The organism is Streptosporangium sp. NPDC002607 (assembly GCF_053592655.1).
Window position 1 is genome coordinate 1 of the sequence record NZ_JBSFWD010000035.1, and the last position, 57,671, is coordinate 57,671.

Genomic DNA, 57,671 nt, shown 5'->3' on the forward strand with positions numbered 1-57,671 from the left:
GTCAGCCGGGTTTTCTGGTGGACTGACGGGCGTTGAGACGTGGGCCCGGCCGATCGGCCCGCCGGGGCCGCCCCCCGGCCCGCACGGCATCGGTCGCCGTATCGGTCATGGGGACCAGCCGGAGCGCAGGGCACGGGCGGTGACCAGGGCCTGCTCGACCTCCGCCGGGGCCGGCCAGGGAGCACCGCCGGGGCGGAGCAGCGCGGCCCGGATGGCCGCCAGGTGCTCGATCGCGTCCGGCGGCAGCCCGCTCCGCTCGGTCAGCCAGGCCGTGACGTCCGTGTGGTCGCGCAGTGGCCGGGTGACGAGATCCCAGGTGCCGAGGAGCTCGGTCAGGTCGCCGATCCTCAGCGGGGTGCCGCCCCGCCGGACCACGGCGGCCGCGGCCAGCTCGGCGCGGGCGACGAGCTCGGGCTCGGTGCTCCGATCCCAGAGCGGGGACGGTGGATCGGCGAGCCACCGCTCCGCCTCACGGGAGAACCCCGCGGCCGACAGCAGCGCGGCCAGCTCGACCGCGGCCCTGTGATGCCCGGCCTGTGCCGCCTGACGGAACCAGTGCTGCCCGCCCCGCAGGTCACTGTGCTCGGCGATGAGCAGCAGGCCGAAATTGAAAGCGGCCTCCGGATCGCCACCCGCCGCGGCCCGGCTGAACCAGTGGCTGGCCCCCCGCGCGTCGCTCATCTCCACGCACACGAACCCCGCGGTCCGCTGGTCGTCGATCCTGCCGGTGCAGGCGGCCCGCTCGAACCAGGCGCGGGCGGTGCGCAGGTCGCCGAGGGAGAGCGCGATCCCGCCGAGCTGGGACGCGGCTCCGGGGTGCTCGTTCCTGGCGGCCAGCCGGTAGAACGCCTCCGCCCCCTCCGGATCGCGGTTGGCCTGCAGGAAAAGGCCGAGGTGGTAGGCCGCGTCGGCGTGACCGCCCCGGGCGGCCAGCTCCCACCAGCGCAGCGTCTCGTCGTCCTCGCCGGAGGCGTAGGCGAGGAACCCCAGGTCGTGGGCCGAGGCCAGATCGCCGTCCATCGCGGCCCTGCGGTGCCACTCCCCGGCGGACTTCGTCTCGCCGGCGTCCTCGCAGAGCAGCGCGAGCCTCCTGGCCGCGGCACGGGAGCCCGCCCTGGCCGCCGTCTCGTACCACCGCCGGGCAGCCGGGGCGTCGCCGTGCTGGTCGAGCAGGAGCGTCGCCAGGTTCACCGCGGCCTCGACGTCGCCGGCGTCGGCCGCCAGCTCGTACCACCTCGCGGCCTCCGCGGGGGTGCCGTGCTTCTCGTGCCAGACGCCCAGGTTGTAGGCACTGTCGAGGTTGCCCGCGGCCGCCGCGCGCTCCCACCAGTGCCGCGCCGCCGAGCGGTCGCCCCGCTGCGCGAAGTGGCGGCCGAGCAGATGGGCGGCCTGCACGTCACCGCCGTGCGCGGAGAGCAGCAGCTCCGTCTCGCCGTCCGTGTCGTTCTCGTGCTCAGTGCTCCGGGGGGTGGGTATCAGCCCCGCGCTCGCCTCCGGGTCGTCAGGCCACCACCCCATGTCCCCTCCTTGCCGACGGCACGCAGCCGACAGATCACAGGGTGCCATGTAACCGCTCGATCGCGGAGGGTAATCCTGGAGTTCCGTCTCGCGTCCGGCTCAGACGAATTTCACGAACCCCACGTACATTCCCATCGAGCAGCTGTAACGCAGGGAACCCGCGTCCCGTGCGCCGAGCCGCACGGTGGCGGGGAGCGCCACGTCGCGGCCGTCGATGGTGAGCGTCCGGGTGCAGCCGGGATCGCCCCCCAGGTGGAAGACGAGTTCGGTGGGCACTCCCGCGCGGGCGGTCACCACGCCGGGACGGTAGCCGCCGCGGGTGGCCCAGATCTCGATCCGCTGCACGCCGCCGGTGCGCGTGGCAGTTCCCGCCGGGCCGTCCGGCGCCGGCGTGGGGTGGCCCGCAGCCATTGCCGGGCCGCCGGATCCGGGGAGCCAGCCTCCCAGGCGCAGCCCCGAGGAGACGGTCCACAGGCCCGCCGCCAGCGCGACGACCCCCGCCAGCGCCGCCAGCCTGGTGGCGGCGGCCCGCCGCAGGATGAGTCCGAGCAGTGCGAACGCCGGTGCCGTCCCGGCCACGAACCCCGCCATCACCGCGGCCCCGCCCGACGCCGACCCGCTGGACACCGCCACCATCTCGACGCTGAGCGTCACCCCGCACGGCAGCAGGACCGTCGCCGCGCCCAGCGCCACCGCCCTGGGCGCGGGAGCGGTGATCCGGGAGACGGCGCCGCGCCAGGAGGCGCGCCCGTCCGCGGCCCCGTCGGGTCCGTCGGGTCCATGGCCACCGTCCGGCTCGCCGCTTTCCGGCGGGTGTTCGCAGCCGTGCCCGTCCGGTCCGGGGCCGCGGTCCCGCTCGCGGCCGAACGTGCGGATTCCGAAGATCATGACCGCGATCCCGGCCACGACGAGCAGTGCGGCCCTGAGCTGGGGGCCCAGCTGTACGGCGGACCCCGCCAGCCCGAGCAGTGCCCCGGCCGCCACGTGGGAGCCGAAGCGCCCGGCCAGGAAGAGCGCGACGGCCGCCAGGTTCGACGGCTTCGCGGCGAGCCCGCCGGAGCAGGCCGATCGGCCGCCGGAGGAGAGTCCGGTGAGCAGGCCGCCCTGCACGGCCGCGCACGAGGTGGTGCCCGCCACCAGCCCCGCGGCGAGCCCTCCGGCGAACAGCGTGGCCGCCCCCGCGCTCAGCGGATGTCTCCGGTACCACTCCAGATCCCCACGGAGCAAACCTAATCCCGCCGGAGGTCAACCGACAGTGACATTTCCTTACCCAGCGCTTATATCGCCCTTACCGGGCGTCCCGTTTCCTGCCGCCGGGGACGCGACACCCGAGCCGATCCCTGCCGTCCGTCACACGGTGCCCTGGGCGTTCGCGAAGATCGACGTGTCGAGGGTGAAGTCGACCGGTTCCGGGATGTGCAGGTGCGAGCCCACCTCGACCCGGGTGGAGGTCCGGTACGCCCCCTCCTTGGGGTCGCTGAGGACCGTCACGGTGGCGGGGGTGGCCACGGGGTCGATGAGGAGCATCACCGGGACGCCACCGGAGGCGTAGATGTCGGGCCTGCGGTCGCGGTCGTCGATGACGCTTCCCGGCGACACGATCTCGGCCACCATGAGCAGGCCGGAGGAGAGCAGCTCACGGGCTCCCCAGCGCGGGCAGTCGACCTGGGCCAGCACGAAATCGGGAACGATAGGGTCGCGTGGTCCGTCGATGCAGACGTCTACGTTGCCGCTGAAGCCGTCCCACTGCTTCTCTTCGATGAGGGGAAGGAGGGCTCTGTACAGACGCATTGCGATCCGGGCATGTTCGGGGGTGCCCATCGGGCTCACTATCAGTCTCCCGTCGATGATCTCGGCCCGCAGCCCGGGGAGCTGCGGGAGTGCGTCGAAGAGCTCGCGCGCCGTACCTGGCAGGGGCTGGGACGAGGTCTCGGGGGAGGGGCGCAGGTGGGCATGGCTCCGTCGCGATGTCATGACCATGAAGATATGTCCCTTCGTGTTCTGGTGAACACGTTGAGTATCGCAAGTGGGTCGAGCGGGCGGGAGCCTTTACCGGGATCTGAGCCGTCAGACCCAGCCGGGGCGGACGAGGCCGGATTCGTAGGCGATGACGACGAGCTGGGCGCGGTCGCGGGCGTGGAGTTTCATCATGGTCCGGCTGACGTGGGTCTTGGCGGTGGCGGGGCTCATGAAGAGCTTGCCGGCGATCTCGTCGTTGGTCATCCCGGTGCCGACCAGGGCGAGGACCTCGCGCTCGCGGTCGGTGAGCAGGTCGAGATCGCGGCTGCGGTGCGGCTCCTTGGCGCGGCTGGCGTACTCGGCGATCAGGCGGCGGGTCACGCTGGGGGAGAGCAGCGCGTCGCCTCCGGCCACCACCCGGACGGCCTGGATGAGCTCGGCCGGTTCGGTGTCCTTGACCAGGAAGCCGCTGGCGCCGTTGCGGAGGGCCTCGAAGACGTACTCGTCGAGCTCGAAGGTGGTCAAGATGATGATCTTCGGCCCGGGAGGCATCTTCCTGGTGGCGGTCAGCCCGTCCATGCCGGGCATGCGGATGTCCATCAGGACCACGTCCGGCTCATGCTCGGCGGCCAGCCGCAGGGCCTGGGACCCGTCGCCGGCCTCGGCCACCACGGTCATCCCCGGCTGTGCGTCCAGCAGGGCCCGGAACCCCGCCCTGACGAGGGCCTGGTCGTCGGCGAGGACAATCTTGATCATTCGGACTCCTCCGGGATCGGCAGCCGGGCCTCGACGCGGAAGCCTCTTCCATGGTGTGCGGCGGTCAGCGTTCCCCCGAGGGCCGAGGCCCGTTCCCGCATGCCGGGGACGCCGTTGCCGCTGCCGAGATTCTCTCCGGGGGCGTTGCCGCCCGAGTCGGTGACCCGAAGGGTCAGTGCGCGGGGGCCGTAGTCGAGGGCGACCGTGACCGAGGCGCCCGGGGCGTGCCTGGTGACGTTGGTCAGGGCCTCCTGAACGATGCGGTAACCGGCCCGGTCGACCCCGGGAGGCAGCGGCCTGACCTCGCCGGTGACGTTCTTGACGACCCGCAGCCCGCTGCGCTCGATGAGTTCGTCGAGCCGGTCCAGCCCGGCGGTCGGGGAGCGGGGCGCGCCGTCGCGGAGCACGTTGAGCACCGAGCGCATCTCGGTCAGCACGTCCTTGGACGCCTGTTTGATCGTGGTGAGCGCGGTCCGTGCCTGCTCGGGGTGGTCCTCGATGAGGTGCAGCGCGGTGGAGGCCTGGACGTGGATGAGGGAGATGTTGTGCGCGAGCACGTCGTGCAACTCCTGCGCCATGGTCAGCCGCTCCTCGCTGGCCTGCCGCCGCACCTCCTCCCGCTCCACCCGTTCGTGCTCGGCCTGCCGCTCGTTCCTGGCCCGGGAGAACTCCGCCACCGCCAGTACCAGGCCCATCAGCGCGGCCATCGCGAGGTTGTGGAACCATCCCGGAGAGAGCGCCGGGGCGAACCAGGACGTGTAGACCACGAAGAACACGTAGGCCAGGCCCCACAGCGGCAGGGCCACCCGCCGGTGGCCGCCGACCACGGCGAGGTAGAACGCGATGATCGGACTGAGGAAGACCGGGCCGTAGGCGTAGCCGAGGGCGATGAAGAGCAGGGTCGAGCCCACCGCGACGGCCACGCTGAGCGCCGGGTGGCGGCGCCGGACGGCCAGGGCCAGCGGCCCGGCCAGCAGTAGCGCGTATCCCGGTGGATCGAGCGGGACGCGGAGCATGCCGGTGTCGTGGACCTGCAACCACTGCACGCTGCGGGTGCCCATGACCTGGAGAGCCCCCACTAACAGCGGGAGGAGGAGGTCGATCCACCGGGATTTGGCACGCACGCTCAGCACTTTACGTGCGCTTTCGCGGCGTTTGCGTCCCTTCAGTGATGTATGTGGCACTACACCCTTTGGGGGAGGGAAGGGGCTGACAAGGGTCACCGGCTGAGTCAAGCTGTCTGCGGGAGGTCATCATGATCAGTCGTCGCATCACCCCCCTGGCGGGGATCTTGGTGGGAAGTTCCTTACTGCTTGTCCAGCCCGCGCTGGCGTCTCCGCCCGCGCTGTCCCCATCCGTGCTGTCCCCATCCGTGCTGTCCCTCTCCGCGGTGTCTCCACCGGTGTCGCAGGTGGAGAAGAAACCCGTCGCCGAGGGGTCCGGTGGTGCGGTCTCGACCGTCGACCTCGACGCCAGCAAGGCCGCGCTGGGCGTGTTGCGCGAGGGCGGCAACGCCATGGACGCCGCGGTCGCCGCGGCCGCCACCCTGGGCGTGACCGAGCCCTACTCCGCGGGACTGGCCGGCGGAGGGTTCATCGTCTACTACGACGCGCGCCGCAAGAAGGTCCACACCATCGACGGCCGGGAGGCCGCGCCGAAGGCGATGGGCCCGGCCTCCCTGGAGGGCATCCCGTTCGACGACGCCGTGACCAGCGGACTTTCGGCGGGGGTGCCCGGCAGCGTGGCCCAGTGGGAGCTGGCGCTGCGCAGGTTCGGCACGCTCTCGCTGCGCCAGGCGCTGAAACCCGCGATCGACGTCGCCACCAAGGGGTTCAAGGTCGACCAGACCTTCTACGACCAGACCGCCGCCAACGCCGCCCGCTTCAAGGACTTCACCTCCACTGCCAAGCTCTACCTGCCGGGCGGCGCCCCGCCGCCGGTCGGCTCCACCTTCCGCAACCCCGAGCTGGCCGACACCTACCGCAGACTCGGCAGGCTGGGCGGGGAGTGGCTGTACGGCGGTGCACTCGGCGCCGAGGTCGTGGCCACGGTCAAGAAACCGCCGGTCACCCCCGGATCCACCCGTAACGTGCGGCCGGGGCTGATGGAACTGTCCGACCTGAAGGCGTACCGGGCGCTCGAACGGCCGCCCACGAAGGTGACGTACAAGGGCATGGACGTGTACGGCATGGCGCCGCCGTCCTCGGGAGGCTCGACGGTCGGCGAGGCGCTCAACATCCTTGAGGCCCTGCCCGAGGTCGGCGAGCACGAGTACCTGGAGGCGTCCAGGCTCGCCTTCGCCGACCGGGGCAAGTACGTCGGGGACATCCCCGGCGTCCCGCTGAAGGAACTGCTCTCCGACGGGTTCGCCAAGGAGCGCGCCTGCCTGATCGGCGAGCGGGCGATGCCGCACCCGGCCGCGCCCGGCGACCCCGACGGGATGTACGGGCCGTGCCAGGCGGCACCGTCCGCCGAGGCCGGCGAGACGGCCCCCGAGGTGGCGAAGGAGGGGCCGGAGACCACGCACCTGGTGGTCGTGGACCGGTGGGGCAACGTGGTCGCCTACAACATCACCATCGAGTCGACCGGCGGCAACGGCATCGTCGTCCCCGGCAGGGGCTTCCTGCTCAACAACGAGCTGACCGACTTCACCTTCGGCCCCGCCCCCGGCGACCCGAACCTGCCCGCGCCGGGCAAGCGCCCCCGCTCCTCGATGGCGCCGACGATCGTCCTGAACGATGACCGGCCGCTGCTCGCGCTGGGGTCCCCCGGCGGCTCGACGATCATCACCACGGTGCTGCAGATCCTGGTCAACCGCTGGGACTTCGGCATGTCGCTGCCCGAGGCGCTCGCCGCCCCCCGGGCCACGCAGCGCAACACCGCCCAGACCCAGGCCGAGCAGGCGTTCATCGATCGCTACGGCGCCGAGCTCACGCGCCAGGGGCACAGCCTCGTGCTGAACCCCGAGATCGGCGCGGCCACGGCCGTGGAGTTCCTGCGGCACGGGAGGCTCCAGGCGGTGGCGGAACCGACCCGGCGCGGCGGTGGCAGCGCGCTGGTGGTGAACGAGCGCGGGTAGCCGGTCGTGGACGCCCGGCGGCGCGGCCTCGGCCGCGCCGCCGGTGGTCCAGACGCCGGGTCGCTCAGCGGATCAGTTCGTAGGCCTCAGGCTTCGGCCTCCGGGTGCGTGCCCAGTACTCGAAGCTGAAACCGGGCCAGATGGTCCTGTTGACGCCGTGCTCGTCGAGATACCAGCTGTTGCAGCCGCCCTCGTTCCAGACTCGCCGGCTCAGTCGGCTCTGGAGGCGGTCGTTGTAGTCGCGCTGTGCCTCGGGGCGTACGTCGATGGCCCTGGCCTTCGTCCTCGACAGCAGGCGCAGGCAGTCGAGAACGTACCGGACCTGGGATTCGATCATGAAGACGACCGAGTTGTGGCCCAGGGCGGTGTTGGGGCCGAGCAGGAAGAACAGGTTCGGGAATCCGGCGGTGGTGATGCCGTAGTAGGCCTCCACGCCGTCCTGCCAGGCCTCCTGGATCTTCCTGCCGTTCCTGCCGATGATCCGCTGGTCCTTCAGGGTGTCGGTGACCTTGAAGCCGGTGCCGTAGATGATCACGTCGACCTCGATCTCCCTGCCGGTGGAGTCGATGATCGAGTTCTCCCGGATCTCGCGTATCCCGTCGGTGATCACCTCGACGTTGTCCCTGACCATCGCCGGGTAGTAGTCGTTGGACAGCAGCATGCGCTTGCAGCCGATCGTGTAGTTCGGGGTCAGCTTGGCACGCAGTACGGGGTCGGAGACCTTGCTGGTCAGGTGGTACAGGGCCGCCCGCTGGTGGGTCTTCATCAGGCGCGGGTCGACGGCGAAGCCCATGGCGAGACTCTCCATCGCCCAGTAGATCGAGGTGCGCAGCGTCCGTGCGGCTCCCGGCAGGGCGAGGAGCCGCTTCGCGCGTGTGGAGAAGACGAAGTCGGGCTTGGGCTGGATCCAGGGCGGCGTCCGCTGGAAGAGGTGGAGTTGAGAGACCCGCGGGGCGATCTGCGGTACGAACTGGACGGCCGATGCCCCGGTGCCGATGACCGCGACCCGCTTGCCGGTCAGGTCCGCCGAGTGGTCCCACTCGGCGGAGTGGAACGAGGGGCCCGCGAAGCTCTCGCGGCCGGGGATCGCGGGGAAGGACGGCACGTGCAGCGCGCCGCCGCCTGAGACCACCGCGTTGGTGGTGAAGGCCTCCCCGTTCTCGATGCTCACCCGCCAGTGACGGGCCGTGTCGTCGTACTCCAGCTCGCTGACCCTCGTGCCCAGACGGAGGTGCGGCTCCAGGTCGTACTTGGCGACGCAGGCCCGCAGGTAGTCCCAGATCTCGGCCTGGCCGGAGAACATCCGAGACCAGTTCGGGTTGAGCTCGTAGGAGAAGGAGTAGAGGTGTGAGGGGACGTCGCAGGTGCAGCCCGGGTAGGTGTTGTCCCTCCATGTGCCGCCCACCTCGTGGTCCTTCTCCAGGATCACGAAGTCGTGGTAACCGGCTTCCTTGAGTTTGATCGCCATGCCGAGTCCGGCGAAGCCGGAGCCAATGATCGTGATGCCGGGGCGCGTGCTCATGCGTCTCCTTGCTGGGTTTCCGGCGGCGCCGGTCCTTCCGCGGTGCCGGGTTCTCCGGCGGCGCGGTTCGCGAAGTCTGGACGGGACGGGTGAGGCGCGGACGCGTGCGGCACGACCGAGGGGAGCGTCCAGCTGTGGTTCACGCTATTGGACGCCTTGTTTATGATGGATGGCAGATCTTGTGGGGTCCATACTGGTTGAATATGACGCACCTCACATCGAGGTGATGGGCGTGTCTCTTACTCCAGGAACGCCAAAGGCGGCGGAACCGACCCGGCGCGGCGGTGGCAGCGCGCTGGTGGTGAGCGGGCGAAGGTAGCCGCTCGCGGCGGTATGCACGGACGTCCGGCGGCGCGGTCTCGGCCGCGCCGCCGGTTTCGGTGACCGAGCGGGCGATTGAGCGACCAAGCGGCCGATCCGCCACCGGCCGGTGGAGGGCGACCCCCTCAGCGGATCAGTTCGTAGGCCTCCGGCCTCAGCCTCCGGGTGCGTGCCCAGTACTCGAAGGTGAAGCCCGGCCAGATCGTCCTGTTGACGCCGTGCTCGTCGAGATACCAGCTCCGGCAGCCGCCCTCGTTCCAGACCAGGTGGTTCAGGCGCCCCTGAAGGCGGTCGTTGTAGTCGCGCTGTGCCTCGGGGCGTACGTCGATGGCCCTGGCCTTCGTCCTCGACAGCAGGCGCAGGCAGTCGAGAACGTACCGGACCTGGGATTCGATCATGAAGACGACCGAGTTGTGCCCCAGGCCGGTGTTGGGGCCGAGCAGGAAGAACAGATTCGGGAACCCGGCGGTGGTGATGCCGTAGTAGGCCTCCACGCCGTCCTGCCAGGCCTCCTGGATCTTCCTGCCGCTCCTGCCGATGATCCGCTGCTCGTCCAGCGCCTCGACGACCTTGAAGCCGGTGCCGTAGACGATCACGTCGACCTCGATCTCCCTGCCGGTGGAGTCGATGATCGAGTTCTCCCTGATCTCCCGCACCCCTTCGGTGATCAGCTCGACGTTCTCCCTGCCCAGTGCCGGGTAGTAGTCGTTGGAGATCAGGATGCGCTTGCAGCCGATCGTGTAGTCGGGGGTGAGCCTGGCGCGCAGCGCCGGGTCGGGGACCTGCTTGGCGAGGTGGCTCAGGGCCATCCTCCGGTGGACCTTCATCAGCCGCGGGTCGACGGTGAAGCCCAGCGCGCGGGTCTCCAGCACCCAGTAGATCGAGTTGCGCAGCGCCCTGGCGGCGCCGGGCAGGCCGAGGATCCGCTTCGCCCGGGAGGAGAAGGGGAAGTCGGGCTTGGGGTGGATCCAGGGAGGCGTGCGCTGGAAGAGGTGGAGGCGGGAGACCTTCCCGGCGATCTGGGGGACGAACTGGATGGCCGAGGCGCCGGTGCCGATGACCGCGACCCGCTTGCCGGTCAGGTCCACCGAGTGGTCCCACTCCGCCGAGTGGAAGGAGGGGCCCGCGAAGCTCTCGCGGCCGGGGATCGTGGGCAGCGAGGGCACGTGCAGCGCGCCGATGCCCGAGATCACGGCGTTGGTGGTGAACGGCTCCTCTCCGGCGACGCTCACCCGCCAGTCGTGGGTCGTGTCGTCGTACTCCAGCCCGACGACCTCCTTGCCGAACCGCAGGTGCTCCGCCAGGCCGTACTTGTCGACGCAGGCGCGCAGGTAGTCCCAGATCTCGGCCTGGGGCGCGAACATCCGCGACCAGCCGGGGTTGAGCTCGTACGAGAAGGAGTACATGTGCGAGGGGACGTCGCAGGCGCAGCCGGGGTAGGTGTTGTCCCGCCAGGTCCCGCCCAGGTCGCCGGCCTTCTCCAGGATGACGAAATCGTGGTATCCGGCTTCCTTGAGCTTGATCGCCATGCCCAGTCCGGCGAAGCCGGTGCCAATGATCGTGATCCCGGGATGCGTGCTCATGCGATCTCCTTGCTGACCTCTGCCGTCGGCGACCTCTCGGGCGGCACGGGCTCTCCGCCGGTTCCGGCTGCGGCGATGAGAGCGTTCCGTGCTCGTTGCTATTAGATTCCGTGTCTAATTTAATGAGCGGTGGTCGCGCCGTCCATACGCGTGGTGCGGTGAGCCTCCTCACACCGACCGGTCGGCACGTTCCTGTCGTCAGGGAACGCGAAAAGCGCCGAGGGCGGTGCCGTCGGCGCTCCGGACTGTTCGGTTGTTAGAGCAGCAGGTATGCGGCCACAACGACGATGACCAGCACCGCGACCACCACGGCCGCCGTGATCGGCAGGGCGAGCGACCGCTTCTCGGGGGCGGCCTCCGGGTCCTTGCGCTGGGCGAACGCGCGGAACGCCTGGGTGTTGCCCGCGGGGTCAATCTGCTGAGGATCAGACATGGGGATGACTTTAGCGATATCGAATGCCTCCCCAACACTGATTTGTCCACTTTCACGGGAGGCTCGTTCTCGCACCGGGCCGAGGCGGGTGCTGAAGACCGGACCGCCTACCGGGGCGGATAGCGTGGTGTCATGCTCCGCATCCTGTTCTCCGCCCGCGTGGTGGTGCTCCACCTGCTCGCGATCGGAGCCCTCGTCGTGTGCGGGCTGCTGGGCAGGTGGCAGCTCGGCGTCTTCGAGGAGTCCGGCGGGCCCCGGGCGTCGGTCGACCCCGCCCCCGTGGCGGTCGCCACCCTCACCGCACCCGGAGAGCACATGACGGCCGACGCGGTCAGCCGCAGGGTGACCGCGGAAGGCACCTACGACGCCTCGAAGCAGCTGCTGGTGGCCGAACGCGACGGGGGCCTGTGGCTGCTCACGGCGCTCGATCTCGGCGACGGAACCTTCGTTCCCGTCGTGCGTGGCTGGGTGGCCACGGCGCAGGATCCCGCCGTGGCGGCCGTGCCGGAGGGCAGGGTGACCGTCAGCGGGCGGCTGCAGCCCTCGGAGGCCACCGACAGCGTCCAGCGCCGGACCCGGCAGCTGCCGCAGGGGCAGGTGCTGACCGTGTCGTCGGCCGAACTGATCAACCTCTGGCGGGACACGAAGCTGCGTAACGGGTTCGTGGTGGCCGCCGAGCAGTCACCGGCTCCCGCGGTCGCGGCCAAGCCGGTGAACGTCCCCCCGCCGACCCAGTCCGGGGTGCTCACCTGGCGCAACCTCGCCTATGCCGCCCAGTGGTGGATCTTCGGGCTGTTCGCGGTCTTCATGTGGTGGCACTTCGTACGCGACGCGCTGCGCGGCCGCGCGCGGGAGGACACCCCCGACCCCGCTCCCGACGCCGCTCCGGAAACCCCCGCTCTGCCCGCTCGCACCGTCCCGTGAACCGAACCCCAAGACCGAGGTAACCGACCGTGGAATCCGCTCTCAAGCCCTTTCGCATCCTGGCGTACATCGTCGGTGTGATGCTGCTCGTCCTGGTCACCTGCATCGTGCTCAGGTACGGCTTCGGCATCGAGGAGCCCTCGAAGATCGTCTCCCCGATCCACGGCTTCCTCTACATGCTCTATCTCGTGGCCGCGATGAACCTGGGCATGAAGGCGCGCTGGACGTGGCCGTACATTCTCGGGGTGATGCTCGCCGGCACCGTGCCGCTGCTCTCGTTCGTGTTCGAGCGCAAGGTCACCCGCCGGGTGGAATCGGAGCTGGTGACCGCCACCGCCTGACCGGCGGCCCCTCACGGTCCCCCGCAGGCCCGGCTGTCGCGACCCCGGAACGTGGGCTCGCGAGGCCGGGCCTCGACGGGTGGGACGGTCTTCGCGTCAGCGGCCGAGACCGCGGCGTCGGGCGCGCTTGAGCCGCTCGCGCTGGGACGGGTCGAGCATCAGGTAGCCGACGACCGGGGCGGCGACGACGCCCAGGAGGATCAGCAGCGTCAGGAAACCTGGCAGGAACAGCCACGACAGGAACACCACTGCTCCGGCGCCGATCGCGTACTTCTGGATTGGCGACATCCTCAACATCCTCCGAACGCGGGGCGGACGCCCCGTCTATTTTCATTGTGCGTCGCCAGTCCAACGGTTGGACCTGCCGCGCGGTTCCAACCGAGATATATCGTGATTCCCGCTGCTCCGCCAGTGCCCTGAGCACCGCCACGCCTGCTCTGGGCGCCCCGGCACGTTCCGTGACCGTGGTCCTGCCGGGGATCGCGGCGGCCTGTCCAGATAGTGGTGGATTAGCGGTTTCGCCGGAGGCCGGAACGATCATGTTTACCGGGAACGACCACGCGACCATCTGGAGGACACGTTGTGGACGGCGCTGAGCGGGAGCCGGTGCGAGCCGAACTCGGTGCGATCGGGCAGGCGCTGGCGATCCTGGGAGACCGGTGGGTGCTGCTGATCCTGCAGCGGGCTTTCCTGCTGCGGATCCGGACCTTCGCGGGCTGGCGCGACGCACTGGGCATCTCCGAGTCGGTCCTCGCGGCCAGGCTCAGGGAACTGGTCGACCACGGCATCTTCGAGCTGTCGGCGTACCGCAACGGCCGCACCCGCTACGAGTACCGGCTGACGGAACGCGGGCTCCGGCTGTGGGCACTGCTGGTGGCCATCCAGGCGTGGGAGCGCGACTGGGTCTCCCCGGGGCGCTTTCCCCCGCTGCTGCACGAGCTGTGCGGTCAGGACGCCGAGCCCCGCCTCGGGTGCGGGGTCTGCCTGGAGCAGATGAGCGCCCGCGACACCAGGACCGAGCCGGGGCCGCAGGCCGCCTTCTCCCGGATCGGCCCGCCTCGGCGGCACCGCCGCACGGTCCGCTCCGGAACCCCGGCCGACCTGATCGGCTACTGCCCGGCGTCGATGGAGATCCTCGGCGACCGGTGGAGCACCAGCGTGCTGGCCGGGGCGTTCCTCGGCACCCGCCGCTTCGTCGACTTCCAGTCCGGCCTCGGCATCGCGCCCTCGGTGCTCACCGACCGGCTGCGCCGCTTCGTCGAGCTGGGCGTCTTCGAGCCCCGGTCCGACGGCTCCTACCGTCTCACCGACCGGGGGCTGGCCTTCTTCGAGGTCTTCGCCCTCCTGGTCGACTGGGCCCAGTGCGAGCTCCCCGCCTCCGAGGGTTCGGCCCTGTCCATCACCCACCTGCGCTGTGGCGCGGCCTTCCGGCCGGTACTGCTGTGCAGAGCCTGCGGCCGGCCACTCGAACGCTGCGAGGTCCGCTTCCTGCTGCCCGGCTGAGGTCCGGACCGGGGCTCAGCTCTCGCGGCTGAGCCTTTCGAGGATCCACCGGGTGGTCTTGAGTGCTCCCTCGCCGGTGGTGCCGTTGGCGTCTTCGGGGACGCCGCGCTGGTACTGGACGATGATCACGAGGTTGGCCGCGCGGAAGCCCACGGAGCTGTTGTAGGTCAGCTGGTTGGTGACCTCGTTGCGGTATGCCTCGGAACCGATCCCGGCCAGTGCCTCCACCGGTTTGACGTGGGTGAGGGGAGCTCCCACATCCGTCCTGGTCCGTTCGCGGGTCTCCTTGAGGAACCTCGCGTAGTTACGCCGGGCAGCCTCGTCGGAGGTGAAGCCGAAGGCGGAGATCCACAGGGTGTACCGCAGGTTCGGAGGCTGCCCGGAGTCATTGGTCTTCCATTCGCACTCTTTGCCCTTCTTTGTGGGAGTGGTGTCCAGTGCCAGGTCGTCCGCCTGCTTGGTGGAGATGAGCGCGCAGGGGTCGGGCGCGCGCGCGAAGGCGGTGGGCAGCGCGACCGGCGTGGACCCCGCAGTGGACCCCGCAGTGGACTCGGTGGCACGGGGCCAGAACCAGTAGGCGGCGCCCAGGAGGAGCACGGCGAGGGCGGCGGCAGCGGCGGCGAGGACAGGCGTCCTGCGGGGGCCGCTGCGGACACCGGGATCCCCGTGTCCGCCGTGGGCGGGCCGGGGGGCGACCCGCTCCAGGGTCAGCCGTACCGAGGTGGCGTCGGGCCGGTGGCCGGGCCCGGCGGCGAGCAGTTCCTCGACCAGCGGGGCCAGCGGGCCGGAAGCCGTCGAGCCGCTGCCGGGCTCGGCCAGCGGCGTACCGTCCGCCGTCAGCGGAGCCGGACGGGAACCGGTGTGCGGAGCCCGGCCCTCGACGGCGGTGAACAGGGTGGCGCCCAGGTCGCGCAGCTCGTCGGCGGACCCGAGGGCGGCGACGCCGGTCAGCACCACCCGCCCGTCGGGGGCGAGCAGCACGCTGTCGGGAGCGGCGGCCAGCTGGACGCCCAGCTCGCGGGCGGCGGCCAGTGCGTCCAGCACGCGGAGCCCGATCTCGGCCGCCCGCTCGGCGGGGAGCGGGCCGTCCGCCCGGACGGACTGGAGCAGCGAGCGCCCCTCGACCGACTCCATGATCAGCCACAGCCGGTCGGGACCCGAGATCACGTCGTGCAGGGCGGTGACGCCGGGGTGCCGCAGGCCCGCGGCCGCGCGGATCTGGTCGAGGAGGCGGTCGCGGGACGGTCCGGGCGGCGGCAGCGGCACCTCGGAGATCGTGACGTCGCGGCGGAGCAGTTCGTCGCGCGAGCGCCAGCTCGTGCCCGCGCGGTCGCGGCGCTCCAGCAGGCGGTAGCGCCCGGCCAGGAGACTGGGATCGGTCACGCGAACCCTCCTGTCGCGGCGCGTTTCTCAGTCACGGCTGTTCAGCTCCTCGGAGACCTGGCGCGCGATCTTCAGGGCATCCTGCCGCAGCGCGGTTCCGGCACGCTTTCCCATCTCCGACAGGTTGACCTCGACCAGCAGGTTGCTCACCCGGAACCGGATCACGGAGTGGATCCGGTTCAGGGCGACCACGTCGTAGGAGAACGCCTCCGCCCCGACCCGGCCGATGTTCCTGAGCGGGCCGGTGGAACCCAGGAGGCCGTTGCCCTGGTCGGCGACGACCGAGGTGCGTTCGGAGACGAAGAACGCGTGAGCGGTGTCAGGGCCGTTCTTGCCGGGGGTGGGGGCCTTGTGGCCGACCGCGATTCGCAACCTGCGGTCGGTACGGTTGTCGCCCAGGGGATCGTCCCAGCTGCAGTAGGGCTCACTGTTCTGGGTGGCCTTCATGGACAGCGGCGACGCGCTCGGCACCGCGACCTCGACCTGGGGTCCGGTCAGCAGCGTGCACGGGTCGGGGGCGGTGGCGAACCGCCCGGCGTTCGCCGCCCGCGACGGTGCCTCGGGGGTCTCCGGCCCGCCCATGGTCAGCAGCACCGTACCGGCCACCGCCGCCGCGACCACGGCCAGCGAGGCTCCGACGATCAGGCCGGTACGGCGCGGTCTGGCCGGTGCCGGAGCCGTGGCCTGGGGTGCCGCGGCCTGGGGCGGCGGAACCTGCGGTCCGGTCGCCGGGGAGAGCGGTCCCGCCGGCAGTCCCTGGGCGACCTGCCGCAGCGCGGCGCGCAGCCCCGACTCTCCCGGGCGCTGCCGGGGATCCTTGGCCAGCATGGCCAGGAGTACGGGAGCCAGCTCCCCGGCCCGGGAAGGAAAAGGGGTCTCCTGGGTGAGTACCGCACCGATGGTGGCGACCGGTGTGTCGCGCCGGAAGGGCCCCTGGCCCTCGACCGCCGCGTACAGGGTCGCGCCCAGGGACCACAGGTCGGCGGACGGGCCGTCGCCGGTGCCGCGCAGCCGCTCGGGGGCGATGTAGCCGGGGGAGCCGACCAGCGCGTCCGGTGAGGTGAGCTGGGCGTCGCCCTCCACCGCGGCGATGCCGAAGTCGGTCAGCAGCACCCCGCCGTCCTGGGCGAGCATGATGTTGGCCGGTTTGACGTCGCGGTGCATGATGCCCCGGCTGTGCGCGAGTGCCAGCGCGTCCAGCACGGCCAGGCCGATCACGGCCACCCGGTGCGGCGGCAGCGGCCCGTCGGCGCGGATCGCGTCGTCCAGCGAACGGCCCCTGACCAGGTCCATCACGATCCACGGGCGGCCGTCCTGGGCGATGACGTCGTGGACGGCCACGATGGACGGGTGCCCGAGCCTGGCGGCGGCGCGGGCCTCGCGCATGGTGCGCTCCCGCATCTCGTCACGGTGCTCCTGAGGCAGGTGCGGGGCGAGCGTGACCTCCTTGATCGCCACCTCGCGGTGGAGGAGCTCGTCACGGGCCCGCCACACCACGCCCATCCCGCCCGCGCCGAGCCGTGCGAGCGCCCGGTAGCGGCCCGCCAGCACGGGCAGCGGGCCGGCCGCCGGGTCAGCCATCGGTCTTCAGGGACTCGGTGAGCCAGCGCGCCGCCTGCAACGCGCCTTCGGCGATCTTGCCGTCCGGGTCCTCCCTGACGCCGCCCCGCTCGTACTCGACCTCGGCGATCAGGTTGCTGATCCGGAAGACCACCGTCGTCTTGTAGGAGCCGCCGTACAGGGTGATGGGGTTGTAGCCGCTGGAGGTGAACGCCTCCTCGCCGATCCCCCGCAGGTCCTTGGGCGGGAGCGGCTTGGGGGTGGCGAACTGGCCCTTGTCGAGGATGTCCTTCTTCTTGCCGGCCAGGTACTCCTTCGCCCTCGCGACCTCCGACCCGTTCTGCTTCTGGGCGATCAGCCGGACCCGCAGGTCGTACTTCTCCACGTTGGGCTTGCGCCAGTCGTGCCGGTTGAGCCAGTCGCACGCCGAGTGTTCGACCTCCGAGCTGTTGAAGCCCGGTACCAGCTGGTTCACCTGCCTGTCGTCGAGCAGGCCGCAGGCCCGGGGCGCCGCGGCGAAGCGCCCCTTGGCCCCGGAGGGTTCGGCGGAGATGTCGTCGTCTGCGTTGGCGAGCACCGAGGTGAGCAGGATGCCGATGCTGACCGCCATGCCGAAGAGCAGCACCCCGGTCAGCGCCACGACCGGCCGGGGCACGAGTATCCCCGTCGCCCGGGTGGAACGCTCGGTGGGCTCGTCCGCCGTCTCTCTCGCCGCGTCGGGGACGGAGGCCGGCTCGCGTGAGGTGGGGGCGTCCGGGGGGTTGGAGGGGGACGGCGGGGCACCGTGCTGGTAGGGCGTGCCGGGGTGGGGCGGGCCCTGGGGCAGGCCCTGCCAGGCGGCCGGTGTGTCCAGGGGAGGGAGCGGGCCCTGCCAGGTGGTCGGCGCGTTCGGAGAAGGGGGCGCGGCCTGCTGGGGGGCCGGGACGTCCTGGAGGGTGAGTCCGGCGGTGACGGCGGATATCTGCTCGGTCAGGTTCTTCCTCAAGGGCGCGGTCACCTCCGCCTCGGTGACCGGAACGGTCCCGCCCTCCTGCCCTGTGGAGGGTGCTCCGAGGCCGCCCGGCGGTTGGGGGGCCGGTACCCCGGCGGCCGGGAGGGTCGCCTGCCCGAAGGCCGCCGGTGCCCCTGGGGCGGCGGGGACGGAGACCGCGGGGCCCGCGGGGCCGGAGACCTGGGAGGGCGCACCCCCGGGGGGTGGTGAGGCGAGAGGTTCTGGACGGTGCTGGGAGACGTCGAGCAGGATCTTGCGCAGGGTGTCCGGGTCGGGCCGCTGGGTGGGGTCGCCCGCGAGCAGCCGGAACAGCACGGGCGCGATCGGGCCCGCGTTGTCCAGGGAGCCGCCCGGCGACGGCGGGCGGCCCTCGACGGCGGTGTAGAGGGTCGCGCCGAGCGACCACAGGTCGGCGGCGGGGCTGGTCACGCCCTCGGGAGAGGTGAAGAGCGAGGACGGCAGGGAAGGCGGGGCGAGGATGATCTGCTCGTACGGGCCGAGCAGCACCGAGCTCGGCCGTACATCCCCGTGCAGCATGCCCTGCCTGTGCATCACCACGAGCTGGTCCAGCACGGCCACGCCGACCACCGCGGCCCGCTGCGGGGGCATCGGCCCGAACCGGGTGATCACCTGCTCCAGCGAGCTCTGCTCAAGCATGGGCGGGACCCCGGCTCCGGCGATCCCCGGCCCCGGCACGGGAGCGGTGTGCCCGCCCGCGTGCCTGCCCTGCGATAGGGGGACGTCTGGATGGTTCATTCGCCCGCTTTCTGGTTGTTCAACGCGTTCGCGACCCACGTCGCGGCTGTGTGGGCGCCCGCCTGGATCGCCGGGCCGTCCTTGCTGCCGTCCACCACGGTGTAACCGACCTCCAGCACGAGGCTGTCCACGCGGATGATCACGTAGCTCTGCTCCAGCCTGCCTGTCATGCGGTTCTCGTAGACGTCGTAGCCGAACGACTCCTCCCCGACGGGGGCCACGGCCGTCGGCGCCGTGGAGCGGGCGGAGCGGACACCGGCCTGGATCTCCGGCCAGCTCCAGGCGCTCTCCCCGCTCGGTATGGCGCCCTGGCGCTGGTTCACGAACAGCTCGTGGGCCTGCCGGGGGCTCCTGCCCCACTGTTTGTTGGTACCGGGGAGACGCACTTCCAGTCCCATGCCCCTGGCCGCCCACTGGCAGCCCCCGTCGTTGGTGGGCTTGCCCTCGCCCGCCAGCGCGGGCAGCAGTTGCCTGGCCCTGGTACCGGGGATGAGCTCGCACACGTCCACGGGGGTGCTGAAGGCGCCGGGACTCTCGCTGAGCCTGACCACCCTCTCGGCGGACGTCGGGTCCGAGGTCAGCAGGAACGTCACCCCGAAGGTGACCCCGATGACCGCCGCGATCCCGGCCATCTCGGCGGCGGCCCATCGCATCGCACGCCCCCGGCCCGGCTCGGGTGGCCGTACCGGGGCGGGAACGGGGTCGGTGACGGCAGGGATGGCGTGGTCGGCGGGCGGCGGAGAGAGGTGCGGTGCGGCGGCTGGAATCCCGCCGACCCCGGCGGCTCCGGCGGGCGTATGGCCGGTGGCCAGCTCCGCCAGAGAGCGGGCGACGGCGTCGAACGACGGCCGGGCCTCGGGAGCCGGGTCGAGCATGAGCATCAGCAGCGGGCCCAGCCCGCCCGCGCGCTCCGGCGGCCTGGGCGGCTCGGTGAGCACCCGGCCGATCGCCGCGATGGGGGTCTCCGCCGGGTGCGGCGGTATCCCCTCGACGGCGAAGTAGAGCGTGGCGCCGAGGGACCACAGGTCGGAGGCGGGGCCGCCGCGCTCGCCGCGCAGCTGTTCCGGCGCGATGTAGTTGGGCGAGCCGATCAGGTGGCCGGTCCGGCCCGAGGTGACCTCGCCGTCGACGACGGCGATGCCGAAGTCGGTGAGGACCGCCTTGCCGGTCCTGGTGAGGAAGACGTTGCCCGGTTTCACGTCGCGGTGGACCACCCCGGCGGCGTGGGCGGCGCCGAGCGCGCTGAGGATGCCCACGCCGATCCTGGCCACCTGGTGCACCGGCAGCGGGCTCCGGTCGCGGACCGTCTGCTCCAGGGACGCGCCCGACAGCAGCTCCATGACGAGCCAGGGCCGTTCCCGGTCGATGACCACGTCGTGGACGGTCACGATCGAGGGATGCTTGAGCCGGGCGGCGAGGTTGGCCTCGCGAAGCGCCGAGGCGAGGACCTCCTGCCGCCTGGCGGGATCGAGGTCGGGCGGGAGCCGCACCTCCTTCACCGCCACGTCACGGCCGAGCATCTCGTCGGCGGCCAGCCAGACCGTGCCCGCCCCGCCCTCGGAGAGAGGGTTGAGCAGCCGATAGCGGTCCGCCAGCACTTGAGTGTCGATCCTGCTCACCCCGTTCGCTATCCCATCGCGGACAGCAACATAGTCACTTAGCGGCACATGAACCAATGAAAAGGGATTCCGTCTGCCGCATTGAGCCCTGGTTTCCGCTTACGCGGTGTCATGGGCATCCTCATAACGCGATGGAGCCGGGACCGGGCGCCCGCACATTTCGATCGAGCGAGCGTGCCGCCGACGGCCTGGAGCTGAGATCAGGCGCTCGTACGGGTGGGGGAGGTCATGTCTCCCGGTTCGACCGAGCCGCCGCTCGAATCATTGGAAATCAGACCATCTCTCGTGGGCGGTCCACAGGCGCTGCCAGAGTTTGGCGCGTTCGGCAGAGGTGACGTCGGACAGATGGAGGGCGAAGACGTCGGCCAGTATCTCGAAGTAGTCACGTTCGGTCTGCGCGGTCAGGGTGTGCTCGCGGTCGCCGACACGGGTGAGGACCAGGCCCCGCATCGCGTCGACACCGCTCGCGTCGCGCCGCTGGACCGTGGCCACCCGGACGAAGCCCGACTCGGGGGAGGTGGACAGGAACTCGTGCATCGCGGCGAACTCCGACATCTCGGCGGGTCCGATGCGGAAGTCCATGCCGAGGAAGCCGCCGCGCGGGTCGTGGTCGAACCGCCATCCGCCGGGCTCCACCTCGGAGGGGCGCAGGCCGTAGGTGAAGGGGCCCTGCCGGTAGGTGCCCTCGACGAGCGGGAGCGGGTCGTGGATCGCGTCGCCGAGGCCCTGGTCGACCAGCCACTCGCCTTTGGGGTTGTCCGGGCAGGACAGGCCGGAGACGGTGAGTACGAGATGACCGCCGTCTATGTTCGGCGACCCCTCGGCCTTGCCCTGCACCCCGCCCACGTGCCTCCTCACCCGGTAGCCGAGCGCCTCCAGCAGCAGGGAGAACGCCCCGTTGAGGTGGTAGCAGTAGCCGCCCCGGCCTCCGATGATCCGCGCGGCCGACTCCGCGGGGTCGACGGTCGTCGGTCGGCCCAGCCAGATCTCCAGGCATTCGTACGGCACTCGCTGCACGTGTGCCCGGTGCAGCAGGTGCAGTGACTCCACGCTCGGGGGTCCGTCGACCCTGACGCCGATCCTGCGGAGGTACGCGGTGACATCGATCACTCCGTCACGGTAACGCCGGAACGGTCGCGGACCTAGCGATGCCGGGGCGTGGCGCGTCCGGTGAGGGCAGGCACGGCGTACGGCCCGGGTACCGACACGGCCGGCGCCGGGGGTAGGCCGTATGGCGCCGGTCACCCGGTCGCCGGCTCCGCCGGGACGGTGCCCGTTTATCCGGTTGAGGATGGGACGGGCACATCGGTAGCCTGGCCGTCCCTTCGAGCGTGAGGAGGTGAGGAGCACATGTTCGCCACCCTGGTCACGCGCTCCCGCCTCGGGCGACAGGCCGCCTGAGACCCGGGAAGCGCACCCGCTTTCTGGAGCTCTCCTTGTCCGATCTGCTTTTCCGTCCGCTCGACGCGGACGAGTTCGACCTGTTCCACCGTTACGGCGCGCTGCCCGCCTCCGGCGTGGGCGCCCGCAACCTGCCCTTCGACAAGCTCGACTACCGGTCCGGATGGGTCTGGGTCGCGCTGCGCGGCGACGAGGTCGTCGCCAGGGCCGGATTCTGGGGGCCTCCAGGCTCCGAGCATCCCTTCAGCCTCGACTGGTTCGACCCCGGGTTCGGGCCCGACCGGGTCGAGGTGGGCGCCGCCCTGCTGCGGGCCGCGTACGCGGCGCTGGTCACGCCCGGGTACGCCACGCCGTCCGGCACCCGGCCCGACTACCACCTGTTCCTGCCCGCCGACTGGCGTGAGCGTCCCGACGCGCTCGCCGACGCCTCCGACCGGATCGCCGCCGCCGAGCGGGCCGGGTTGCGGCAGTCCGTCGAGCGGCTCAACCTGCGCTGGTCTCCCGAGTACGGCCTGCCGCCCAGGCCCGCCCGGCTCACCTTCGCCCCGGTGGACGACGACGAGGTGATGCTGGACCTGCTGGCACGCGTCACCGAGGGCAGTCTCGATGACTGGGACCGGCGCCACCTCGCGGAGCAGGGCGCGCGGGCGACGGCCGAGCAGACCGTGACCGACGTCGCGGACATGCCGGGCGGGCGTGGCCGGTGGCGGCTCGCCCGTGACGCGTCGGGGGAACTCGTCGGCGTCGTGATGCCCACCCGCAACTCCAGGAGCGCCACGATCGGCTATCTCGGGGTGGACCCGGCCCACCGCGGCCATGGCTACGCCGACGACCTGGCCATCGAGGCGTTGCACATCTTCAGCGCCGAGGGTGAGCCCGAGGTGAACGACAACACCGATGTGGGCAACAAGCCGATGGCCGCCTCGTTCGCCCGGATCGGCTACCGGATCACCGGCCGCCGCCTGATCCTCGCCTGACCTCCGGCCCGGGCGGGGCCTTCGATCTCGCGGAGGTCCCGCCCGGTGCTTCTCCAACCCCTCGAAGGCCGGCCTTCGATCAGATGTTCCTGTTCTGATCAGGTGCGGAGTCGATGTCCGGGGCGAACTGTGCCAGCGAGGCGTCGACCGCCGCGGCGATCTCGGCGGAGCCGGCGGTGCCCGAGGCCTCGACCGTCGCGGTCCACGCGTGGACCGACTGCCGGGAGAACTCCTGGCCCTCCGGCGAGTTCGCCGCCGCGACCGGGTCGTGGCCGACCTCGCCGGCGACGAACAGGTCCAGTGCCATGAGGGCGCCGTCCCATCCGGGCCCGACGTAGAGCGCGCCCGCGCCGCTGCCGGCCATCTCCAGGGGAACGGTGTGTTCGAGTTCGAGGGTGGTGCCCTCTCCGTCGGGGGACAGGCGCAACTCGACCACGCTGGTCTCGCCGCCGAATGTCACCCGCAGCAGGCGAGGTGGCTCGCAGTGCAGAATCCGGCCGCCCGCGTTGCCCTCCAGCTGGAAGGTGCCGCCGACGCGCAGCTCGCCGCTGACCGGCAGGAACCAGCGCTTCATGCGGTCAGGGTCGGTCAAGGCCTCCCACACGTCCTGGATCGGCGCGTCGTAGCCGCGTCGCAGCAGCAAACCGATGCTCTCGCCGCTGTCGGTCGATCGGCTGCCGACTTCACGATGGATGGCGTTGATCTGGGCGATGACGTCGATCATGGGTCCTCCCTTTTCTTGGCGTTGGGGCCGCTGCCGGTCGAGCGGCGTTCGCGTCTGCCCCGGACGAGTTCGGTGGCCAGCGCGTCCAGGTGCCGGTGCCAGAACCGGCGGAAGCGTTCCAGCCACATGTCGACCTCCCGCAGGGGGGCGGCGTCCACTGAGTACAGGCGGTGGGTCCCTTCGGCGCGGACCGTCGCGAACCCGTTGTCCCGCAGCACCCGCAAATGCTGAGACACCGCCGACTGGGAGATCTCGAACTCCTCCCGGATGACCGCGGTGATCGCGCCGGAGGACCGCTCGCCGTCGGCGAGCAGTTCCAGGATCCGGCGCCGGACCGGATCACCGAGAACATCAAAGGCGTGCACGGGTCCAACTATTTCAGTTTCTACTTATATAAGTCAATCCTGTCATATGTGGTGGCCGGGCTCGATGCCTCCCGCCTGCGGTGCCGCCGATCCTTCGATATCCAAGGTCGCACGCCGACCGCGGGCGGTATCCGTCACGCGAGCCGCGCGATGGACGGAGACCACGTCGAGGGCTTGACCGCATGAGTCTTGGCACCCACGCCGGCGATGTGGGGTCAGGCGGGGTTCGCGATCGCCGGACGCGGTCCGGTCGATCCGGATTCATCCGAAGACGGCGCGGCACTGGTGAGTGCGCAGAACCTTCACAATTCACCGCAGGTCTTCTGCACGGCTCCGGTCTACGCTGCCGAGCATGGCAACCCCTCAGCAACGACGTGTCCTCGTGGTCGAGGACGACGAGACGATCGCGCGGGCCGTACGCCACAGGCTGGCCGCCGAGGGCTTCGACGTGCTGGTCGTCGGGGACGGGGAGGCGGCGCTGGTCGCCTACGCGAAGACGGGGCCCGACGTGGTGGTGCTCGACCGGCTGCTGCCCGGCCTCGACGGTCTCGAGGTGTGCCGGCGGATGCAGGCGGCCAGACCGGTCCCGGTGCTCATGCTCACCGCACTGGGCGAGGAGACCGACCTGCTCGTGGGGCTCGGGGTCGGGGCCGACGACTACATGGCCAAGCCGTTCAGCATGCGCGAGCTGGTCGCCCGGGTGCACGCCCTGCTCCGCCGGGTCGAGCGGGCCTCCCAGCTGGCCGTGGCCGACACGGTCATCCGCGTCGCCGACGTCGAGATAGACACCGCCGAGCGCCGGGTCTACGTGCGGGGCGACGAGGCCCAGCTGACCAGGACCGAGTTCGACCTGCTCTGCCGCCTCGCCGAGCGTCCCGGCCAGGTCTTCGAGCGGGAGCGGCTGCTGGCGGACATCTGGGGCTTCTCCGAGGCCGCGGCGACCCGTACCGTCGACAGCCACGTCCGTGCCCTGCGCCGCAAGCTCGGCCCCGGCGTCGTCCGTACCGTTCACGGCGTCGGTTACGCCCTCGTCCGGCAGTGAACGCACGCCCGGGGGCACCCCTCGCCGGCTCAGACCGCCCCGGCGACCTCAGGTTCGCGACCTCCGCTGCGGAACGGAGCACAGACAAGCGGTGAACACGTATCACGCCGTCGGCGCGGGTTCCGATACGGCCCTGAAACGCGCTCGCGTCCGGCGGGGATTCCGTCCGCGCCGGGCGGGGAGCCCCCGGTCCGAACCGATCGCCCTCCCCGGCACTCAACCCCTTTATGCCCTTTCCCTCCGACACCGGGATGCGCCGACCCTTGAGACCTCTCGACTTCCTTGGCCGGATCAAGGTGAAGCTCGGCATGGTGATCCTGCTGGCCGTGGTGGCGGCGTTCGTCGTCAACGAGGTCGGCCTCAACGCCGGCTACTCGCGCAACGTGCGCGTCGCGGTGGCCGCCGTGTTCGCGCTGATCATGGTGCAGCTGCTCGCGCGGGGGATGACCAAGCCGCTCCGCGAGATGGCCGCCGCCGCGCAGACCATCGCCAAGGGCCGGTACGGTCTGCGGGTCACCGCGACCTCCCGTGACGAGGTCGGCGAGCTCGCCCGAGCCTTCAACGCGATGGCCGCCGATCTGGGCGAGGTCGACCGGCAGCGGCGGGATCTGGTGGCCAACGTCAGCCACGAGCTCCGCACGCCGATCACCGCGCTCCGGGCGGTGCTGGAGAACGTGGTCGACGGGGTCTCGGAGCCCGATCCCGTCACCCTCGGCACCGCGCTCGCCCAGACCGAGCGGCTGGGCCGGTTGGTCGCGCAGCTGCTCGACCTGTCCCGGCTGGAGTCCGGTGCCCGGCTGATCGAACGTGAGGACGTCGAGCTGCGCCCGCTCTGCGAGCAGGCCCTCCGGGAGGCCGTGCTGGCCAGGGAGGGCGTGGCGGCCCGCTGCGAGGTCCCGGAAGGACTGAGCGTGCGCGCCGACCCGGACCTGCTCGCGCAGGTCCTCGCCAACCTGCTGGACAACGCGGTGCGGCACAGTCCCGACGGCGGGACCGTGGTGCTGGCGGCGGCGGCCAGGGGAGAGGGCGTCCGGCTCCGGGTGAGCGACCAGGGACCGGGGATCGCGGCCGAGGACCGGGCGCGGGCGTTTGAGCGCTTCTCCCGCCTGGACGCCGGACGGGCCGCCGACGACGGCGGCGCCGGGCTGGGCCTGGCCATCACCAAGGAGATCGTCGAACTCCACGGCGGCTCCATCCACGTCGAAGACGATCCCGGCTGCCACATAGTGACCGACCTTCCGGAAAGGATTGAGATGAACCCCCCGTCTCCGCCTGCCAAGGACGATTCCTCCTCCGAGGTGAACTCCGCGGCGGTGCACGACGGCGCCCCGGACAAGGCCCCTGCGAGTAAGGCTCATACGCCTTCTGTATCGGGCAGGACTTCTGTGCGTGAGATCGCGGATCCCGCCGTCCCGACGCCTTCCGCCCCGCACGCGAGCGGCACAGCAACGGGGATCGGCGAGCGTCACGAGGTCACCGGGAGCGCTCAGGAACAGGAACCTCATGAGATCTCAGGGGATGCTCAGCAGCCGGATCCTCGCGAGGCCGCCGGGATCGACTCCGGTTCCGGTGAACCGGCCGGGGCCTTGGGGCCGACCGTGACCGGTGCTCCTCGACGGGAGGTCACCGCCGGGGAGCCTGGGCACCAGGTGGTGTCCGTCCCCATGTCCGCCCCCACGGACCCAGAAGCCTCCACTCCCGAGTCCGACGCGCCCGCCGTGCCACCTCCTCCGTCCTCTTCGCCCGCGCAGCCGTTTCCCCCCCAGCCGGTCCTCGTCCGGGACAGGCGGGACGGGGACGTGCGCCGGGAGCAGGTCGTGGTGCGGAACTGGCTCGGGGCCTTCAGCGGTCTCTTCCTCGGGGGTGTCGCCGGGCTGGTCTGCGCGGTGATCGTGGGTATCGGCCTCGCGAGCATCGACGTCCTGCTGGCCGCGTTCGTCGGTGCCGTCCTCTTCATGATCGGCGTGTTCGTCGGCACGGTCATCGGCGCGACCACGCCCACCAACGAGATCTGGTCCGCCGGCGAACCGCTCCCGCATCGGCCTCCCGCGCGGGGACCCGTCGCGCAGCGCGTCACCGTACCGGAGGTCCAGGAGAAGGAGGGAGCGGCGCAGCCGGTGGGCGCCAGGAGCGGCTCCCCGGGAGCCCCGGGGGGTTTCGCGCCGATCCGGGAGGAATACCGACCGGCTGTTCAGCCACCGGGAAGACCCGGAGGCTCCGGCGGGTACGAGGCGCCGCCGGTCTTCCCCCGGCCCGACCTGCCGGACACCCCCCGGTGGGTGCTGCCGGTCTCCGCCGCCGTCGGGCTGCTCGCCGCGATCGCGGTGCCGTACAGCAGGGCCGGTCTCGGACTCGTGCTGGTGTCGGTCGCCATGGGGGCGGCGGCGATTCCCGCGGTGCGCAGCAGGATCACCCCGTGGTCGGCGGGGATGGGGACGATCGCCTACGGGCTGGTCGCGACGGTGATGTTCAGGGACGCCGACTGGCTGGTCGGGATGGTCCTGCTGGCCGGGTTCCTGCTGGCCGCGCTCGCTCTGTCGGGGGCCGGGCGCGGCTGGCTCGGGGTGCTCAGGGGAGGCGCGTCGGTGCTCCTCGGCCTGCTGCCGGTGCCGTGGTTCCTCGGTGCGAGGCTGAAGGGTCTCGCGGACCGCAGGAGGGTGGTCCCCCTGCTGTTCGGGGGCGGACTGACCGTCGTGCTGCTGGCGGTGTTCGGGGCGCTGTTCGCCTCGGCGGACGCGGTCTTCGCCGAGGCCGTCCAGCAGGTGTTCAGCGCGCAGGCCTGGGCCGAGTCGCTGCCGCTGCGGATCCTGCTCTTCGTGGTCTTCGCGGTCGTGGTGGCCTCTGCCGTGCTGGTCGGCCTGCGGCCGGTGGCCGAGCCGAAGGCCCCCGACCTGAAGGTCACGGTCGGCCGCGGTATCTGGGTGACCCCGCTGACGGCGCTCAACCTGCTGTTCGCCACGTTCGTGGGGATGCAGCTCACCGTGCTGTTCGGCACCACCCGGTGGGTGGTCTCCGCCACTGGGCTGACCTACGCCGAGTACGCGCGTTCGGGATTCTTCCAGCTCGTCGTCGTCAGCGTGTTCGTGCTGGCGATCGTCGCGGTCGCCTCGGGAACGCTGGATCTCAAGGGCTTCGACCGGTGGCTGATGGCCGGGCTGCTCGGCCTGCTCTGCGTGCTGACCCTGGTGATCCTCTTCTCCGCGCTGCACCGCCTGGACCTGTACGCCGAGGCCTACGGGCTCTCCCGGCTGCGGGCCTCGGTGGCGGCGACGGTCTGGTGGCTGGGCGAGGTCTTCGCCCTGGTCCTCGCGGCGGGCGCGGCCCGGCTCACCAGGCGTGGGCACGCGCGCTGGCTGCCCAGGACCCTCGTGCTGATGACGAGCGCCTCGCTGCTGGCGTTCGCGGTGTGGAACCCCGACCTGCGGGTCGCGGAGACCCAGATCGCGGTACGGGGTGTGGACCGGATCGACCTCGAATACCTGGGCGCCCTCGGCGCCGAGGCCGTACCCGTACTGGACCGGCTGCCCGAGCCGTCCCGCAGCTGCGTCCTGCTGGACGTGATCGCGGCCAACGACCTCGCCGGACCCGACCCCTGGAACGGCTGGAACCTGGCCCGGCGCGAGGCGAGGGAACTCCTGGCCCGGCGACCGGCGATCAGGAACGCCTCGTGCTCGCAGACCCTCTCCCGCCTGGAGATCCCCAACCAGGACTGAGCGACTTCGGGAGCCGCCGGGCCGGACGACTCGTCCGCCGGCGGCCCGCACCGCACGGGTGCTCGACCGAACTGATCCTGGGTTACCGGCCGGTCCCCCCGCCACCAGCAGGCCCCAAGCCATCGACAAGACGCCCCCGACAGGCTGGACGGCGAACGTCATCACCACTCACAGGGGCGACGTGAACGGCTAGCACCACAGGCTCAATTTCCGCCTAGAGCCCGCTTGCCAACGGGAAACGAGGAGCACATGAACAACATCCTGTCCAGGGTGGGCACTTTGGCCGCCGGGCTGACACTCGTCGCGGCCCTTGCGTCTCCGGCCCAGGCCGCCGAGCCCCCCGCTCTCGGCGCCGGTACGGCCGCCGCCGGACCCCTCCTCAAGATCGTGTTCGGCTCGCTTCAGGCCTTCGATCTGGAGGAGAGCGGCGAGGACGAGATCCGTGTGCGGATCATAGGTCAGAACGGCGCCGAGTACATCGGCTGGCCCACCAACGGCGACGAGGCCGATACCAAGGCCGGAACCTGCTGGGTATGGGAGTATTCGGTGTGCACCGCCGGCTCCACAGAGCGCGCCGCCGGGGCGTACAAGAGCCAGACCACCGTCGCCGGAGGCTCGTTCACCATCGAGGTGTGGGAGGACGACTACATCGGCGACGACCTGCTGCTGCGCATCCCGGTGACCGCCACGGGCGGCTATCAGGAGATCGACGCCTACTCCCCCGCCGGCAAGGGATTCTCCTACCGGTTCAGGGGACACCTGGAGCCCGCGTAACAAGGTCCGCCGACTCCGCACGCGGTCCGCGCCGGGCCACGTGCGGTTTTCTGTGAAGCTCCATGCCGTGCCGGCCCGGATTGAGCCGATCGGAACAAGCGCCTTGACCACTTTCCAGTCTTGATTCGCTTCTTCCGCGTGCGGCGTGGTGACTTCAGGACCAGCGACCGATCACGTTCGTCTGCTGCCGTGTCAAGTTTGATGCCACCGCGCATCAAATGAGGCTTTTTTGCCCTGATGTTCTATTAGTGGTAAATCTGCATGCAAGTCTATTAGAGGCATTACCTGTGTAGCTTCGGGGTGCGGGCGAGTTGAGAAACGTTCCTTCATGGGGAGCTAATCGCGACCGGTGGACGTTCTTGATGTCAAGGTCGCCAGTTCTTCCGGAGGGAAAGTGTCATTCGAGGGCGTCGTGGCCATCTGCAGCATTGTCATCGCCGTGGTGGCCGTCGGCTTCGCGGCACAGCAGACCCGTGCCGCAACGAAGCAGGTGCGGATCGGCAACGCCATCGCCGGGGCATCGACCACGGACAGCGTTTTCGTCAATCTCCACAATGCTCTGCGGATCATCATCGATCACCCTGAGCTGTATCCCTACTTCTACGAGTCCAAGCCGGTGCCGCAGAGCGGAGAGACCCGGGTTCGCGTGCTCGTGACGGCGGAGATGCTGTGTGACGTGCTGAGCATCGGCCTGCGTGCGGCGGAACAGATTCCCTCCACCGGGCACGGTCTGAACCTCTGGAGGGACTACAGCCTCCAGATGTTCAAGAGCTGCCCGGCCATCGGGGAGGTGGTGGATCGAGACCCGGATCTATGGCACTACCTCGCACCTTTGCGCACTGCTCCGGCCACCTGATCTTCAGGCCGGTCCCCGCACGCCCGGCGCCCACGGCCGCGGGAAGGATGCGGCCCCCGCCGGAAGACGGGGGCCGCGTCGGGTCGGGCAGAGGTCAGGGCACCCAGTGGTTGCCGGTTACGGTGATCATGACTTGGAGCTGGATGCTGGTCGAGTAGTAGTCGCTTGCGGTGAACGGGGTGTTGAGCATCTTGGTCCACAGGGCGTCCAGCCAGGCCTGGCTGCCGGAGTCGGTCATCGCCGCCACCGCGAACGGGGCGAAGTAGGCCGGCTCGCTGCCGCTGGAGATCTGGGTGCCGTTGAGCGAGTAGCCGACCGCGATGTTGTTCGGGTTGCCGCCGGTCTTGCTCTTGATCCAGGTGTTGAGCTTGCGCGCGGCGGCGAGGGACTTGGCGTCGCCGCTGGTCACCGCGTCGTTGCCGATCCGCCACGGGTCACGGCAGGCGTTCCACCAGAACTTGCCGTCGTTAGGGTCCTCCAGGACCTGGCCGGGGGCCGGCTTCGGGGTGGTGTTGGTGTTGACCACGAAGTCGGCCAGCAGGCCGGTGCTCGCCGCGTAGGTCGACTGCTGGGAGGCGATCAGGTTCTGGTGGTTGGTGCGGACGGTGTCCCAGGTCGTGTCGCCGGTGGCCTTGCGGAACGCCCTGAAGTGGTCGATCATCCAGTCCGAGGAGCGGCTGATCCAGTAGTACTGGTCGCCCGAGCTGCTCCAGTCGCCGAGCTTCATCAGCTTGGTGGTCGGGTTGACCTCACCGGCCTTGATCGCGTTGATGTGGTTGATCGCGAGCTGCTTGTAGTTGTAGGTGCCCGTGCTGCCCCACTGCCGGTCGGCCAGGAGCAGGCCGTAGGCCACGTCCAGGTCGCCGTCGGTGGCCGAGTCGCCGCCGTTGACACTCTGGCAGGCGGTGTTCTGCTCGGCGGCGAGCAGACCGGGGGTGATCGACGACGGGTGCGCCAGCACGTACTTCACCAGGCCGTCGAAGATCTTCTTCGCGTCCGGGTCGGCCCCGGCCATCGTGGCGGTGATGACCATGCCGTAGCCCTGCGCCTCGGCCACGTACGGGTGGTCGGCGTCGGGGGAGATGATCTGGTACCAGCCGTTGCCGCAGTTCTGCTTGACGAAGGCGGCCTTCCAGCGCTGGTAGTAGTCGATCACCTTCTGGTCGAGCGTGGCCTGGGCGCCACTGGGGCGCAGCATCCCGGCCGCGTAGGGAATCGTGTGCGAGCCGAACGGCACGCCGGGGCCGCCGGGAGTGATCGTCGGGGTGGGACTCGGGGTGCCGCCGGTGCTGCCGTAGACCTCCATCTCGTACAGCGAGTAGCCGTAGACGGTGCCGCGCGCGGTGCCGTACATCCGCACGTAGCGGCCGGTGCCGGACAGGGTCAGGTCGTCGACGCCACCGTCGCCGGAGGTGGTGGAGTAGACGGAGGTCCAGACGTTGCCGTCGGGAGAGGTCTCGATCCGGTACGACTTGCCGTACGCGGCCTCCCAGGTCAGCTTGACCCGGGAGATCGTGGCGGAGCCGCCGAGGTCGACGCGGAGCCACTCGGGGTCGTGGCCCTCGGCGGAGGCCCAGCGGGTGGCGGTGTTGCCGTCGAAGGCGGCCGAGGGGAGGAACGTGGCGTCCTCGTTGGAGGACGAGGTGGCCGGACGGCCCTGGGACAGCAGGGAGTCGGCGGCGAAGCCGGGCGGGGCCGCCAGCACGAACACCGATGCGATCAGTGCCGACGCCAGTGCCAGAACGAGGACGGTCGAGGGGCGTTGGAGACGCGGTCTCGCATGCACAGGGGGTGCCCTCTCTACGATCATCTAGTTAGGAAAGGTTCCTAACTAGGAAAAGATGCCACCATCCATGACACGTCACGGTCAAGAGGGCAGGGGGCCCAAATTCCCGGTTGCGTGCGATGTAGCGGAAAACCAGGGAGAACGCAGACAGGTGACGGGTGCCTCGAACACCTTCCCGGTGATTGAATCCGGGCATGTCGTTTGATGTGTTGATCAGGGATGGCTGGGTGCTCGACGGCACCGGTGCCCCGGCCTGCCGGGCCGACGTCGGCGTCACCGGTGACCGGATCGCGGCCGTGGGCCGTCTGGACGCGGCGGCGGCCACCACGGTGGTCGAGGCCGCCGGGCGCCATGTCATGCCCGGCCTCGTGGACTGCCACGCCCACGGCGACGCCCTCGTCCTTGACAAGGAGGTGCAGCTCGCCGCGCTCCGGCAGGGGGTGACCACCTTCGTCCTCGGCCAGGACGGGCTCTCCTTCGCACCCTCCACCACTCCGGAGACCTTCGCCTACGCCACCCGCTACTTCGCGGCGGTCAACGGCGTCCACCCCTCGGCCGACGGACCGATCGGCGTCGGGGAACTGCTCGACGGCTACGACAGGGCGACCGCGCTGAACACCGCCTACCTGCTGCCGCACGGCACGATCCGGTACGACGTGATGGGCGCCGCCGAACGGGCCGCCTCCGCCGACGAGCTGGCCGCGATGCTGGCCCGCGTCGAGCGCGGCCTGGCCGAGGGAGCGGCCGGCCTCTCCACCGGGCTGGAGTACGCCCCCGGCCGCTATGCCGACGCCGCCGAGCTCGCCGCGCTCTGCGCGCCGCTCGGCCGCCTGCCGTACGTGACGCACATGCGCGGGTACGGGGCGGCGGCCCCGGAGGGGATGGCCGAGGTGACCGACATCGCCCGGCGCTCGGGTGTCGCGGTGCACGTCTCGCACTACCACGGCCCGGCCGCGATCCTCCTGCCACTGGTCGACGAGGCCCGGCTCCGGGGGCTGGACATCACCTTCGACACCTATCCCTACCTGCGGGGCAGTACCATCCTGGCGATGGTCGCGCTGCCTCGGTGGGTCCCGGCCGCCGACGTCGACCGGGCGCTGGAGACGCTGGAGTCCGAACGGATCGAGTGGGACGAGAGGCTCTGGCCGAGGGTCACCCTCTCCCACGTGCCAGGTGCCGAGTGGGCCGAGGGGCTGACGCTGCCCGAGGCCGCCGACGAGGCGGGGCTGGAGCCGGGAGAGTTCTGCCGCCGGATCCTGATCGACACCCGGCTGGAGGTCGGATGCATGGTGGCCCGCCCCGACGAGGGCCCCGAGGGGGAGGCCTCGGTCCGCGCGATCCTGCGCCACCCGGCGCACACCGGCGGCTCCGACGGCATCTACGTGGGCGGCCACCCCCACCCCCGGGGCTACGGGGCGTTCGCCAGGATGCTCGGCCACCACGTCCGCCAGACCGGGGACTGGACCCTGGAGCAGGCGGCGGTCCACCTCGCCTCGCACCCGGCACGCCGCTTCGGCCTCGAAGGGCGCGGGCTCGTCCGCCCAGGACAGGTCGCCGACCTGGTCGTCCTCGACGCGGGAGCGGTCGCCGACCTGGCCACCTACGCCGCCCCGCGCACCCCGGCCACCGGGATCGGCGACGTCCTCGTCTCCGGGGTCCCGGTCCTCGCCGGAGGCCAGCTCACCGGCGCCACCCCCGGCAGGGCGCTGCGCCCCTGAAAACCGCGCTCCTGAAAAGCCACAGCCCCGAAAGCCGTAGCTCTGACGAGCCGCGGCTCTGACAACACGGCACCGGAGAGGGCGCCAGGAGGATAGGGTCCTCAGGGCGACCAACGGGGATGTGACCTCCCACGCCCGGATTCAACGGCCGATGGCCCGCTAAATCCGCACAGGTGACCACAGGAAGGGCCGGGACGTGAAGGGGATCGTGGATCCCGAGGGGGCGCTGGGGGCCTCGCTGTTCGGCGGGGCGTTCACCTTTCCGGTGATGGTGGCCCACAGAAGCGCGCTGGAGCACAACATCGCGACGCTCGCGGCCTTCACCGGGGCGTACGGGCTGATCTTCGCCCCGCATGCCAAGACCACCATGTCGCCAGAGCTCATCAGGGCGCAGCTGGAGGCGGGCGCGTGGGGGATGACCGTCGCCACCCCCAGCCAGGCGCTCACCCTGCGCGAGTTCGGAGTCGCAAGGATCGTCCTCGCCAACCAGGTCTTCGACCCCGCGGGGCTGGACGCACTCGCCGCGCAGCTGGCGGAGGACCCCGCGTTCGAGGTCCTCTGCTTCGTCGACTCGGTGGCCGGGGTCGAGACGCTCTCCCGGCACGCCGGGGCCAGGCCGTTCCGGGTCCTGGCGGAGCTGGGCCATGAGGGCGGCCGGGGCGGCAGCCGTACCCTCGCCGAGTTGCTGGAGGTCGCCTCTGCGGCGCAGACGGCCGAGGGCGTGCAACTGGCCGGCGTCGCCGGGTACGAGGGTTCGCTGGGATCCACCGGCGAGGTGCGGGCCTACCTGTACCGGCTGCTGGAGGCGCTGGAGCACCTGCGGGTGCGTGACCCGATCCTGTCCGTGGGCGGCAGCCAGTGGTTCGACGTGATCGGCCGCGAGCTCGCCGCCTGCCGGGCCAGGGTCATGTTGCGCAGCGGCGCCTACGTCTCCCACGACGACGGCTACTACCGCGAGCGCACCCCGTACACCCGGATGGACGGGGAACTGCGCGCCGCGCTGGAGATCTGGGCACACGTGCTGAGCGTTCCCGAGCCCGGCCTGGCCGTGGTCGGGTTCGGCAAGCGCGACGCCCCCTTCGACGAGGGGCTGCCGATCCCGCGCGGAGCCGTCGCGGACGCGACGGTGCTCAAGGTCCAGGACCAGCACACGGTCCTGAGACTGGCGCCGGGATCGCCGGTGAAGCCGGGGGACCTGGTGTCGTTCGGCATCTCCCATCCGTGCACCGCCTTCGACAAGTGGCGGGTCATGCCGGTGGTCGACGAGGAGTACGTCGTCGTCGATCTGATAAACACCTTTTTCTGATCCCCCTTTTCCCCTTTTGAGGAGTGACGAGATGAGCGGCAAGCAGGAGCTGCGTACCGACGAGGGTGCGGCGCCCGTGGGGGCGTACTCGCAGGGCCTCGTGGTCGGCGATTTCGTCTACACCTCGGGCATGGGGCCGCTGAGCCCCGAGACCGGCGAGGTCGTCGGGATCGAGGTGGCCGAACAGACGCATCAGGTGATGCGCAACCTCGGCGCCATCCTCGCGGCGCACGGCCTCGGCTTCGACGACGTGGTGAAGTCGACGGTGCACCTGCAGCACCTCAAGCGTGACTTCGCCGCCTACAACGAGGCGTACAAGTCCTATTTCACCCGCCCTTATCCCGTCCGCACGACCGTCGGCTCCGACCTGATGGACATCCTTGTCGAGATCGACTTCGTGGCCTACAAGCCGCGTTAGAGTCTGACCGACTTCATGGGAGGGCGGCGGCTTGGACAGCTCGCTATACGTCTACGTCGAGGACGTACGCGGGGAGGGCATGGAGGCGGTCCTTGACCGGATCACCGGATACGGCCTGACGGGGATGACCGTGGCCGCGGCATACCGCCGCGCCCGCGACGTCACCCCGCACGGCCGCTCCCGGGTGACGCTCCGCAGCGACGGCGCGCACTTCACGCCGCCCGCCGACCTGTTCGGCGAGCTGCGGCTGGTCCCGCCGGTCCAGGAAGGCGCGGAAGAGGAGCCGCTGGCCGCGCTCCGCCTGGCCACCGCCGAGCGGGGACTCGCGCTGCACGGCTGGACCGTCTTCCTGCAGAACACCACGCTCGGCCTGGCCAACCCCGACGTGACGGTACGCAACTGCTTCGGTGACCGGAGCTCGCCCGTGGACCTGTGCCCCTCCCACCCCGACGTCCGGCGGTACGCGGTCGCGCTGGGCAGGGCGGTGGCCAGGCAGGGCGTCGACAGCGTGGTGGCCGAGGCGCTGCACTTCTCGACGTTCGGCCACGGCTACCACCACGAGCGCAGCTTCGTCCCGCTCGGGCCGATGGACACGTTCCTGCTCGGCCTCTGCTTCTGCGACTTCTGCATGCGCGGAGCGGCCGGCCTGGGGGTCAACGCCGAGGTGGCACGCGAGGAGTGCACCAGGATCGTGGGCGCCGTCCTCGACGGCGACCCGCCCGCCCAGGGCGAGGTGACCCGCGCGGCACTGACCGCGTACGCGGGTCCCGAGGTGGTCGCCTACGCGCGGGCCCGCTCCGAGGTGGTGACCTCGCTGGTCTCCGACGTCTCCACCGCCGTCACCGCCGAGGGCTCACGACTGGTCTTCCTGGACGCCACCGGCTCCGTCAAGGGCTACCGCGACGGTCTGCCCTCGCCGGGGCTCGCCGCGCACGACTCCTGGCAGCTCGGCGTCGACCTGGTCGCCCTCGGCGACCTGGTGCCCTCGCTCGGTGTGCTCGCCTACGCCCGCGACGCGGGCAGGGTGGCGGACGACGTGGTCGCCTACCGCCGCTCGACGGGCAAGGACAGGGAACTGCGGGTCGTCCTCCGGCCCGGTCTCCCCGACACCGACTCGGCCGAGCGCCTCGCGGCCAAGGTCCGCGCCGTGCGGGCCTCGGGGGCGGACGCGGTCGACTTCTACGCGTACGGGCTCATGCCCTACCCGATCCTGGACCGCATCCCGGGCGCGCTCTCCGCCTGACCTCACCTGACCTCACCGGGCGAGGGAGCCGTCCAGGACGGCGCTCACGGCCCGGGCGGCGAAGTCCTCGTCGAGGGGGAGGGCGCGGAAGACCGCGCGCAGCCAGACCGCCCCGGCGAGCAGGTCCACGATGAGCATGGGGTCGGCCTCGGCCGACAGCTCGCCGCGCCGCCGCGCGCGGTCGAAGACGGCCTCCTCCCGCGCGAACCGGTCGGCGAAGAAGCTCCGGGTCGCCTCTGCCAGCTCGGGGTGGTGGACGGCGGCGCCGAGGGCGGCCACCGCGACATCGGAGGCCGGGGGACGGGTGAGCAGCGCGGCCACCCCCTCGACCAGGGCCTCCAGATCGCCCCTGAGACCGCCGGTGTCCGGTGGCTCCATCGTGAGCAGGTCGGCCTCGACCAGGGCGGCGGCCAGCAGCGCCGCCTTCGACGGCCACCAGCGGTAGATCGTGGTCTTGTTGACCCCCGACCGCTCCGCCACTCCCTCCACGGTCAGGCCCTCATAGCCCTTGGCCGCGAGCAGTTCGAGCGTCGCCTGGAAGATCTGCTGTTCCTTACGGGGTGCCATGCGTCCAACCATAACAACGCAACGGTGCGTTGTGTTTTAATCGAGACATCCATCTGAACCGGAGGTCTCATGCTCCCCATCGTTTTCGTCCACGGCATCCGGCTCAGCGCGACCATGTGGGGCCCCGTCATCTCCCGCCTCGACCGTCCCGCGGTGGCGGTCGACCTGCCCGGCCACGGCACCCGCTCCGGCGAGCCGTTCACGATGGACGCGGCGACGTCGGCGGTCGCCGACGCCGTCGACGCGCTGGGCGGCCGGGCACTGGTGGCCGGCCTCTCGCTCGGCGGGTACGTCGGCATCGCCACCGCCGAGCGCTTCCCCGGGCGGGTGGCGGGGCTGATGGCGATGGGATGCACGGCCCGTGGCCCGGCGGCGGCCGGAACCTACCGGTTCGCCGCCTCGCTCGCCGCCAGGAACCCGTCGCTCGCGAACCGGATCAGCTCCTACGGCCTCCGCCGCCTCCTGCCAGGTCCCGTCGGGGAGGCGATGGTGGCGGGTGGGCTCTCCTGCGAGGTGATGCCCCAGGTCGTCGAGGCCGTCACCGGCCACGACCAGCTCGCTGCGCTGGCCGCCTACCCGGGACGCGTCTGGCTGGTCAACGGCGCCCGGGACCCGTTCCGGGCGAACGAGCGCGACTTTCTCCGGGCCTGCCGGAACGGGCGCCTGATCCTGATCCCCCGCCGGGGGCACCTGGGCGTGCTGGCGGCCCCCGGGCCGCTGGCCCGCCTGGCGGGGGACCTGTGCGACCAGCTGGGTTCGTATGTTCAGACGGAGCGGCCGGAGAGCGCGGTCGCGACGCCGAGGACGAGGTAGACGACCCCGCTGAAGTGGCCGAGCAGGGCCGACCTGATCCTCAGCCGGCTGCCGAGGGCGCCCGCGGCCATGGCGTAGATCAGGTCGGAGAGCAGGCCCAGGACCAGCAGGGTCGCGCCCAGGACGGCGATCTGCAGTGGCACCGCACCCGCCTCCGGCTCCACGAACTGCGGCAGGAACGCCAGGAAGAAGAGGATGACCTTGGGGTTGAGCAGGTTGACGACCATGCCCTCAAGGAAGATCGTCCGCAGCGGCTGCGGGGCCGTCTCCCCGGCCGTGAGCTCCTGCCTGCTCGTCAGCGCCCGGACGCCCAGATAGACCAGGTAGGCCACACCGGCCCACTTGATCACGTTGAACAGGGTCGCGGACTGTGCGATCACGTACGAGAGACCGGCCGCCGCCGCGGCGATGTGCACCAGCGTGCCGACCTCCACGCCGAACGCGCTCGCGACACCGGCGGCACGGCCCTGCGAGACGGCCCGGGTGATGATGTAGATGTGGTTCGGGCCCGGCACCAGGACCAGTGCCAGCGACGCGACCGAGAAGATCAGTAATGTGGACGGGGAGACCATGCTCCGACCTTAGAAGCGTCCGTCTCCCCGTCGTCAGGGCCAATACGCGGACGCCTTGGGGTACCAATCGGGTCCCCGCGTCAGCCGGAACCGGCCCCGCCGATGTCTTGTGAAGCGTTCCGGCCGGGCGATCGATCCCGGCGCCGACGCGACGTCGACCGCGGTGCGGAACCGGCCGGAATCGGCCCCGCCGGTGCACGTCTCAGGTGATCGATCCCCGGGCCGGTGCGATGTCGACCATCCATTCCCGTCGGTGCCACGTGCGATACTCGCCGACGGGGGGTAGCAAAGCGTGCAAAACGTTCTTATTGGGCGGGCGGCAGAACTCAATCGGCTGACCGTCGTGCTCGACACCGCCGCGGCGGGGCAGGCCGGAGTCGCCCTGCTGGGGGGTGACGCGGGCATCGGCAAGACCCGGATGGTCACCGAGCTGGCCGAGCGGGCCGAGGCCGCCGGATTCGCCGTGCTCATCGGGCAGTGCGCCGAACTCGGTGACGCCCTTCCGTACCTCCCGCTCGCCGACGCCCTGCGCTCCGTGCGCGGGGAGCTGCGCGCGGAGCTCGACGCGCGGCCGGTCCTCGGCAGGCTGCTGCCCGGCGGCACCGACGCCGGCGGGGAGAGCACCTCGGGCCTGACGCAGCAGCAGCTCTTCGGCTCGATGCTCGGCTTCCTGGCCGCGCGGCCGGTGCTGCTGGTGCTCGAAGACCTGCACTGGGCCGACCAGTCCACCCGCGACCTGCTGGTTTTTCTCAGCCGGGTGCTGCAGACCGAGCCGGTCTGCCTCGTCGGCACCTACCGCACGGACGACCTGCACCGCCGGCACCCGCTCCGCAGGGTCCTCGCCGAGCTCAAGCGGCTCCCCTCGGTGACCTCCGTGGAGCTTGATCCCCTCGACCGCCACGAGATGACCGACTATCTGGCCGCGCTCGGGGGTACCGACGCCCGCGTGCTGCGGGAGGTCGTCGACCGGGCCGAGGGCAACCCCTTCTACGCCCAGGAGTTGCTGGAGGCGGTCTCCGCCGGCTGCTCGATGCCCGACGGCCTGGCCGGTCTGCTGCTCTCCCGGGTGGAGCTGCTCTCCGATCCCGCGCAGGGGGTGCTCCGCGGCGCGGCCGTCGCGGGCCGCCGGGCCGACCACGACCTGCTCCAGGAGGCCTCGGGCCTCGATGACCTGGCCTTCGAGGAGGCCATGCGGGAGATCGTCTCGCGCGGTCTGCTCCGCCCCGACGGGGAGTACGGCTACGCCTTCCGGCACGCGCTCCTGCAGGAGGTCGTCTACACCGACCTGCTGCCCGGCGAGCGGATCAGGACGCACGCCGAGTTCGCCCGCCTGCTGACCGCCCGAGGAGGTTCCGCGGCCGAGCTCGCCCACCACTACCTGGCGGGACACGACCTGCCGGGGGCGCTGGCGGCGTCGGTGGAGGCCGGGCGGAGGGCCGAACGGCTGGGCGCCCCGGCCGAGGCACACCGCCACTTCGACCGGGCGCTCGGCCTCTGGGACCGGGTCCCCGACGCCGAGCGCCTGGCCGGGATCGACCACGTCGGCCTCGCCAGGCGCAGCGCCGACGCGGCGGCCGACAGCGGCGACAACCACCGGGCGATCTCCCAGCTGCGGCGTCTGCCGCCCTCCGCCGAGGTCAACGAGCGGCTCGCGTACGTCCTCATCGACACCGAGGACGTCCCGGGCGCGATCGCCGCCGCGCACGCGGCCGTCGCGGCGGCACCGGAGGGGCCCGTGCTCGCCCGCGCGCTCGCCACCTATGCTCGTTCGCTCTACTGGACCGAGCGGCACGACGAGGTCGAGGCCCTGGCCGGTCGCGCCCTGGAGACGGCCCGTGCCAGCGGCGCCGCCGACGCGGAGACCAGTGCGCTGACCACTCTCGCGATCCTCGCGGCCCTCGCCGACGACATCCCCCGAGCCAAGGAACTGCTCGCCCGCGCCACCGCGGAGAGTTCGGGCAACCTCGGCATCGATCTGCGGGCCATCTTCAACCAGGCCCGCCTCCAGTACGAGAACGGAGACCTGGCCGAGGCGGCGGTCACCACCGACCGGGGACTGCGGCTGGCGCACGAGACCGGGCTCAACTGGAGCACCTTCGGCACCGATTTGCGCTTCCTGCGGCTTCTGATCCACTACGTCGCGGGGGAGTGGGACCAGGCGGAGAAGGTCGCCTCCGGGTTCGGTGTCCGCGTCGGCACCCCGGCGGAGGCGCTGCTGTCGTCCTTCGCGCTCTTCGTCGAGGTGGCCAGGGGCCTGCCCGTCGTCGAGGAGCGCCTGTCCTGGCTGGAGCCCTTCTGGCCCGACGATGTCACGGTCACCTCCATGGGCCGCGGCCTGGCCGCCGAGCACGCGCTGTGGCGCGGCGATCCGGAGAGTGCGCTCGAACACGCCCTCGCGGGGCTCGACGCCCATATTCCCAACGACCCGGCCGTGATCCGGCTCAGCAGCACCGCCCTGTGGGCGCTGACGGACCTGGGGCGCGCCGACGAGGCCGACGCCCTTCTGGAACGGGCCAGGGTGCCCGCCGACGTCGGCCCCGGCTCCGTCCGCCGGGGGCCGATGGGCCCCGAGGGGCTGGCCTGGCTGGCCCGGGCCGAGGCCGAGTGGCACCGGGCGCACGGCCGCCTCGACGTCGCGGCGTGGCGCGCGGTGGTCGAGGCGTTCGACTTCGGGTTCGTCTACGAGGTCGCTCGCTCGCGGTGGCGGCTGGCCGAGGCGCTGCTCGTCGCGGGCGACCGCGTCGCGGCCCTGAAGGAATGGGAACTCGCCGTCGAGGCCGCCGAGTCACTGCGCGCCCAGCCGCTCGCCGCCGCCCTGGCCGAGCTGGGCCGCAGGGCGCGCTTCGTCTCCGCGTCGCCGACCCTGCTCACGGCTCGTGAGCAGGAGGTGCTCGCCCTGGTGGCCGAGGGACTGCCCAACCGGGAGATCGGCGAGCGGCTGTTCATCGCACAGAAGACGGTGAGCGTGCACGTCTCCAACATTCTCGCCAAGCTGGGCGTCTCCTCCCGTACCCAGGCCGCCGCCGTGGCCCGCAGGGACGGCCTGCTCTGACCGCCCGCCGTCAGCCGGCTCGCCCCGCCACCGTGATCGCGGCCTGTCCTGGCCTGCCCGGTGTGGCTGGACTCGTCCTGATCGGCCGCGCGATCACGACCTGCTCCGGCCGGATTCGCGTGATCGGGGCCTGCTCCGTCCCGCCTGGTGGTCAGGGCTCCCGCTGACCGGCGTGGTCGGGCGCCGGGTCAGGACCTGCGCTAACCGCTGCGGGCGGTCAGGGCCAGATCGCGGACGACCTGGATCAGCTCGGCGGGGTCGAAGGGTTTCGTCAGGTAGGCGTCGACCCCGATCCCGAGGCCCCGCCGCTTGTCGTCCTCCTGCGCCCGCGCGGTGATCAGGACCACCTTGATGTGCCTGGTCCCCTTGTCGCCCCGCAGTCTGGTGGCGGTCATCCAGCCGTCCAGCCTGGGCATCATGACGTCCAGCGTGATGACGTCGGGCATCACGTCCAGCACCCGGTCCAGGCAGTCCTGCCCGTCGGAGGCCGTGTCGACCTGGAACCCCTCCAGGGTCAGGTTGACCGCGATGAGCTGCCGGATGACGTCGTCGTCATCCACTACCAACACCCTGCCCAGAACCTCTCCCACGGCGTGAGGCTAACTCCTCTTTCCCGCCCCCGCGCGGGTTTCCACGGATGTGTACGCACAGCTGTCCACAGGCGACAGGTTTTCCACAGAACCGCGTTCGGCTCCTTGGTGATCACTTCCGCACGCCGATCCTGGGGCCTCGATCCTTCATCGAGCCCAAGGAGGGCGTGCGTGATCACGGCATTCGTCACCGTCTCCATCCTCTCGGCGGCCCTCGCGGGGAGCTTCCAGGTCCCCGCGCCCCGCCTCTTCCCGGAAGCCTGCGGCGCCTGGGCCGGCCTTCTCTCCACGACGGCCCCGCGTCGGCTGCCGGAGGAGGTCCGCGTCACCCTCACCGCCGTCTGCGGGGCTCGGCGCACCGTTCTCCCGGATACCGGAGCCACCTTGACAGACCACCCCGCGCCGACACCGCCCGGTGCCGCCCTCCCGGACACAGACGGCAACCGGTCGACGGCCTTCTCGGATCCGGGCGGCGGATGGCCGAATAGCGGACTGAAGGCCCACTTCCAGGGCGAGCATGACGAATGGCCGGGAAGCGACGGCCCTCCGGGAGACGACCACTCCCACCGGCTCGCCACCCCTCCGGTTTCCCCTGCCGGTGCTGCCGCAGGCTCTCTCGCCGGCGCTTCGGTAGATCCTCCCGTCGGTTCGGGTTCCGCTTCCGCTCCTTCAGCGAAGCGGAGCTCCTCCCGGCCGGAATCCTCGCGAGCGCTCGCCGAGCGGTCACAGCGCCCACCACGCGGGAGGAGAACGCCGTCCGGCGGATGGGCGGCGTCCTCACCCGGACGGAAAACCCCATCCAGGGGGCGGGCAGCGTCTGCACGCGGGCAGGCGGTGGTCTCGCGTGGACGCGGCGCGCCCTCGCTGGGACAGATCGCGGCGGTCGCGGCGCTCCGTCAGGTCGGCAGGCCGTACGTCTGGGGTGGCGGTTCGAGCGCCGGCCCGACCGGCGGGGGCTTCGACTGCTCCGGGCTCGCCCTGCACGCCTGGTCCAGGGCCGGGGTCAGGCTCACCCACTACACCGGAACCCAGTTCAGGCAGGGCCGCCGGGTGCCGTTCTCGCAGCTCCGCCCGGGAGACCTGGTCTTCTTCGGCGGGGGTGCCAAGGATCCCACCCACGTGGGGGTCTACGTGAAGGACGGCGTCATGGTCCACGCGCCCGGAAAGGGCGGCGTCGTCAGAACGACCGACTTCGCCACCTCGGCCTACTACCTCTCCCGCTATCGGGGTGCCGTCCGCCCCTCCCCGAGCCGGCCCGCCGGATGACTCTCCACCCCCGAATCCTCTCCAAAGATCGTTCGCTCTCCGTAGTGAGTGTCGGTTAACCCCAGGATGCTGGTAATGTAATGACGCGTTGGCCCCCTTAGCTCAGGGGATAGAGCACCGGCCTCCGGAGCCGGGAGCGCAAGTTCGAATCTTGCAGGGGGCACACAATCCTGACCAGCGGATCTAGCCGCCGGCCAGGGCGAACGACGTAGGAACGGGCGGGTCTCCAGTCTCACGGAGTCCCGCCCGTTCTCGTTGGCGCTCGCTGGTTGTGGACCGGTCGTGGACCTTCTTGCCCGCGTCCCTGCCCGTTGACCATCTGGGGATCGTCGGTGGTGCCCATATGGCTCAACGTAGCCCGCCGGCGTACCGGGTGATCGCCAGAATCGCCATGTCGTCATCGCGCGGGCCGCCGGTCCAGCGCTCGACATCGCGTACCAGGGCCTCGACCACCTCCCCTGGCTGCCGGAACGAACCCCGGCCGGCGAGCCGGCTCACCGGGTCGTAGAAAGTGCCGTAACGGCCCCGGGCCTCCGTCACTCCATCGGTGACCAGCAGGAGCGTGCTCCCGGTCGGGAACGGCCGGCGTTCCGGCTCTGCCCGCGGCACGCCCAGGCCGCTCATGCCCAGGGGAAGACTCGGCTCGCCGGGATCCAGCGAGGACACCGTGTCACCCTCAAGGAGGTACGGCGGGGGGTGGCCGCAGTTCAGCAGCTGCACACTGTCCGCGTCCGGTGTGATCTCGCCGAGCACCGCTGTGACGAACCCCTCCATGCGGATGCTCTCCTCGCGCGACGCGGCCTCTTTGACCAGCGCGCGCTCCATACGCTCGGCCAGCAGCACGAGGTCGGCCGCCTGGTCCGCCGCCTCCCGGAATGTGCCCAGCAGTACGGCCACCGTGCCGACCGCGCCCAGGCCCTTGCCTCGCACGTCTGCGATCAGCAGCCTGGTGCCGTATGGGGTTTCCTGCACGGCGTAGGCGTCTCCGCCGATCAGTGCCTCGATCTGCGCGGCCTTGTAGAGCGCGGCGACGGCCAGCGGGCCGATACGCGCCGGCGGGGCGGGCAGCACGGCACGCTGGGCGGCCTCGGCGACGGAGCGCATCACTTCCAGTCGGTGGCTGTGGCTGGTGACCACGCGGTTCACCCCGAGGCCGACGAGCGTGGTGAACACCGCGCTGATCAATGAGAGCGTGCCGACGACATGACCGAAGTAACCATCCTTGATCAACAACACCAGCTGGACCAGGACGATGGCCGCTGCGACCGCGAAGGTGTGCCGGAGCGAGAGCAGCGCCCCTGCCGCCACGAGCGCGGCGCCCAGGAGGTAGTCGCCCCAGTAGTAGCGCGGGGACAGCACGTTGAGGACGGTGCCGATGACGATCATGGCGGTCGGTATGAAGGAGACGTACCGGGGCCAGCTCGTAGTGAGTGGGTTCATCCGAGCCCCGATTCCACATCCGATCGACCCATATGTGGGGAAGGCCATGTGAATCCCCTGGGGTTCCCCCAGGTCCTGGCTTTGATCCTTTCTAGTGAACGTTGAATCGCCTGTCGAGGCGACACTCTCAGGGCGTTCGTCCGGGTGGTGACCGGGCCCGTCCGCAAGGAACTTGACAGCCTGTGCCGATCGGGCGGATCGGCGAGGGCTGTAAGGGCCACGTGCGGCATGGCACGATGCAAAGTGCTCGACCTTGAGGGAACGACGAGTGCGGGATTCGGTTTCGCGCCTACCGTGAATACGAAGCACCTGGCCGCTTCGTCTCGACCGGCTCCGCCTCGAACAGCCCATCCCCGCCACGCGTAGCGGGATCATCTCGCATAGAAGACCACGAGATGCGGGTGGATTGCCCCGGGTCGTGTCACTTCTCGCTGGAGAACCGCTCCCATGCGGACTGGCGGGTGATCCCGAGAGCTTCGCCGATCTTGATCCAGGTGACGCCGCGTCGGCGCAGTTCCTGCACCCACGAGCGCAGGTCGGCCTCGGCCTGGTCGATGTGCGCGGCGACGCGCGGAATGTGGCTCAGCATCTCCCCGTCCGTCAACGACTCCCAGACGGGCACGCGCGGTCCTGGGGGGTTGCCGAGGCTCCCGTCGATGATCGACGCGGCGAGCGCCACGCACTCGTTGCAGATATACACTCCAGGGCCGGCGACCAGCTTGTCGACCTTGGTGTCCGGCTTGCCGCAGAAGGAACACCGAGCGAGTTCGGCCGGGGTGTCGGGCGGTGTCACAGCGCACTCCTAAGGTGTCAGGGATTCCCTGACAATTTAGCTCGTCAGGGAATCCCTGACAACTGGTATGCGCGTTGCATCCTTCCGAAACGCCTCGCTGACGACACCCCGGTAGCGTTACCGAGACACGCTTGGACTGCCGTTGCAGGACGGTGGAAGACGTGGAAATCCGGCAGGCGGTGTAGTTCCGGGCGGTGGGGACGAACTGCCGGCGGGTCACCGGTTCCTGCCGCCACCCAGCGAACGGGTCCACGGTGGGTGGGATGCGCAGCCTGGCCTGTTGGCGTGTCCCAAGGCTCCGAGGCCGACAAGCCCCCGCTGGTCCCACTCCAGGCCAGGGTGTGTGTCCCGGACGGGACGGGACACCACTCCCGGGTGGGCGAGGCGCGCCGTGTGGCACTCTGAGCGATGTGTCCGATCCCTTTCCCGCCGGTCGTGTCCCGGCCCCGCCAGGGCCCGCCCCCGGCGGCCATGGCGTTTCCATGACCGGCGGTGCCTCTGCCGTGGATCGGCGCCTGGCGGTTGGGGCGTCGGTTCTCGCCGCGCTCTGCGTCGTGGTGTGTGGGGCCGCCACCTGGCTTGATGTGGTGGCCGGGGCGGTGACGCGGCCCGAGCCGATGGACTGGGCGGTGTGGTCCTCGACGGTGCCCGGCGTGGCCCTCGCGATCGCCGGGACCGTGCTGGCGGTGCGCCTGCCCCGCCACCTCATGACCTGGCTGCTCATCGCCGGAGGCGTCGTCGCCGCCGTGAACGGCCTGGCCGCCGCGTACGCGGTGCTGTCGCTGACCCGCCACGGCGGCGCGCTGCCGCTGACCCCGGCCGCGGTCTACGCCGGGGCGCGGCTGGGGCCGCTGCTGAACCTGCTCCCGCTGCTGGTGCTGCTGTTCTTTCCTGATGGGCGGCTGCCATCACCGCGGTGGCGATGGGCCGCGTGGCTGTCGCTGGGGGCCACGGGCCTGGCGGTCGCGGTGTTCCTCGCCGTCCCGTGGCGGATCGAATCGCCGGGCACGAATTGGCCGGGACTTGACCCGCCGTTCCCGCCACTCCCGGATGCGGTATGGCGCTCGGTGCTGGCGGCGGTGCCGGCGCTGCTGGTGGTGAGCCTGCTGGTGTCGGTGGTGGCCTTCGCCTGGCGGTTCCGGGGCTCGGTGGGCGTTCGGCGGGCGCAGCTTCGCTGGATGCTGATGGCGGCGCTGCTGAACGCGACACTGATCCTGGCTTCCGCCGTGGTGGACGGGCTGCCGCAGGACCTGTCGTTCGTCGTCTCCCTGGTGGCGGTCGTAGCGGCGGTCGTGGTGGCGGTGAGCCGGTACCGGCTTTATGACATTGATCCGGTGCTCGGCTGGACCCTCCTGTACGGCGGGCTCGCGGTCGCCGTCGTGGCGATCGACGTGCCGGTCTTCGTGAGCCTGGGGGCGATCATCGACGAGCCGGTGGCGGCGGTCCTGGCGGCGGTCCTGGTCGGGGTGGTCTACGCGCCGCTGCGGGAGCGGGTCCGGCGGTGGGTGAACCGGGGGCTGATGGGGCGGACGGAGCCGTACGAGGTGGTCTCGGCCCTCGCCCGGCGGCTTGAGGAGTCCGTGCGGCCGGAGGAGCTGTTGCTGCAGGTGGCGAAAGCGGTGTCGGCGGTATTCCGCTCGCCGTACGTGCGGGTCGAACTGGACCGGGCGGACGGGAAGACCGTCGTGGTGGAACACGGCACGCCCGGCGAGGACGTCGTAGTGCTGCCGTTCGCCTACCGTGACGCGCCGATCGGGCGGCTTGTCCTGGTACTGCGCGCGGGTGCGCGGCCGGCCGAATCCGACCAGCGGCTGCTGGCCGACGTGGTACGGCAGGCCGCCGCGGCTGTGCGGGCGACTGCGCTGACCGAGGAACTGCAGCACAGCCGCGAGCGTCTGGTCACCGGCGTGGCCGAGGAGCGGCGCAGGCTGCGCCGGGACCTGCACGACGGGCTGGGGCCCACGCTGGCCGCCGCCGCGCTGAAGGTGGAGGCGGCGCACAACCTGCTGACCCGGGATCCCGGCACCGCCCGGGAGGCGTTGGACCAGGTGAGGAAGGATCTTGCCACGATGTTGGGGGACGTGCGGCGGCTCGTGCACGATCTGCGGCCGCCGGCTCTGGATCAGTTCGGCCTGGCCGGGGCGCTGCGGCAGGAGGCCGCCCGGTTCCGTGGCGATGGGCTCGCCGTGCGGGTGGAGGTGGAGGGGGACCTGACGGGATTGTCCGCCGCGAGCGAGGTGGCGGCGTACCGGATCGTCTGCGAGGCTTTGACCAACGTCGCCCGGCACGCGGGCGCGGACACCTGCCACGTGCGTGTCGCCGTGGCGGGGAACGAGTTGGAGGTCGAGGTGACCGACGATGGGCGCGGGGTCCTGCCGGGCGCCGTGGTCGGGGTGGGTCTGGTCGGCATGCGTGAGCGCGCGGAGGAGTTGGGCGGCCAGTGCGCGGTCGGGGTCGGCCGCGGCGGCGGAACCCGGGTCCACGCCGTCCTGCCCGTCGGGACCGTGACCTCCTCGTGACGCCGCGGGTGCTGATCGCCGACGATCATCCCGTGTACCGGGACGGTCTGCGCATGATGCTCGCCTCGACTGACCAGGCCGAGGTGGTGGGGATCGCCGCGGACGGGGAGGAGGCCGTCGCCGAGGCCGTCCGGCTGCGCCCTCAGGTCGTGGTGATGGACCTGAGGATGCCCAGGATGGACGGTGTGCAGGCCACCGAGCGGATCGTCGCCACCTGCCCGGACACGCACGTGCTGGTGCTCACGATGCACGAGGACGACGAGAGCGTCTTCGCCGCCATGCTCGCCGGCGCTCGCGGCTACCTGCTCAAGGGGGCTGAGCAGACGGAGATCCTGCGCGCCATCATGGCGGTGGCCGGCGGGGAGGTGATCTTCGGACCGGCACTCGCGGGACGGGTGACGCGCTACTTCGCCCGGCTGGCTGTGGCCCGTCCGGTCCGAGAGGGGCCGTTCCCCCAGCTCACCGTTCGGGAACGGGAGATACTCGACCTGATCGCGGCCGGCCTGTCCAACCGGATGATCGCCGAGCGGCTGTCGCTGGCGCCCAAGACGGTGCGTAACAACGTGTCCAGTGTTTTCGCCAAGCTCCAGGTCGCCGACCGCGCCCAGGCCATCATCCAGGCCCGCGAGGCCGGCCTTGGCCGGTGACCGGCGTGCTCTCGGCCTCGTTCGGGCGGCGCCCTCGCAAGGGTGAGTGAGGGTTGGTCGACGCCGGCTCCACGCAGCCCGTCCCGCGTGCCTGGGAGCGATGTCCCCGCCGCCCCGGGACGCCTGGCCCAGGTCACGCCGGGCCAACTCGGGACCGCGCGCATGGCCGCGCTCCCTGGGCGCCCGGGACGCACGGCCGGGATCGTGTTGCCACCGACAAGCAACGGAGGAACACCAATGTCCAGCCGCATCGTGCCCAGCAATGTCAATCCCAACGAGCCCGTCGCGATCCAACGTACCGCGGACCCGGCATGGATCCGGATCGCCGGACTGCTGCTGGCCGCCGGGGCCGCCTCCTGGGCGGTCGGCACCGTCATCGTGGGGGACAAGATCGAGGAAGGCATCCAGACCCTCGACACCATCACCGGGATGCTGTTCGTCGTGGGCCTGTTCGCCTTCGTCTGGACGGTGCTGGCCACCCGCGGCGCCGGCGACGGGTGGGCCCGGATCGTCCCGGCCGGCCTGCTCGTGCTGCTCCCCGGCGCGTTCCTGCTCAACGCGCTGTCCTTCGGCTACGCCACCCACGACGATTTCCCGCTGCCGCTGATGATCCTGGACGCCTGCTGGCCGCTCAGTCAGCTCGGCATGCTGGTCCTGGGCATTGTCCTCGCGGTCAAGGGCCGCTACCAGGGAGCGCTGCGGTGGCTGCCGCTGCTGGCGGGCATGTGGTTCCCGGTGACCATGGTGGCCCAGATCTTCGGCGGCTCGACCGTCTCGGTGTACGTCAGCGCGGCGTGGCTGCTCGGCATGCATGCCCACCTGGGTGTCCGCCTCGCCGTTCGTCCCGTCTCACGGTAAGGACGCCCAAGGGATCGTCGTTGAGGAGGAGCTCAACAGCGATGGCGTCACGGTGAGTTCGCGGGCCACCACATCCCTGGGCGCGGCCACCGTGGACGGAACCTCGCCCGCGTCGAAATCTTTTCCGGGACGCCGTCGATTTCGGCGGGGCCCGTACGTCGTCGACAGACAGTGAGCCGTGCAGGGCGGCCGGAGACGGCGGATGGAGCCTGACATGACCAAGCAGCCCGAAACAGGCCGAGAGGACGTCACTGCCGGAATGGCCGCCGCCCGGAACCTCTCCTCCCTGCCGGCCCCGGTCCGGGAGGCGTTCACCGGCGGCCCCGCCGTACTCACGGTCGTGATCCTCCGCCGCCACGACCCCGCGGCGGAGTGACCTCGAGTCGACCGCTCAGAACGGAGGTTCGTCGTCGGGTTCGGGATCGACGAGGGTGGCCGCGATCGCCTCGACGCGACTGTCCAACCGGCCGGGCCTTGCCAGGATCTCCCCGGTGCGGGGGTCGAAGGCGAGCTCGTCCGTGACGTGTGCGGGGGTGTCGGAGGCACTCGGGCACCAGCGGGAAACCGGGCAGAACCGGCACCAGGCTCCCGGGGCGGCACGGAAGGCGACATCGCGGTGCCAGGTCCGGACCCGGTCAAGGACGACCGCCTGGGCGGTCGAGACGGTCGCCGGGTCGGTCACGTCGAAGGTGAGCACCTCGGCGGAGTCCGGGGTGAGCTGCTCCAACTCGACCAGCCCGTCGGTGTCCCCGAAGACGCCGGCGGCGATCAGGCGGACCGCCAGGGCGAGCTGGGGGACCATCTCCAGCGCGTTTCCCGCGGTGATGCCGCGCGGTACGGCCGACGTCTTCTGCTCGCGGTAGACGAGGCGTCCGCCCACCCGGCGGAGGAGATCCGGGTGGGCGAGTACCATCACATCGGCCCGCGCGTCGTACGCGGCGATCTTCGGCTCGGGTCTGACCTCGGTGACCTCGGTGACCTCGTCCGGGCCGCGCAGCGGGCATACCGCCAGATGCCGGAGCAGGTACGGCCGGGCCCGGTGGTACTCCTGGCGCTCCATCAACTCGTCGGCGAGGCCGCAGTCATCGGCGTCCACCTCCGGCAGGTCCGCGGGAACGCAGGCCCTTCCCCGGCCGTGTGCGGCCTCAAGCCACGCGTGCACGTGCTGGCCGCGCTCGGCCGCCGGGCTCGTCTCCCACTCGCCGGGCAGCCGGAGCTCTCGCAGGTGAGCCTGTGCCGGGCAGACCTGGTAGTACCGGGATGTCGTGATCGACCATGTCCGCCGGTGCGTGCCCCGGTCGTCGAGGCCGAGCAGGCCTGGCGCGTGCGCGAGGTCCCCGCAGGAGGCCCGTACCTTGCACTCGGCGCAGTCTCGCCCCGGGGTCCGGCCGCCACCGGCCAGCAGCCGGGCCGTCGCGGGTCTGACGTTCGAGGTGTAGGCGCCGCGGATCTCCTCCAGATCCGTCGTGTCGACAAGGACCCGGTCCGTGCCGGTGGTCAACCCGACCTCGACCACCCGCACTCGCCGGGGGACGGGAACGGGCCGTACCGGGACGGGGATGGCGCGATGCAGCTCCGACGGGTCCGTCACCTGCTTGCCGGCCGCCGCCACGTACGCCATCGCCTGGGTGGACGGAATATCCGTGCCGCCCAGGGGGCGGCGCAGGCGCATCCGCCGGAACTCCACCGTCGTACCGTCCGGTGCGCCGTACCACCGGCCCCACACGGTGAGGGATCGCATCTCCGCGGGGGACCGGCCGCCCTGGACGATCCGCGGCCGGTGCTCGGGCCGGAGCTCCACCCCCTCGGAGGCGAGTGTGGCGGCCAGGCTCTCGGAGACCTCCAGGTAGGTGTGGCAGGCGTGCTCGATCCAGTTGGCGACCCCCGGATGCACGGTGTCGCGGGCGTTTCCGAGGGTCCTCAGCAGAGCCTCGTCGATCGGGGCGGCCTCGAACTCGACAGCGTTGAGCACGTCCATCACCAGGCCGAGCGGAAAGGTCTCCCAGGGCGCGTACCTACGCCTCTCGGAGACCCGCGGCCACAGCTTCGGGCGAGCCTTGACCGCCGCGAAGTCTCCGCAGTCGCCGTCCCGGCGGTCGAGCAGGCTCGCCGACAGCCTGACGACATCGGGATTTCCGGTGAACTCGGTGCTGGGGGGCTGACTCAACGCACTCTCCTCGGTATGGGGGAAGTAGAGAGGTGCTTCTGCGCTGTAACACAGTGAAACATATTGTGAATTAGAGTCACAATTTTTTGGGGTGATGGGCGGAAATTTTCCGATGAAACGCGACAATCGGGTATCCGTCAGGGGAGAGGCCCGGTCCTGTTCGCGGTCCGTGCTTAACGGTGGGTTACTACCGTTCGTCCGCTGAATGAACGGAAGTTGACCCGCTTCTCAGACGACTCTCATCGAGGGCACGTAGAACGACGTCATGAACGGTTCGGCCGCGGTGAAGGCGCTGGTCGTCGGTGACGGGCCTGACGTCCGTGAGCCGCCGTCCCGGGCGTTCCGGCCGGGCGGCCTCGCCATGCGGACCGCCGCTCACGGGACGTGCGCGTCCGGGGCGTTCCGTGCCGGGGGCTCGGACACGTCGCTCCCGGGTTCGCACCGTGACATGTCCGCCGACGCTCTCTCGAATGGAGCAACATGCTGCGCAGACTCCGCAGGTCGTCCGCGATCGCAGACAGCCCCGCAGATCCCGGGGACGGCGGCGGGGAGGGGCGGGTGTCCGATGCCGGGCGCGCGCTGCGTGCGCCGAGCAGGCTGCACGCGTTCAACCGGTACGAGATCAAGTATCTGGTCGACACCGCTCTGGTGGACGAGCTCCGGGGCGAGATGGAGCGGCGACTCGACCGGGACGCTCACAGCGGGGACGAGGGGTACGGCATCTGGAGTGTCTACTACGACACCCGCGGGCTCCGCTTCTACTGGGAGAAGATCGAGGGCCTGAAGTTCCGGCGCAAGTTGCGGATCAGGCACTACGGCGACCGTTTCAAGGTCACCGCGGACACCCCGGTGTTCGTCGAGATCAAGCAGCGGGTCAACCGCGTCACCCAGAAGCGCCGGGTCTGCCTGCCGTACGCCGACGCGCTGCGGTTGTGCGACGGGCGTGAGCCGGTCGAGCACACCGAGGCGGAGCGGCCCTTCGTCGAGGAGGTTCTGGACCTGGTCTGCCGGCTCGATCTGCGGGCCACCGCGATGACCGGCTACCAGCGGCACGCCTATGTGGGCCGGGACGCCGATGTCGGCCTCCGGGTCACCTTCGACCAGCGCGTACGGGGCCGTGACCGGGATTTCCACATCGGTGCCGACGCCCAGAACCGGTTCATCGTCCCGCCCACCAAATCGATCATCGAGGTCAAGGCGAACGAGCGGGTTCCCTACTGGCTCACCGATCTGACCGCCAAACGGAACCTGCAGGTGGTGCGGGTCTCCAAGTACTGCCAGAGCGTGGAGGCCTTCGGCCGGACCCCTCGGTCGATCTTCCACGTCCCTGACCATGACCCCCACTCCGCCTGATGGAGGCGTAACCCCCATGAACTTTGATTTTCAGGACCTGTCCGGCACCTTCAGCGTGATGGACATCGCCATCGCGATGTCGCTGTCGTTCGTGCTCAGCGTGATGATCGGCTGGGTGTACCGGGCGACGCACCGCAACGTCTCCTACAGTCAGTCCTACGTCCAGACGCTGGTCATCCTCGGCATGATCATCTCGCTGATCATGCTGGTCGTCGGTTCCAACATCGCGCGCGCATTCGCACTGGTCGGCGCGCTCTCCGTGGTCCGGTTCCGCAACGCGATCAAGGAGACCCGGGATGTCGGCTTCATCTTCCTGGTGATGGCCGTCGGCATGGCCGTGGGCACCCGCTTCTACGTTCTGGCCGCCGTCGCCGCCGTGGCGATCTCGCTGGTCATCATGATCATGAGTCGTTTCAACTGGTTCCAGCTGAACGTCCAGCGCCAGGTGGTCAAGGTCCAGGTGCCCTCGGACGAGGATTACACCCACACGATCCAGGACGTGCTGATCCGGCACACCGACGAGTTCGAACTGGTGAGCATGGAGTCGATCCGCGGTGGCGCGCTGACCGAGCTGATGTACACGGTCAAGATCAAGAAGGGCGGCGAGCCCGCGAACCTGATCTCGGCCCTGCGGGAGCGCAACAGCGGCCAGCCGGTCACGGTTCTGACCGGGTACGACCAGACCGACCTGTAGGCCGCCGTGACCATTCCCAAGAACCGGCCGCGGCTGCGGCACCGGATTCCGGTCAGGCTCCGGCACCACTGGAGGGTGGTCGCCCTCTTCGCCGTGTTCCTGCTGGTGGTGGGTGCGGGCTTCGGCACCGGGACGATCCGGCCCTACGTGACCACCGGGCAGGTCAGCGCGGCGCGGACGGTCACCCAGGACATCGCGGGCACCCAGGACGTCTTCGACACCGCGATCTCGCACAGCGTCCAGATCACGTTCAAGGACGGGGCCTATCGGGACATGCTGGAGGAGTATTTCAAGGAGGGGGAGAAGAAGTACGTAGAGGCCGACCTGGTCATCGACGGGACCACCCTGCCGAGCGTGGGCATCCGGCTGAAGGGCAACTCCACGCTGATGGGGCTCACCTGGAACGGCAAGTCCCGCACCGGGGGGCGGGGCGGCGCCCCCGGCGGCGGGCGCCCGGGGAACTTCCAGCCGCCGGAGGGCTTCCAGCCTCCCGAGGGTTTCCAGCCGCCGGAGGGATTTCAGCCGCCGGACGGCGGTGCGGGTGGTGGCGGGGCAGGACCCGGGCGGGGTCCGGGTGGTCCGATGACCGCGCTCAAGGCGGAGGAACCCGAGAACCTGCCCTGGCTGATCAGCTTTGACGAGTTCGTGGAGGGGCGCCGCTACCAGGGGCACTCGCAGCTGGCCGTGCGTCCCGCGACCGGGCAGTCCTCGACCCTGCTGAACGAGGCACTGGCGATCTCGCTGGTCGGCGCGGCCGGCGAGCCGACCCAGCGGTACGCCTACAGCTCGTTCACGGTCAACGGCCGTTCCTCGTCTCCGCGTCTGCTGGTGGAGTATCTCGACGAGGGATACGCGGAGAGGCTCGGCGACGGCGTGCTGTACAAGTCGCTCGCCTCAAGTGGCTTCAGCTACAAGGGGGAGGACCAGACCGCCTACGGCACCGACTTCAAACAGGTCAACAAGGTGGGAGGTAAGGACCTGCAACCGGTCATCGACCTGGTCAAGTGGGTGGAGCAAGCCTCCGACGAGGAGTTCGCCGCCGGGCTGGCCGACCGGGTGGACGTGGAGTCCTTCGCCCGCTATCTCGTCCTGCAGAACCTGATGGTCAACTTCGATGACATGAGCGGTCCCGGGCGTAACTACTACCTGTGGTACGACCTGGACGGCAAGAAGTTCACCGTCATCACCTGGGACCTCAACTTCGCCTTCAACGGCAACGCCACGGCGGGGCCGAACGACGCGATCGGCATGGGGTTCGGCGGGGGCGGCCCGACGCGGGGGGCGGGTTCCCAGGCTCAGCCGGCACAGGGCTCGCGGTCCCAGCCGGCCGGGAACGGGCAGCCACAGGTTCAGCCGACGCGGAGCGGGCGGCCGCAGGACGGTGCCGGTCAGGACGGTGCCGGTCAGGAGGGCGGCGCCCGTCAGAACAACCCGATGGGCGGGCCGCGGATGGGCCACGCGCTGAAGGACAGGTTCCTGAAGACGCCCGCCTTCAAGAAGGTCTACGAGGAGCAGTACCGGAACCTGTACCAGAAGCTCCTGGGAGGCGGGGCCGCCGCCACGCTGCTCGACGACATCGTGAAGTCCTACCGGCTGAACGAGGGCGCCGACACCGCCAAGGTCGAGGCCGACGCCACGTCGCTCCGTACGACCCTCAAGACCCGCGCCGAGGCGCTGGGCTCGGACAAGGTGATCGCCGGCGGATGATCCTGCGAGGAACGGCGGGATCCCGTGTCCCGGTCTCCCGCCGTTCCTCCGCGCACTCCCTTTCCCCGGGGCCTCACCGGCATGCGATGATCCACAGTGGTCGGTGAAGGTGTTCCGGTTGGCCGGTGCGACACGGGCACGGCGACGCCTCCGACGGTCACCGGCGTGACGTGCCCGCGTACGCCGGGCCCGTTCGTGTACGGCATGTCGCGAAGATGAACAAGCATCGATGGGGAGGCGCGCATGGAGCACGTCCTGCGGGAGATCGCCAGCCAGCCCGAGTGCTGGCGGCGGGCGCTGGAGCTCGGCGCGGCGGGCCCGGCGGGCCTGCCGGAGGCGGGCGAGCGGGTCGCCGTGATCGGCTGCGGCACCTCGCTCTACATGGCACAGGCCTACGCGGTCCTGCGCGAGCGGTCGGGGCAGGGGGAGACCGACGCGTTCGCCGCCTCCGAGCTGCCCGCGCGCCGCTACGACCGGCTGGTGGCGATCACCAGGTCCGGGACCACCACGGAGGTGCTGCACGCCCTCGGCGCGGCCGGGGACATCCCGACGGTCGCCGTCACCGCCGACCCCGCGACCCCGGTGTCCGGCCTGGCGAAGACGGTGATCGCGCTGGAGTTCGCCGACGAGCGCTCCGTGGTGCAGACCAGGTTCGCCACCAGCGGGCTCGCCCTGCTCCGCGCGCACCTCGGGGAGGCTCCCGCCGACCTGGCCGCGCAGGCCGAGGCCGCGCTCGCCGCGCCGCTCCCCGAGGGGGCGCTCTCGCGGCGGCAGTTCACCTTCCTCGGCAGCGGGTGGACCAACGGCCTGGCCCAGGAGGCGGCACTGAAGCTGAGGGAGTCGGCCCTGGCCTGGTCGGAGGCGTACCCCGCGATGGAGTACCGGCACGGGCCGATCAGCATCGCCGACGAGAACAGCCTGGTGTGGTTCTTCGGCGGTCCGAAGGAACTGCGTGAGGAGTTGACCCGCACCGGGGCCCTGACCACGGCTGCGGAACTCGACCCGCTGGCCGACCTCGTCCGGGCCCAGCGCCTGGCGGTCGAGTTGTCCCGATCGCGCGGTCTCGCCCCGGACAGTCCACGCAACCTGAGCCGTTCGGTGATTCTCACGTAACCGATGAGGACCACGACGCGCGGATCGGCGTCGTTGGTTCTCACGTGGTCTGGGGAAGCGGCCGCCACCTGGGGAGCATGCGCGTGCGGTGTTCAGCGCCGTCGGACGCCGTTCGCGATCCAGCGGCGAACCACGGCCAGCGCCAGCGGGAGCGGTACGGTGCCCGCGCCGAGACCCACGTCGACCAGCAGGTCGAACACCTCCTTGCGGCGGGCGGCCGTGTCGATCGCCGCGTCGATGAAGCCGGGCGACTGGGCGGCGAGGGCGAGCACGTCCGTGGTGCGCAGGTGCCGCCCGAGTGCCTTCCTCAGCTCGCGCCGGTAGGCGGGCAGCGGGTCGGCGGCGGCCCGCACGGCCGCCTCGCCGGCGAGGCGGCCGGAGACCAGGGCGTAGTAGATGCCCTCGCCGGTGAGCGGGTTGATGAGACCGGCGGCGTCACCGGCGAGCAACACCCGCCCCGAGCCCGGCCTCGGCCGCCCCGGGGACAGGGGCAGGTGGTGGGCGCGCAGGTCGTGGGCGCTCAGGTGGGGCAGCAGTTCGGCGAGCCGGCCGTGCAGCACCTCGCGGCCCGGCCGGCCGGTGGCGCGCAGCCTGGGCAGGAGCATCCCGAAGCCGACGTTGGCGGTGCCGTCGCCGATGGGGAACGACCACGCGTACGCGGGCCACCCGTCCTGCTGCATGAAGATGGACTGCACGTCGTCGTCGGCGGGCACGTCGGCGTAGCCGCGTACGGCGATCGCGGTGTGCCTGTCGGGAGCGGGGGAGACGCCGATGAGGCGCCGCATCGTCGAGTTGGCCCCGTCGGCGGCGACGGCGGCGCGGGCGGTGACGGTGCCGTCGAGGACGATGTGGCCGTCGAGGACGGCGAGCGAGCGGACGTGGTGGCGGCGGACCTCGACACCGCGGGCACGGGCGGCGTCGACGAGGCGGGCGTCGAAGACCCTGCGGG

48 protein-coding genes and 1 tRNA gene (1 of these 49 running past the window's edge) are annotated in these 57,671 nt (G+C 70.9%); 25 read left to right on the forward strand and 24 right to left on the reverse strand.

The genetic code is table 11. From position 1 onward, the window contains the following. Positions 1-105: 105 nt before the first annotated feature. The 5 genes from ACWD3H_RS31960 to ACWD3H_RS31980 all read right to left on the reverse strand — a co-directional run bounded on the left by ACWD3H_RS31960 (position 106) and on the right by ACWD3H_RS31980 (position 5,357). Positions 106-1,518: a tetratricopeptide repeat protein gene (locus tag ACWD3H_RS31960; protein WP_355618598.1), complete on the reverse strand. Its 1,413-nt coding sequence runs from the start codon at positions 1,516-1,518 to the stop codon at positions 106-108. Between the two features lie 99 nt (positions 1,519-1,617). Next, positions 1,618-2,745 (reverse strand): urease accessory protein UreH domain-containing protein, encoded by a 1,128-nt coding sequence (locus ACWD3H_RS31965; protein WP_451957632.1) that lies wholly within the window; start codon positions 2,743-2,745, stop codon positions 1,618-1,620. A gap of 123 nt (positions 2,746-2,868) precedes the next feature. Further along, entirely contained in the window at positions 2,869-3,492 is a 624-nt protein-coding gene (locus ACWD3H_RS31970; protein WP_451957633.1) for a Uma2 family endonuclease, read from the reverse strand. A gap of 93 nt (positions 3,493-3,585) precedes the next feature. Then, positions 3,586-4,233: a response regulator transcription factor gene (locus ACWD3H_RS31975; RefSeq protein WP_451957634.1), complete on the reverse strand. Its 648-nt coding sequence runs from the start codon at positions 4,231-4,233 to the stop codon at positions 3,586-3,588. Beyond that, entirely contained in the window at positions 4,230-5,357 is a 1,128-nt protein-coding gene (locus ACWD3H_RS31980; RefSeq protein ID WP_451957635.1) for a sensor histidine kinase, read from the reverse strand. The genes ACWD3H_RS31975 and ACWD3H_RS31980 overlap by 4 nt, the downstream gene beginning before the upstream one ends. A 131-nt stretch (positions 5,358-5,488) precedes the next feature. On the opposite strand from ACWD3H_RS31980, the gene ACWD3H_RS31985 reads away from it, so the two are divergent. Then, the gene (locus ACWD3H_RS31985) at positions 5,489-7,312 is read left to right on the forward strand and encodes a gamma-glutamyltransferase family protein (RefSeq protein WP_451957636.1); all 1,824 of its coding nucleotides are present in this window, start codon (positions 5,489-5,491) and stop codon (positions 7,310-7,312) included. A gap of 64 nt (positions 7,313-7,376) precedes the next feature. Here the strand turns inward: ACWD3H_RS31985 and ACWD3H_RS31990 are convergent, their stop codons facing one another. The 3 genes from ACWD3H_RS31990 to ACWD3H_RS32000 all read right to left on the reverse strand — a co-directional run bounded on the left by ACWD3H_RS31990 (position 7,377) and on the right by ACWD3H_RS32000 (position 11,171). Then, a complete protein-coding gene (locus ACWD3H_RS31990) occupies positions 7,377-8,834 on the reverse strand; it encodes a flavin-containing monooxygenase (protein ID WP_451957637.1) in 1,458 nt (485 codons plus the stop codon). Between the two features lie 446 nt (positions 8,835-9,280). Then, positions 9,281-10,738: a flavin-containing monooxygenase gene (locus ACWD3H_RS31995; RefSeq protein WP_451957638.1), complete on the reverse strand. Its 1,458-nt coding sequence runs from the start codon at positions 10,736-10,738 to the stop codon at positions 9,281-9,283. Between the two features lie 256 nt (positions 10,739-10,994). Beyond that, positions 10,995-11,171, reverse strand: a complete 177-nt coding sequence (locus ACWD3H_RS32000; protein WP_169750083.1) for a hypothetical protein — start codon at positions 11,169-11,171, stop codon at positions 10,995-10,997. Positions 11,172-11,303: 132 nt separating this feature from the next. Between ACWD3H_RS32000 and ACWD3H_RS32005 the strand changes: the two genes are divergently transcribed. After that, entirely contained in the window at positions 11,304-12,095 is a 792-nt protein-coding gene (locus tag ACWD3H_RS32005; protein ID WP_350962342.1) for an SURF1 family protein, read from the forward strand. A gap of 29 nt (positions 12,096-12,124) precedes the next feature. Continuing rightward, positions 12,125-12,436, forward strand: a complete 312-nt coding sequence (locus tag ACWD3H_RS32010; RefSeq protein ID WP_350928141.1) for a DUF3817 domain-containing protein — start codon at positions 12,125-12,127, stop codon at positions 12,434-12,436. A 96-nt stretch (positions 12,437-12,532) separates the two neighbouring features. On the opposite strand, the gene ACWD3H_RS32015 is transcribed toward ACWD3H_RS32010, so the two are convergent. After that, positions 12,533-12,724: a hypothetical protein gene (locus ACWD3H_RS32015; RefSeq protein WP_326636344.1), complete on the reverse strand. Its 192-nt coding sequence runs from the start codon at positions 12,722-12,724 to the stop codon at positions 12,533-12,535. A gap of 294 nt (positions 12,725-13,018) precedes the next feature. Here ACWD3H_RS32015 and ACWD3H_RS32020 point away from each other — a divergent pair, with 294 nt between their 5' ends. Next, positions 13,019-13,939, forward strand: coding sequence for a winged helix-turn-helix transcriptional regulator (locus ACWD3H_RS32020; protein ID WP_451957639.1), 921 nt, complete (start codon positions 13,019-13,021; stop codon positions 13,937-13,939). Positions 13,940-13,954: 15 nt separating this feature from the next. On the opposite strand, the gene ACWD3H_RS32025 is transcribed toward ACWD3H_RS32020, so the two are convergent. From ACWD3H_RS32025 to ACWD3H_RS32045, 5 genes are all read right to left on the reverse strand, one after another. After that, positions 13,955-15,322 carry a hypothetical protein gene (locus tag ACWD3H_RS32025; protein WP_451957640.1) on the reverse strand — a complete coding sequence of 456 codons (1,368 nt, stop codon included), beginning with the start codon at positions 15,320-15,322 and terminating at the stop codon, positions 13,955-13,957. Positions 15,323-15,349: 27 nt separating this feature from the next. Then, a complete protein-coding gene (locus ACWD3H_RS32030) occupies positions 15,350-16,903 on the reverse strand; it encodes a serine/threonine-protein kinase (protein WP_451957641.1) in 1,554 nt (517 codons plus the stop codon). After that, positions 16,896-18,629, reverse strand: a complete 1,734-nt coding sequence (locus ACWD3H_RS32035) for a hypothetical protein (RefSeq protein ID WP_451957642.1) — start codon at positions 18,627-18,629, stop codon at positions 16,896-16,898. The genes ACWD3H_RS32030 and ACWD3H_RS32035 overlap by 8 nt, the downstream gene beginning before the upstream one ends. Continuing rightward, positions 18,626-20,248, reverse strand: a complete 1,623-nt coding sequence (locus ACWD3H_RS32040) for a protein kinase domain-containing protein (protein WP_451957643.1) — start codon at positions 20,246-20,248, stop codon at positions 18,626-18,628. Before ACWD3H_RS32040 ends, ACWD3H_RS32035 begins: the two co-directional genes overlap by 4 nt. Positions 20,249-20,509: 261 nt before the next feature. Then, positions 20,510-21,358 (reverse strand): arylamine N-acetyltransferase family protein, encoded by an 849-nt coding sequence (locus ACWD3H_RS32045; protein WP_355552697.1) that lies wholly within the window; start codon positions 21,356-21,358, stop codon positions 20,510-20,512. A 326-nt stretch (positions 21,359-21,684) separates the two neighbouring features. On the opposite strand from ACWD3H_RS32045, the gene ACWD3H_RS32050 reads away from it, so the two are divergent. Continuing rightward, on the forward strand, positions 21,685-22,626 hold the full coding sequence (locus tag ACWD3H_RS32050) for a GNAT family N-acetyltransferase (RefSeq protein WP_451957644.1): 942 nt from the start codon (positions 21,685-21,687) through the stop codon (positions 22,624-22,626). 79 nt (positions 22,627-22,705) lie between these two features. Here the strand turns inward: ACWD3H_RS32050 and ACWD3H_RS32055 are convergent, their stop codons facing one another. Both ACWD3H_RS32055 and ACWD3H_RS32060 read right to left on the reverse strand, forming a co-directional pair. Beyond that, the gene (locus ACWD3H_RS32055) at positions 22,706-23,350 is read right to left on the reverse strand and encodes an SRPBCC family protein (RefSeq protein WP_451957645.1); all 645 of its coding nucleotides are present in this window, start codon (positions 23,348-23,350) and stop codon (positions 22,706-22,708) included. Next, a complete protein-coding gene (locus ACWD3H_RS32060) occupies positions 23,347-23,715 on the reverse strand; it encodes an ArsR/SmtB family transcription factor (protein ID WP_451957646.1) in 369 nt (122 codons plus the stop codon). Before ACWD3H_RS32060 ends, ACWD3H_RS32055 begins: the two co-directional genes overlap by 4 nt. Positions 23,716-24,067: 352 nt before the next feature. Between ACWD3H_RS32060 and ACWD3H_RS32065 the strand changes: the two genes are divergently transcribed. The 4 genes from ACWD3H_RS32065 (at position 24,068) to ACWD3H_RS32080 (ending at position 30,100) form a co-directional block, all read left to right on the forward strand. Further along, complete coding sequence (locus ACWD3H_RS32065; RefSeq protein ID WP_326636357.1) at positions 24,068-24,757, forward strand: response regulator transcription factor; 690 nt, start codon at positions 24,068-24,070, stop codon at positions 24,755-24,757. Positions 24,758-25,020: 263 nt separating this feature from the next. Further along, positions 25,021-28,470: a DUF4153 domain-containing protein gene (locus ACWD3H_RS32070; RefSeq protein WP_451957647.1), complete on the forward strand. Its 3,450-nt coding sequence runs from the start codon at positions 25,021-25,023 to the stop codon at positions 28,468-28,470. 249 nt (positions 28,471-28,719) lie between these two features. Continuing rightward, a complete protein-coding gene (locus tag ACWD3H_RS32075; RefSeq protein ID WP_451957648.1) occupies positions 28,720-29,244 on the forward strand; it encodes a hypothetical protein in 525 nt (174 codons plus the stop codon). Positions 29,245-29,593: 349 nt separating this feature from the next. Further along, positions 29,594-30,100: a hypothetical protein gene (locus ACWD3H_RS32080; protein WP_451957649.1), complete on the forward strand. Its 507-nt coding sequence runs from the start codon at positions 29,594-29,596 to the stop codon at positions 30,098-30,100. A gap of 94 nt (positions 30,101-30,194) precedes the next feature. Here the strand turns inward: ACWD3H_RS32080 and ACWD3H_RS32085 are convergent, their stop codons facing one another. Next, positions 30,195-31,886 carry a glycosyl hydrolase family 8 gene (locus ACWD3H_RS32085; RefSeq protein ID WP_451957650.1) on the reverse strand — a complete coding sequence of 564 codons (1,692 nt, stop codon included), beginning with the start codon at positions 31,884-31,886 and terminating at the stop codon, positions 30,195-30,197. A gap of 194 nt (positions 31,887-32,080) precedes the next feature. Here ACWD3H_RS32085 and ACWD3H_RS32090 point away from each other — a divergent pair, with 194 nt between their 5' ends. From ACWD3H_RS32090 to ACWD3H_RS32105, 4 genes are all read left to right on the forward strand, one after another. Then, on the forward strand, positions 32,081-33,604 hold the full coding sequence (locus tag ACWD3H_RS32090) for an N-acyl-D-amino-acid deacylase family protein (RefSeq protein ID WP_355552714.1): 1,524 nt from the start codon (positions 32,081-32,083) through the stop codon (positions 33,602-33,604). 196 nt (positions 33,605-33,800) lie between these two features. Further along, a complete protein-coding gene (locus ACWD3H_RS32095) occupies positions 33,801-34,910 on the forward strand; it encodes an alanine racemase (RefSeq protein ID WP_451957651.1) in 1,110 nt (369 codons plus the stop codon). A gap of 31 nt (positions 34,911-34,941) precedes the next feature. Then, positions 34,942-35,328, forward strand: a complete 387-nt coding sequence (locus ACWD3H_RS32100; protein WP_451957652.1) for a Rid family detoxifying hydrolase — start codon at positions 34,942-34,944, stop codon at positions 35,326-35,328. Positions 35,329-35,359: 31 nt separating this feature from the next. Further along, a complete protein-coding gene (locus tag ACWD3H_RS32105) occupies positions 35,360-36,571 on the forward strand; it encodes a hypothetical protein (RefSeq protein WP_350928100.1) in 1,212 nt (403 codons plus the stop codon). A 12-nt stretch (positions 36,572-36,583) separates the two neighbouring features. On the opposite strand, the gene ACWD3H_RS32110 is transcribed toward ACWD3H_RS32105, so the two are convergent. After that, complete coding sequence (locus ACWD3H_RS32110; protein ID WP_355552722.1) at positions 36,584-37,138, reverse strand: TetR/AcrR family transcriptional regulator; 555 nt, start codon at positions 37,136-37,138, stop codon at positions 36,584-36,586. Between the two features lie 69 nt (positions 37,139-37,207). Here ACWD3H_RS32110 and ACWD3H_RS32115 point away from each other — a divergent pair, with 69 nt between their 5' ends. Then, positions 37,208-37,951 (forward strand): alpha/beta fold hydrolase, encoded by a 744-nt coding sequence (locus ACWD3H_RS32115; protein WP_355552725.1) that lies wholly within the window; start codon positions 37,208-37,210, stop codon positions 37,949-37,951. Here the strand turns inward: ACWD3H_RS32115 and ACWD3H_RS32120 are convergent. Continuing rightward, on the reverse strand, positions 37,903-38,523 hold the full coding sequence (locus ACWD3H_RS32120) for a LysE family translocator (RefSeq protein WP_451957653.1): 621 nt from the start codon (positions 38,521-38,523) through the stop codon (positions 37,903-37,905). The two genes, ACWD3H_RS32115 and ACWD3H_RS32120, sit on opposite strands and share 49 nt — an antisense overlap. Positions 38,524-38,815: 292 nt before the next feature. Here ACWD3H_RS32120 and ACWD3H_RS32125 point away from each other — a divergent pair, with 292 nt between their 5' ends. Then, positions 38,816-41,575, forward strand: a complete 2,760-nt coding sequence (locus ACWD3H_RS32125; protein ID WP_451957654.1) for an ATP-binding protein — start codon at positions 38,816-38,818, stop codon at positions 41,573-41,575. A 200-nt stretch (positions 41,576-41,775) separates the two neighbouring features. On the opposite strand, the gene ACWD3H_RS32130 is transcribed toward ACWD3H_RS32125, so the two are convergent. Beyond that, complete coding sequence (locus ACWD3H_RS32130) at positions 41,776-42,165, reverse strand: response regulator transcription factor (RefSeq protein ID WP_350928090.1); 390 nt, start codon at positions 42,163-42,165, stop codon at positions 41,776-41,778. An 834-nt stretch (positions 42,166-42,999) separates the two neighbouring features. On the opposite strand from ACWD3H_RS32130, the gene ACWD3H_RS32135 reads away from it, so the two are divergent. Both ACWD3H_RS32135 and ACWD3H_RS32140 read left to right on the forward strand, forming a co-directional pair. Further along, the gene (locus ACWD3H_RS32135; protein ID WP_451957655.1) at positions 43,000-43,431 is read left to right on the forward strand and encodes a C40 family peptidase; all 432 of its coding nucleotides are present in this window, start codon (positions 43,000-43,002) and stop codon (positions 43,429-43,431) included. Between the two features lie 91 nt (positions 43,432-43,522). After that, positions 43,523-43,594 (forward strand) — tRNA-Arg (locus tag ACWD3H_RS32140). Positions 43,595-43,779: 185 nt separating this feature from the next. Here ACWD3H_RS32140 and ACWD3H_RS32145 read toward each other — a convergent pair. Next, complete coding sequence (locus tag ACWD3H_RS32145) at positions 43,780-44,871, reverse strand: PP2C family protein-serine/threonine phosphatase (protein WP_451957656.1); 1,092 nt, start codon at positions 44,869-44,871, stop codon at positions 43,780-43,782. Positions 44,872-45,292: 421 nt separating this feature from the next. Continuing rightward, positions 45,293-45,664: a ClpX C4-type zinc finger protein gene (locus ACWD3H_RS32150; RefSeq protein WP_355552742.1), complete on the reverse strand. Its 372-nt coding sequence runs from the start codon at positions 45,662-45,664 to the stop codon at positions 45,293-45,295. Between the two features lie 503 nt (positions 45,665-46,167). Between ACWD3H_RS32150 and ACWD3H_RS32155 the strand changes: the two genes are divergently transcribed. The 4 genes from ACWD3H_RS32155 (at position 46,168) to ACWD3H_RS32170 (ending at position 50,064) form a co-directional block, all read left to right on the forward strand. Continuing rightward, positions 46,168-48,183 carry a sensor histidine kinase gene (locus ACWD3H_RS32155; RefSeq protein WP_451957657.1) on the forward strand — a complete coding sequence of 672 codons (2,016 nt, stop codon included), beginning with the start codon at positions 46,168-46,170 and terminating at the stop codon, positions 48,181-48,183. Positions 48,184-48,191: 8 nt separating this feature from the next. Further along, positions 48,192-48,830, forward strand: a complete 639-nt coding sequence (locus ACWD3H_RS32160) for a response regulator transcription factor (RefSeq protein ID WP_355552824.1) — start codon at positions 48,192-48,194, stop codon at positions 48,828-48,830. Between the two features lie 237 nt (positions 48,831-49,067). After that, a complete protein-coding gene (locus ACWD3H_RS32165) occupies positions 49,068-49,688 on the forward strand; it encodes a hypothetical protein (protein ID WP_451957658.1) in 621 nt (206 codons plus the stop codon). Positions 49,689-49,902: 214 nt separating this feature from the next. Beyond that, on the forward strand, positions 49,903-50,064 hold the full coding sequence (locus ACWD3H_RS32170) for a hypothetical protein (RefSeq protein WP_451957659.1): 162 nt from the start codon (positions 49,903-49,905) through the stop codon (positions 50,062-50,064). 15 nt (positions 50,065-50,079) lie between these two features. Here ACWD3H_RS32170 and ACWD3H_RS32175 read toward each other — a convergent pair whose 3' ends face one another. Beyond that, entirely contained in the window at positions 50,080-51,855 is a 1,776-nt protein-coding gene (locus tag ACWD3H_RS32175) for a PD-(D/E)XK nuclease family protein (RefSeq protein WP_451957660.1), read from the reverse strand. A 480-nt stretch (positions 51,856-52,335) separates the two neighbouring features. Between ACWD3H_RS32175 and ACWD3H_RS32180 the strand changes: the two genes are divergently transcribed. The 4 genes from ACWD3H_RS32180 to ACWD3H_RS32195 all read left to right on the forward strand — a co-directional run bounded on the left by ACWD3H_RS32180 (position 52,336) and on the right by ACWD3H_RS32195 (position 56,722). Next, entirely contained in the window at positions 52,336-53,208 is an 873-nt protein-coding gene (locus tag ACWD3H_RS32180) for a VTC domain-containing protein (RefSeq protein WP_451957661.1), read from the forward strand. A gap of 16 nt (positions 53,209-53,224) precedes the next feature. Continuing rightward, complete coding sequence (locus ACWD3H_RS32185) at positions 53,225-53,902, forward strand: DUF4956 domain-containing protein (RefSeq protein ID WP_451957662.1); 678 nt, start codon at positions 53,225-53,227, stop codon at positions 53,900-53,902. A 6-nt stretch (positions 53,903-53,908) separates the two neighbouring features. Beyond that, on the forward strand, positions 53,909-55,609 hold the full coding sequence (locus ACWD3H_RS32190) for a CotH kinase family protein (protein ID WP_451957663.1): 1,701 nt from the start codon (positions 53,909-53,911) through the stop codon (positions 55,607-55,609). A 243-nt stretch (positions 55,610-55,852) separates the two neighbouring features. Next, complete coding sequence (locus tag ACWD3H_RS32195; RefSeq protein WP_451957664.1) at positions 55,853-56,722, forward strand: SIS domain-containing protein; 870 nt, start codon at positions 55,853-55,855, stop codon at positions 56,720-56,722. A 92-nt stretch (positions 56,723-56,814) separates the two neighbouring features. Here the strand turns inward: ACWD3H_RS32195 and ACWD3H_RS32200 are convergent, their stop codons facing one another. Beyond that, positions 56,815-57,671, reverse strand: the 3' portion of a protein-coding gene (locus ACWD3H_RS32200; RefSeq protein WP_451957665.1) for an NAD(P)/FAD-dependent oxidoreductase. The gene runs 337 nt beyond the window's last position; the window shows 857 of its 1,194 coding nt (coding positions 338-1,194); its start codon lies beyond the right edge, outside the window; its stop codon occupies positions 56,815-56,817.

What these genes read in the sequence shown, in the direction of transcription:
- ACWD3H_RS31960 (WP_355618598.1), bottom strand. Translation starts at nt 1,518, where the DNA reads ATGGGGTGGTGGCCTGACGACCCGGAGGCGAGCGCGGGGCTGATACCC.
- ACWD3H_RS31970 (WP_451957633.1), bottom strand. Translation starts at nt 3,492, where the DNA reads ATGACATCGCGACGGAGCCATGCCCACCTGCGCCCCTCCCCCGAGACC.
- ACWD3H_RS31975 (WP_451957634.1), bottom strand. Translation starts at nt 4,233, where the DNA reads ATGATCAAGATTGTCCTCGCCGACGACCAGGCCCTCGTCAGGGCGGGG.
- ACWD3H_RS31985 (WP_451957636.1), top strand. Translation starts at nt 5,489, where the DNA reads ATGATCAGTCGTCGCATCACCCCCCTGGCGGGGATCTTGGTGGGAAGT.
- ACWD3H_RS31990 (WP_451957637.1), bottom strand. Translation starts at nt 8,834, where the DNA reads ATGAGCACGCGCCCCGGCATCACGATCATTGGCTCCGGCTTCGCCGGA.
- ACWD3H_RS31995 (WP_451957638.1), bottom strand. Translation starts at nt 10,738, where the DNA reads ATGAGCACGCATCCCGGGATCACGATCATTGGCACCGGCTTCGCCGGA.
- ACWD3H_RS32000 (WP_169750083.1), bottom strand. Translation starts at nt 11,171, where the DNA reads ATGTCTGATCCTCAGCAGATTGACCCCGCGGGCAACACCCAGGCGTTC.
- ACWD3H_RS32005 (WP_350962342.1), top strand. Translation starts at nt 11,304, where the DNA reads ATGCTCCGCATCCTGTTCTCCGCCCGCGTGGTGGTGCTCCACCTGCTC.
- ACWD3H_RS32015 (WP_326636344.1), bottom strand. Translation starts at nt 12,724, where the DNA reads ATGTCGCCAATCCAGAAGTACGCGATCGGCGCCGGAGCAGTGGTGTTC.
- ACWD3H_RS32030 (WP_451957641.1), bottom strand. Translation starts at nt 16,903, where the DNA reads ATGGCTGACCCGGCGGCCGGCCCGCTGCCCGTGCTGGCGGGCCGCTAC.
- ACWD3H_RS32035 (WP_451957642.1), bottom strand. Translation starts at nt 18,629, where the DNA reads ATGAACCATCCAGACGTCCCCCTATCGCAGGGCAGGCACGCGGGCGGG.
- ACWD3H_RS32055 (WP_451957645.1), bottom strand. Translation starts at nt 23,350, where the DNA reads ATGATCGACGTCATCGCCCAGATCAACGCCATCCATCGTGAAGTCGGC.
- ACWD3H_RS32065 (WP_326636357.1), top strand. Translation starts at nt 24,068, where the DNA reads ATGGCAACCCCTCAGCAACGACGTGTCCTCGTGGTCGAGGACGACGAG.
- ACWD3H_RS32075 (WP_451957648.1), top strand. Translation starts at nt 28,720, where the DNA reads ATGAACAACATCCTGTCCAGGGTGGGCACTTTGGCCGCCGGGCTGACA.
- ACWD3H_RS32090 (WP_355552714.1), top strand. Translation starts at nt 32,081, where the DNA reads ATGTCGTTTGATGTGTTGATCAGGGATGGCTGGGTGCTCGACGGCACC.
- ACWD3H_RS32100 (WP_451957652.1), top strand. Translation starts at nt 34,942, where the DNA reads ATGAGCGGCAAGCAGGAGCTGCGTACCGACGAGGGTGCGGCGCCCGTG.
- ACWD3H_RS32110 (WP_355552722.1), bottom strand. Translation starts at nt 37,138, where the DNA reads ATGGCACCCCGTAAGGAACAGCAGATCTTCCAGGCGACGCTCGAACTG.
- ACWD3H_RS32115 (WP_355552725.1), top strand. Translation starts at nt 37,208, where the DNA reads ATGCTCCCCATCGTTTTCGTCCACGGCATCCGGCTCAGCGCGACCATG.
- ACWD3H_RS32120 (WP_451957653.1), bottom strand. Translation starts at nt 38,523, where the DNA reads ATGGTCTCCCCGTCCACATTACTGATCTTCTCGGTCGCGTCGCTGGCA.
- ACWD3H_RS32145 (WP_451957656.1), bottom strand. Translation starts at nt 44,871, where the DNA reads ATGAACCCACTCACTACGAGCTGGCCCCGGTACGTCTCCTTCATACCG.
- ACWD3H_RS32165 (WP_451957658.1), top strand. Translation starts at nt 49,068, where the DNA reads ATGTCCAGCCGCATCGTGCCCAGCAATGTCAATCCCAACGAGCCCGTC.
- ACWD3H_RS32170 (WP_451957659.1), top strand. Translation starts at nt 49,903, where the DNA reads ATGACCAAGCAGCCCGAAACAGGCCGAGAGGACGTCACTGCCGGAATG.
- ACWD3H_RS32180 (WP_451957661.1), top strand. Translation starts at nt 52,336, where the DNA reads ATGCTGCGCAGACTCCGCAGGTCGTCCGCGATCGCAGACAGCCCCGCA.
- ACWD3H_RS32185 (WP_451957662.1), top strand. Translation starts at nt 53,225, where the DNA reads ATGAACTTTGATTTTCAGGACCTGTCCGGCACCTTCAGCGTGATGGAC.
- ACWD3H_RS32195 (WP_451957664.1), top strand. Translation starts at nt 55,853, where the DNA reads ATGGAGCACGTCCTGCGGGAGATCGCCAGCCAGCCCGAGTGCTGGCGG.